Source organism: Sphingobium sp. FG125 (assembly GCF_057809795.1).
Genome location: NZ_JBMDKQ010000026.1, coordinates 1 through 47451, shown reverse-complemented (window position 1 = coordinate 47451; position 47451 = coordinate 1). Strand labels below are relative to the sequence as shown.

At 63.8% G+C, this 47451-nt stretch carries 41 protein-coding genes; 19 read left to right on the top strand and 22 right to left on the bottom strand.

The window, feature by feature from the left end; all coding sequences use genetic code 11:
• Positions 1 to 149 precede the first annotated feature (149 nt).
• The 4 genes from ACODSR_RS18880 to ACODSR_RS18865 form a co-directional block, all read right to left on the bottom strand.
• Entirely contained in the window at positions 150 to 1472 is a 1323-nt protein-coding gene (locus ACODSR_RS18880) for a M20/M25/M40 family metallo-hydrolase (RefSeq protein WP_489078147.1), read from the bottom strand.
• Between the two features lie 2 nt (positions 1473 to 1474).
• On the bottom strand, positions 1475 to 2020 hold the full coding sequence (locus tag ACODSR_RS18875) for a glutathione peroxidase (RefSeq protein ID WP_489006231.1): 546 nt from the start codon (positions 2018 to 2020) through the stop codon (positions 1475 to 1477).
• A gap of 39 nt (positions 2021 to 2059) precedes the next feature.
• Positions 2060 to 2767, bottom strand: coding sequence for a VIT1/CCC1 transporter family protein (locus tag ACODSR_RS18870; RefSeq protein ID WP_489078139.1), 708 nt, complete (start codon positions 2765 to 2767; stop codon positions 2060 to 2062).
• A 143-nt stretch (positions 2768 to 2910) separates the two neighbouring features.
• Positions 2911 to 4692 (bottom strand): ABC-F family ATP-binding cassette domain-containing protein, encoded by a 1782-nt coding sequence (locus ACODSR_RS18865; protein WP_489078138.1) that lies wholly within the window; start codon positions 4690 to 4692, stop codon positions 2911 to 2913.
• Positions 4693 to 4945: 253 nt separating this feature from the next.
• Here ACODSR_RS18865 and ACODSR_RS18860 point away from each other — a divergent pair, with 253 nt between their 5' ends.
• Entirely contained in the window at positions 4946 to 5677 is a 732-nt protein-coding gene (locus ACODSR_RS18860; protein WP_489078137.1) for an SIMPL domain-containing protein, read from the top strand.
• A 3-nt stretch (positions 5678 to 5680) separates the two neighbouring features.
• On the opposite strand, the gene ACODSR_RS18855 is transcribed toward ACODSR_RS18860, so the two are convergent.
• Complete coding sequence (locus tag ACODSR_RS18855; protein WP_489078136.1) at positions 5681 to 7174, bottom strand: DUF389 domain-containing protein; 1494 nt, start codon at positions 7172 to 7174, stop codon at positions 5681 to 5683.
• 70 nt (positions 7175 to 7244) lie between these two features.
• On the opposite strand from ACODSR_RS18855, the gene ACODSR_RS18850 reads away from it, so the two are divergent.
• From ACODSR_RS18850 to ACODSR_RS18835, 4 genes are all read left to right on the top strand, one after another.
• Positions 7245 to 7583: a hypothetical protein gene (locus ACODSR_RS18850; protein WP_489078146.1), complete on the top strand. Its 339-nt coding sequence runs from the start codon at positions 7245 to 7247 to the stop codon at positions 7581 to 7583.
• A 33-nt stretch (positions 7584 to 7616) separates the two neighbouring features.
• Positions 7617 to 8282: a response regulator transcription factor gene (locus tag ACODSR_RS18845; protein ID WP_489078135.1), complete on the top strand. Its 666-nt coding sequence runs from the start codon at positions 7617 to 7619 to the stop codon at positions 8280 to 8282.
• A 189-nt stretch (positions 8283 to 8471) separates the two neighbouring features.
• The gene (locus ACODSR_RS18840; protein ID WP_489078145.1) at positions 8472 to 9776 is read left to right on the top strand and encodes a sensor histidine kinase; all 1305 of its coding nucleotides are present in this window, start codon (positions 8472 to 8474) and stop codon (positions 9774 to 9776) included.
• Between the two features lie 337 nt (positions 9777 to 10113).
• Positions 10114 to 10467: a YbaN family protein gene (locus tag ACODSR_RS18835; protein WP_489078134.1), complete on the top strand. Its 354-nt coding sequence runs from the start codon at positions 10114 to 10116 to the stop codon at positions 10465 to 10467.
• A 415-nt stretch (positions 10468 to 10882) separates the two neighbouring features.
• Here ACODSR_RS18835 and ACODSR_RS18830 read toward each other — a convergent pair whose 3' ends face one another.
• Together ACODSR_RS18830 and ACODSR_RS18825 are read right to left on the bottom strand one after the other, a co-directional pair.
• Positions 10883 to 11314: a hypothetical protein gene (locus tag ACODSR_RS18830; protein ID WP_489078133.1), complete on the bottom strand. Its 432-nt coding sequence runs from the start codon at positions 11312 to 11314 to the stop codon at positions 10883 to 10885.
• Between the two features lie 416 nt (positions 11315 to 11730).
• Positions 11731 to 12228: an SH3 domain-containing protein gene (locus ACODSR_RS18825; protein WP_489078132.1), complete on the bottom strand. Its 498-nt coding sequence runs from the start codon at positions 12226 to 12228 to the stop codon at positions 11731 to 11733.
• A gap of 102 nt (positions 12229 to 12330) precedes the next feature.
• Between ACODSR_RS18825 and ACODSR_RS18820 the strand changes: the two genes are divergently transcribed.
• The 8 genes from ACODSR_RS18820 (at position 12331) to ACODSR_RS18785 (ending at position 23151) form a co-directional block, all read left to right on the top strand.
• On the top strand, positions 12331 to 13344 hold the full coding sequence (locus ACODSR_RS18820; RefSeq protein ID WP_489078131.1) for a 2-hydroxyacid dehydrogenase: 1014 nt from the start codon (positions 12331 to 12333) through the stop codon (positions 13342 to 13344).
• A gap of 4 nt (positions 13345 to 13348) precedes the next feature.
• Entirely contained in the window at positions 13349 to 13552 is a 204-nt protein-coding gene (locus ACODSR_RS18815; RefSeq protein WP_489078130.1) for a DUF5818 domain-containing protein, read from the top strand.
• 51 nt (positions 13553 to 13603) lie between these two features.
• Positions 13604 to 15358, top strand: a complete 1755-nt coding sequence (locus tag ACODSR_RS18810; RefSeq protein WP_489078129.1) for a DUF885 domain-containing protein — start codon at positions 13604 to 13606, stop codon at positions 15356 to 15358.
• Positions 15359 to 15522: 164 nt separating this feature from the next.
• Positions 15523 to 18285 (top strand): bifunctional aconitate hydratase 2/2-methylisocitrate dehydratase, encoded by a 2763-nt coding sequence (locus tag ACODSR_RS18805; RefSeq protein ID WP_489078128.1) that lies wholly within the window; start codon positions 15523 to 15525, stop codon positions 18283 to 18285.
• 419 nt (positions 18286 to 18704) lie between these two features.
• The gene (gene acnA / locus ACODSR_RS18800; protein ID WP_489078127.1) at positions 18705 to 21374 is read left to right on the top strand and encodes an aconitate hydratase AcnA; all 2670 of its coding nucleotides are present in this window, start codon (positions 18705 to 18707) and stop codon (positions 21372 to 21374) included.
• 108 nt (positions 21375 to 21482) lie between these two features.
• Positions 21483 to 21707, top strand: coding sequence for a CBU_0592 family membrane protein (locus ACODSR_RS18795; protein ID WP_489078144.1), 225 nt, complete (start codon positions 21483 to 21485; stop codon positions 21705 to 21707).
• The gene (locus ACODSR_RS18790) at positions 21704 to 22384 is read left to right on the top strand and encodes a cyclase family protein (protein WP_489078126.1); all 681 of its coding nucleotides are present in this window, start codon (positions 21704 to 21706) and stop codon (positions 22382 to 22384) included. The genes ACODSR_RS18795 and ACODSR_RS18790 overlap by 4 nt, the downstream gene beginning before the upstream one ends.
• A 65-nt stretch (positions 22385 to 22449) precedes the next feature.
• Complete coding sequence (locus tag ACODSR_RS18785; protein WP_489078125.1) at positions 22450 to 23151, top strand: glutamine amidotransferase; 702 nt, start codon at positions 22450 to 22452, stop codon at positions 23149 to 23151.
• Between the two features lie 22 nt (positions 23152 to 23173).
• On the opposite strand, the gene ACODSR_RS18780 is transcribed toward ACODSR_RS18785, so the two are convergent.
• Positions 23174 to 23830, bottom strand: a complete 657-nt coding sequence (locus ACODSR_RS18780) for a glutathione S-transferase (protein WP_489078124.1) — start codon at positions 23828 to 23830, stop codon at positions 23174 to 23176.
• Positions 23831 to 23954: 124 nt separating this feature from the next.
• On the opposite strand from ACODSR_RS18780, the gene ACODSR_RS18775 reads away from it, so the two are divergent.
• A complete protein-coding gene (locus ACODSR_RS18775; protein ID WP_489078123.1) occupies positions 23955 to 25178 on the top strand; it encodes a polyhydroxyalkanoate depolymerase in 1224 nt (407 codons plus the stop codon).
• A gap of 444 nt (positions 25179 to 25622) precedes the next feature.
• Here the strand turns inward: ACODSR_RS18775 and ACODSR_RS18770 are convergent, their stop codons facing one another.
• The 3 genes from ACODSR_RS18770 to ACODSR_RS18760 are packed head-to-tail and all read right to left on the bottom strand — an operon-like array spanning position 25623 to position 29877.
• Positions 25623 to 26963 (bottom strand): amidohydrolase family protein, encoded by a 1341-nt coding sequence (locus tag ACODSR_RS18770; RefSeq protein WP_489078122.1) that lies wholly within the window; start codon positions 26961 to 26963, stop codon positions 25623 to 25625.
• Positions 26960 to 28345, bottom strand: a complete 1386-nt coding sequence (locus ACODSR_RS18765; RefSeq protein ID WP_489078121.1) for an amidohydrolase — start codon at positions 28343 to 28345, stop codon at positions 26960 to 26962. Before ACODSR_RS18765 ends, ACODSR_RS18770 begins: the two co-directional genes overlap by 4 nt.
• Positions 28346 to 28353: 8 nt before the next feature.
• Complete coding sequence (locus ACODSR_RS18760; protein WP_489078120.1) at positions 28354 to 29877, bottom strand: peptide MFS transporter; 1524 nt, start codon at positions 29875 to 29877, stop codon at positions 28354 to 28356.
• Between the two features lie 137 nt (positions 29878 to 30014).
• On the opposite strand from ACODSR_RS18760, the gene ACODSR_RS18755 reads away from it, so the two are divergent.
• On the top strand, positions 30015 to 30593 hold the full coding sequence (locus ACODSR_RS18755; RefSeq protein ID WP_489078143.1) for a nitroreductase family protein: 579 nt from the start codon (positions 30015 to 30017) through the stop codon (positions 30591 to 30593).
• A gap of 72 nt (positions 30594 to 30665) precedes the next feature.
• Positions 30666 to 31010, top strand: coding sequence for a GntR family transcriptional regulator (locus ACODSR_RS18750; RefSeq protein ID WP_489078142.1), 345 nt, complete (start codon positions 30666 to 30668; stop codon positions 31008 to 31010).
• A 153-nt stretch (positions 31011 to 31163) separates the two neighbouring features.
• Here ACODSR_RS18750 and ACODSR_RS18745 read toward each other — a convergent pair whose 3' ends face one another.
• The 8 genes from ACODSR_RS18745 to ACODSR_RS18710 all read right to left on the bottom strand — a co-directional run bounded on the left by ACODSR_RS18745 (position 31164) and on the right by ACODSR_RS18710 (position 40486).
• Entirely contained in the window at positions 31164 to 33200 is a 2037-nt protein-coding gene (locus ACODSR_RS18745; protein WP_489078119.1) for a tetratricopeptide repeat protein, read from the bottom strand.
• Positions 33197 to 34561 (bottom strand): PEP-CTERM-box response regulator transcription factor, encoded by a 1365-nt coding sequence (gene prsR, locus ACODSR_RS18740; RefSeq protein ID WP_489078118.1) that lies wholly within the window; start codon positions 34559 to 34561, stop codon positions 33197 to 33199. Before prsR ends, ACODSR_RS18745 begins: the two co-directional genes overlap by 4 nt.
• On the bottom strand, positions 34561 to 36633 hold the full coding sequence (prsK, locus tag ACODSR_RS18735) for an XrtA/PEP-CTERM system histidine kinase PrsK (RefSeq protein ID WP_489078117.1): 2073 nt from the start codon (positions 36631 to 36633) through the stop codon (positions 34561 to 34563). The genes prsR and prsK overlap by 1 nt, the downstream gene beginning before the upstream one ends.
• Before the next feature lie 10 nt (positions 36634 to 36643).
• Positions 36644 to 38032: a TIGR03013 family XrtA/PEP-CTERM system glycosyltransferase gene (locus ACODSR_RS18730; protein ID WP_217671836.1), complete on the bottom strand. Its 1389-nt coding sequence runs from the start codon at positions 38030 to 38032 to the stop codon at positions 36644 to 36646.
• 175 nt (positions 38033 to 38207) lie between these two features.
• The gene (locus ACODSR_RS18725; protein ID WP_489078116.1) at positions 38208 to 38468 is read right to left on the bottom strand and encodes a hypothetical protein; all 261 of its coding nucleotides are present in this window, start codon (positions 38466 to 38468) and stop codon (positions 38208 to 38210) included.
• A gap of 231 nt (positions 38469 to 38699) precedes the next feature.
• Positions 38700 to 39362 (bottom strand): sigma-70 family RNA polymerase sigma factor, encoded by a 663-nt coding sequence (locus ACODSR_RS18720; protein ID WP_489078115.1) that lies wholly within the window; start codon positions 39360 to 39362, stop codon positions 38700 to 38702.
• A 119-nt stretch (positions 39363 to 39481) separates the two neighbouring features.
• The gene (locus tag ACODSR_RS18715) at positions 39482 to 39613 is read right to left on the bottom strand and encodes a hypothetical protein (RefSeq protein ID WP_489078114.1); all 132 of its coding nucleotides are present in this window, start codon (positions 39611 to 39613) and stop codon (positions 39482 to 39484) included.
• Between the two features lie 81 nt (positions 39614 to 39694).
• On the bottom strand, positions 39695 to 40486 hold the full coding sequence (locus ACODSR_RS18710) for a response regulator (RefSeq protein ID WP_489078141.1): 792 nt from the start codon (positions 40484 to 40486) through the stop codon (positions 39695 to 39697).
• A gap of 292 nt (positions 40487 to 40778) precedes the next feature.
• Between ACODSR_RS18710 and ACODSR_RS18705 the strand changes: the two genes are divergently transcribed.
• Together ACODSR_RS18705 and ACODSR_RS18700 are read left to right on the top strand one after the other, a co-directional pair.
• Positions 40779 to 41030: a NepR family anti-sigma factor gene (locus tag ACODSR_RS18705; RefSeq protein WP_489078113.1), complete on the top strand. Its 252-nt coding sequence runs from the start codon at positions 40779 to 40781 to the stop codon at positions 41028 to 41030.
• A gap of 103 nt (positions 41031 to 41133) precedes the next feature.
• Complete coding sequence (locus ACODSR_RS18700) at positions 41134 to 42645, top strand: sensor histidine kinase (protein WP_489078140.1); 1512 nt, start codon at positions 41134 to 41136, stop codon at positions 42643 to 42645.
• Positions 42646 to 42755: 110 nt separating this feature from the next.
• Here ACODSR_RS18700 and tgt read toward each other — a convergent pair whose 3' ends face one another.
• Together tgt and ACODSR_RS18690 are read right to left on the bottom strand one after the other, a co-directional pair.
• Complete coding sequence (gene tgt / locus ACODSR_RS18695; protein WP_489078112.1) at positions 42756 to 43886, bottom strand: tRNA guanosine(34) transglycosylase Tgt; 1131 nt, start codon at positions 43884 to 43886, stop codon at positions 42756 to 42758.
• Positions 43887 to 43925: 39 nt separating this feature from the next.
• On the bottom strand, positions 43926 to 44105 hold the full coding sequence (locus ACODSR_RS18690) for a hypothetical protein (protein ID WP_119745427.1): 180 nt from the start codon (positions 44103 to 44105) through the stop codon (positions 43926 to 43928).
• A gap of 238 nt (positions 44106 to 44343) precedes the next feature.
• Here ACODSR_RS18690 and ACODSR_RS18685 point away from each other — a divergent pair, with 238 nt between their 5' ends.
• Positions 44344 to 45306: a crotonase/enoyl-CoA hydratase family protein gene (locus ACODSR_RS18685; protein WP_489078111.1), complete on the top strand. Its 963-nt coding sequence runs from the start codon at positions 44344 to 44346 to the stop codon at positions 45304 to 45306.
• A gap of 20 nt (positions 45307 to 45326) precedes the next feature.
• Here ACODSR_RS18685 and ACODSR_RS18680 read toward each other — a convergent pair whose 3' ends face one another.
• Positions 45327 to 47282, bottom strand: a complete 1956-nt coding sequence (locus ACODSR_RS18680) for a putative bifunctional diguanylate cyclase/phosphodiesterase (RefSeq protein ID WP_489078110.1) — start codon at positions 47280 to 47282, stop codon at positions 45327 to 45329.
• Positions 47283 to 47451 lie beyond the last annotated feature (169 nt).

Genomic DNA, 47451 nt, shown 5'->3' with positions numbered 1-47451 from the left:
ACAGGTTTCTCGACTTCGCTCGAAACGAACGGACCTTATACTATTCCCGTCATTCCCGCGCAGGCGGGAATCCATCTCCGGCGCTATCGTCAAACCCACGGGTGGGAGATGGATCCCCGCCTGCGCGGGGATGACGGTGGAGCGAACCCCTATTTCCGCCCCTTCTCCCCCGCCAGTCGGCTCATCAATATTGCCGCGCGCTTGGCCTGGCGCTTCATGCTCGACAGGTCGGCCTGTTCCGCCGGGCTATGGTCGCCGCTCGACGTCACGCCCAGCCCCACCAGCCCGTCCACATCCTGCGCCACAAAGCTGATGTCCCCAGCACCACGCTTCAGCGGGTCCAGCTCCGGCATCACCGCCAGCCCCAGATCGGCATTGATCCCATTCAGCTTCGCCAGCAACGCACGATTGCCCGCAGTCGGTGCCATCGACGGATAGCCCATGTCGAACGCAATGCTAGCCGACGTGCCGGGCAGATGCCCCGCGCCGACGATCGCCTGCATCTTCGCGCGCACCCGCGCCGTCTGCTCCTCGCTCAGCGTGCGGAAATCGCCCTTGGCCACGGCGATCGGCGGGATGATATTGGTCTTGCCCGTCACCGCGATGCGCACGCCGTCCTTGTCCATATCCGCGCTCTGCCCGCCGCCGATCAGCCCAACATTGAAGGTCAGATTGGGTTCGGGCAGTTCCTTGCGAAACGCCACGATGATCCGCGCCAGTTCATAGACCGCGCCGTCGCCTGCACTGGCGGAGAAAATGCCCGAACTATGCCCCGACTTGCCGCTCGCGGTCAGCGTCCAGCTGTTGGAGGATCGCCGCGCGATCGACCCCATATCCTTGCCATCCTCTTGGCTCAGCCCCTCGAAATCCAGCGCCACATCGGCGCGCTTGCCCGCGGCAATCAGGTCGGCCCGCGCGATGCTGATCGGATCGCCCGAATCTTCCTCGTCCCCGGTCAGCACCACCTCGATATTCGCGCCCTTCAGCGTGCCTGCCGCCTGCATGGCCTTCAATGCCAGCAGCATCGTCACCACGCCGCCCTTGTCGTCCGCCACGCCCGGCCCGCGCGCCCAATCCCCACCGGAAGCGCCGCCCTTGCGCTCGAATGTCTGGAACGGCGAATCCGGCTCGAACACCGTATCCAGATGCCCGATCAGCAGCATCTTCGTGGCTGATGACTTGCCCTTATGCACCGCGATCAGATGCCCGGCCCGCTTGGCCGCATCCATCGGCTGCCATGTCACGACGAACCCCAGCGCCTCGAACTGCGGGCGCAGCATGTCAGCCACCGCCTTCACCCCAGCCAGGTTCATCGAACCGCTATTCTGGTTCACCAATGTTTCGAGCAGGCCGATCGCGGGTTCATAACCCGCCTCGACGCTGGTGGTGATCCTGCGTTCGGCGGGCGACAGGGCCGCCCCGGCGGGCGCCCCCGCCAACAGCATGACGCCCGCGATCAGACCTGCCCGCATCCTCACTTGGCCAGTTCCGCCTCGATCGCTGCGACCAGCGCCGCGTCATCAGGCGCAGTCGTCGGCGCAAAGCGCGCGGCCACGCTGCCATCCTTGGCGATCAGGAACTTCTCGAAATTCCAAAGCACTTCCGGCACCGGATTGGGTGTCATGCCATAGCCTTTCAGCTTCTCGCGAAACGCATCGCCCTCGCCCTGCGCTTCCGGCACAGCGCTGGTCAGCGCGGCATAGAGCGGGTGCTTGTCCGGCCCCGTGACGACGATCTTCTCGAACATCGGGAAATCGACGCCGAAATTGGTGGTGCAAAATGTCGCGATCTCGTCGTTGGTCCCCGGCTCCTGCGCGCCGAAATCATTGGCGGGGAAGCCTGCGACCACCAGCCCCTTGTCCTTATAATCGGCGAACAGCTTTTCCAGCCCTTCATATTGCGGGGTCAGCCCGCATTTGGACGCAACATTGACCGCCAGCACCACCTTGCCAGCATAGTCGGCGAGGGACGTGTCCGCGCCCTTGATCGTCTTGAGCGGAATCTGCTGAATGTCGGTCATAGTGTCATCTCCTTGAATCAAGTTGCGGCAACCCTGCCACTATATCGCCGCGCCGAACAGATGCCCTGCACCCGCCGTCACCGCCATCGCCAAAGCGCCCCAGAACAAGGTCCGGCTGATCGATCGCACCACCCGCGCCCCGCCCAGCCGCGCGCCGACATAGCCCAGCAGCGCCAGGCATAGCAGGCACAGCCCAACGATCGCGACAATCGCGCTGCCCGCCGGCACGATGGCTGCAACCAGCACCGGCGGCGCGGCCCCCACGGCAAAGCTCGCCGCCGACGCCATCGCCGCCTGCACCGGCCGGGCCGTGGCCATATCGGAAATGCCCAGCTCGTCGCGGGCGTGTGCGCCCAGCGCATCGGCGGCCATCAACTGGTCTGCCACCTCCCCCGCCAGATCGGGCGTCAGCCCACGCTCGACATAGATGTCGCGCAGCTCCGCCCATTCCTCATCGGGCTGTGCGGCCAGCGCATGACGCTCTTTGGCCAAATCGGCGCGCTCGGTGTCCGACTGCGCACTGACGGACACATATTCCCCCGCCGCCATCGACATTGCGCCCGCCACCAGCGCCGCAATCCCGGTCAGCAATATCGTCTGCCCGTCCGCCCCGGATGCGGCAATGCCCGTCATCAGGCTGGCGGTGGACACGATCCCGTCATTGGCCCCCAACACCGTCGCGCGGAGCCAGCCGACCCGGTTCACATAATGCACGGCATGGTGCGGCTGGTCGATTGCGGTGTCCATTGGTCAGCCCCTGTTACGATCCTGCGCCACCCTGCCGTCCGTTTGACACGAAGTCGAGTGTCCCATGATACGTGCTCCCGCGCAGGCGGGAGCCCAGTCGATAGCGTGGGACTAGGCTCCCGCCTACGCGGGAGCACAGCAGCCTACCCCGCCAGCCCTTCCGCCTTCTCCGCCAGGTCCAGCCAGCGCATTTCCGCCGCCTCTTTCTCCGCCCGCGCCTTCTCGATCGCGCCGGTCAAAGCATCGAACCGCTTGCGATCGCGCGCATAAAGCGCCGGGTCCGCCAGCGCTTCCTCATCGCGCGCAATCGCCGCTTCCAGTTCCTCGACCCGCTTGGGCAGCAGTTCCAGATCGCGCTGGTCCTTATAGGTCAGCTTGGCCGATACCGGCTTTGGCGGCGCGGGCGCGGCAACCGCCTTCTTCTCTGCTTTCACCGCCTTGCGCGGATCGCGCTTGGCGATCCAGTCGGCATAGCCGCCCACGATCACATCGACCACGCCACTGCCGTCCAGCCCCAGCGTGACCGTCACCGTCCGGTCCAGAAAATCGCGATCATGGCTGACGATCAGCACCGTGCCGTCATAATCGGCAATCACTTCCTGCAACAGGTCGAGCGTTTCGAGATCGAGGTCGTTGGTCGGCTCGTCCAGCACCAAAAGGTTGGATTCGCGCGCAAATTCCCGCGCGAACAGCAGCCGCGATCGCTCGCCGCCCGACAAGGTCGCCACCTTCGCCTCGGCCAGCGACGGGTCGAACAGAAAATCCTTGAGGTATCCATGGACATGCTTGCGCACCCCGCGCACGTCGATCCAGTCGCCCCCCTCGGCCAGCACTTCGCGCACCGTCTTGTCGCCCTGCATCAGGCTGCGCTGCTGGTCGATGAAGATCATGTCCAGCGTCTTGGCCTGGCTCACCGTCCCGCTGTCGGGCTGCAATTCGCCGGTCAGCAGCTTGAGCAACGTCGTCTTGCCCGCGCCATTGCCGCCGACAATGCCGATCCGGTCGCCGCGCTGGACCCTGAGCGACAGATTGTCGATGATCGTCCGCTCGCCAAACATCTTGGTGGCATGTTCGACCTTGATCACGCTCTTGGTCTTGCTGTCGTCGCTGGCCACCGCGATCTTCGCGACGCCCTGCGGCCCGTTCATTGCCGCGCGCGTCTCGCGCATTTCCCAAAGCTTGGCCAACCGCCCCTGATTGCGCTTGCGCCGCGCCGTCACGCCCCGCTCCAGCCAGTGCGCCTCGATCTTCAGCTTCGCGTCCAGCTTCTCCGCCGCCCGTGCCTCTTCGGCATAGACCGCTTCCATCCACTGCTCGAACCCGCCAAAGCCGATCTCGTTACGCCGCATCTGCCCCCGGTCCAGCCACAGCGTCTGGCGCGTCAGCCGGGTCAGGAACGCCCGGTCATGGCTGATGACGATGAAGCCGCCATTGTAACGCGCCAGCCAATTTTCCAGCCAGTCGATCGCCGCAATGTCCAGATGGTTGGTCGGCTCGTCCAGCAGCAGCAGGTCCGGCTCACTCGCCAGCGCGCGGGCAATCGCTGCCCGCCGCCGCTCGCCGCCACTCGCGGTCTTGGCTTCCCGGCTCAGGTCAATGCCCAACTGATCGGCAATAGCCTCCACCTCATGCGCGGGCGGCGCGAACTCGCCTGCCAGCGCAAAATCATGCAGCGTCGCGAACGCACTGACGTCCGGGTCCTGCTCCAGCGTGATGATCCGCGCGCCCGGCTGCACCGACCTTGTGCCTTCATCCGCCTCGATCTGGCCGCCCAGCAGCTTGAGCAAGGTCGTCTTGCCCACGCCATTGCGCCCGATCAGCGCCAGCCGGTCGCGCGCGCCGACATGAATATCCATCCCGCGAAACAGCCAGTGGCTGCCCTGCGAAAGGCCGAGATTTTCAAACGAAAGAAGAGGTGCTGCCATGCGCGTGCAGCTAGTCGTAAGATCACGATGGGGCAAGCATATCCTCCCCGGCACGGGGAGGTGGCGCGCGTAGCGCGTCGGAGGGGGTGTTCGGGCGCACACCCCCCCCCCACCACCACCTTCGGCGGCGGTCCCCCTCCCCGTGCCGGGGAGGAATGGAACCACAACCTGTCTGACGGCTTTCAACGCATGTCAGCGTCCATTCATCGCAGCCGTCACAAACAGGCGGCATCCCAACTGGAGACTTCCCCCCATGAAATCCGCCCTCGCCCTCATGGCGCTTGCCGCTTCGTCGCTGCCGATGGCCGCCATCGCCCAGACCAGCGTGACCATCGCCGAAACCGCGCCGGTCGTGACCTTGAACGTCACCGAAAGCGTCGAGGGGTCGCCCGACATCGCCACCGTCGGCACCGGCGTCCAGACCCGCGCCCAGACCGCGCAGGCCGCGATGCAGGACAATGCCGCCAAGACCGAAAAGCTGATCGCCGCCCTCGCCAAAGCCGGTATCGCCAAGAAAGACATCCAGACCAGCGGCATCAACCTGTCGGCGCAATATGACTATAACCAGCGTGAGGGCGAACCCACCGGCCCGCGCTTCATCGGCTATGAAGCGTCAAACCAGCTGACCGTCAAACTGCGCGACATCAGGAAGGTCGGCCCCCTGCTCGACGCCATGGTGGCCGCAGGTGCGACCAACATCAACGGCCCGACCTTCGCGATCGACAATCCCGCGCCGATGCTGGCGCAGGCGCGCGGCGCCGCGCTCAAAAGCGCCAAGGCCCAGGCCGATTTCTACGCCCAGGCCGCAGGCTATCGCTCCGCCCGCCTCCTCTCCATCGCCGAAAACAACAGCGGCGGCCAGCCGCCTATGCCGATGATGAAGAGCGCCCGCTTCGCCGCTGATTCCGCCGCCGCCACCCCGGTAGAACCCGGCCAGGTCAGCGCATCGGTCACCCTGACCGTGCAATATGCGCTGGAAAAATAAGTCCTATTCATCCACCCGCCAGCGCAGGACCGCCCGGTCCGCGCTGGCACCCGGCACGATCCGCGCGTCGATACCCCGGTCGGTAAAGCGCTTGAGCAGCGCGTCATGGCCGGGCCCGCGCACCGCCACGTCCACCGCGATACCCACCCGCTGCGCCGCCCAAAGCGCCAGCGCCAGCTGGTCGGGGTCGCCCGGCACATCCTCCTCGTCGATCGCCAGAACCGGCAGTGGCAGGATCGGTGGGGCAATCTCTATGGTCCAGCCCGGCGTCATCGCCGCGGCCCGCCGCTCCAGTTCGCGATAGCTGCCTAGCCCCGCGTCGGGCAGCGCCCGCGCGCGCACCACGGCGCGCTTGTTGCCCGTGTCCACCGTCACCGCATCCATGGCGACGCCCGCGACCAGCGCCAGATGCTCGGTCATCCGCGAGACCTGCCCCTGCACCTCCCGCCGCACATTTTGCGTCGCCAGCAATTGCGCGGTTTCCGTGTCGGTGCCCTCGCCCACGCGGATCTGCTCGATGTCCAGCACCACCGGCTGGCCCAGCACATCCGTCAGGGTGCGCGCCGCGCGTGCCGAAGCATTTTTTTCATAACGGCTGGTCAGCACGCTGGCGGTGACGGCCAATGGCTGTGCGTCGAAATCCAGGTCGATCTGGCTGATCCGGGCATCGTCGGGAAATTCGCGGCGTATGATGTCGCGCGCGTCACGCGACGCCCGCGCTTCCCACGCAATTTTCTGCAACGACAGCCCCAGCGGCACGGCCAGCGTCACGAAAATCACGATGATGAAACTCGTCTGCACCCAGCTTTGGCGCGGCGACAGCGTGCGCCCGAAACCATAGAGGCGCGCCATGATCCCCACCGCCAGCGCGATCGTCACGAAATTGGTGAAAAACAGCAGGAACGCGCCTCCGGCCACCGTGCCATTGAGCGTCGCCAGGCCAAAGCCGACGGTCGCCAGCGGCGGCATCAGCGCGGTGGCGATGGCCACGCCCACGATCGTCCCCGCCTTCCCCCGGATCATCGCATAGGCACCGGCCAGCGCCGAAAACAGCGCCACCATCAGATCGAACAGATTGGGCCGGGTCCGCGCCGCAATCTCGCTCGTCACGGTCTGCAATGGCGACAGCAGAACGATGAAGGCGGTGAACAGGATAGCGACCGCAGCGCCGCCCGCCAAAGTGATCAAGGTTCGCCGGATCTCCTGCGAATCCGTCGTGGCCAGGGCAAAGCCCAGCCCGACAATCGGTCCCATCAGCGGGGAAATCAACATCGCGCCGATCACGACCGCCGGGGACGACAGCAACAGTCCCAGCACCGCAATGCCCGCCGACATCAGGATCATGAACGCATAGCGCGGCGTCCATCCATCATCCTCGCGCACCCTGTCGACCACGCTTTCATGGTCGATTTCGCGGATCACATGGCTGCGCCACCATCGCGGCACGGCACGCCATAAGGGTGGATCGACGACGGACGCTTGATCTTGCATGGCCATATGAAGGCGGCATAAAGCAGGATGTTCCCGCGTGCCAGCCTGCACCGCCGCTTCATTCACCACCTGTTCAATGCCTTCCGCCTATGCCATGCCCATGACAATGATGCGCAAAAGCCTGATCGCCGGAATCATCGCCATGGGGACCGCAATCGCGCTGGTCCCCGTTGCCGACGCGGGCGGGCGACGCGATGAACAGGACGCCGCGCGCCGCGCCATGCTGGACGGACAGGTCATGCCCTTCGCCATGATCAAGCGGCGCGTCGATTCGCAGATGAACGGGGCCAGCTATGTCGGCAGCGAATTCAACCCATCCTCCAACCGCTACCGCCTGAAATATGTGAAGGACGGCAAGGTCATGTGGGTTGATGCGGACGGCCGGACAGGCGATATTATCGGCTGGGCGCGCTGACCGCGCCTGACAACAACAAGAAACGGAACGCCCATGCGCCTGCTGATCGTCGAGGATGAACCAAGTCTGGGCCAGCAGCTCAGGAACACGCTGGAGGGCGCAGGCTATGCCGTCGACCTCGCCACCGATGGTGAGGACGGGCATTTCCTTGGCTCGACCGAAAATTACGACGCGATCGTGCTGGACCTTGGCCTACCCACCATCGACGGCCTGACCGTACTGGACCGCTGGCGCAAGGAAGGCCGCGCCTTCCCCGTGCTGGTGCTGACCGCGCGCGACAGCTGGTCGGACAAGGTGGCGGGGCTGGACGCGGGCGCGGACGATTATCTCGCCAAGCCCTTCCAGTCCGAAGAACTCATCGCCCGCCTGCGCGCCCTCATCCGCCGCGCGTCGGGCAATGCGTCGAGCGAACTGACCGCCGGCGACGTCCGCCTCGACACACGGTCCGGCAAGGTGACGCTCAGCGGCGATCCGGTAAAACTTACCGCGCAGGAATATAAACTCCTGTCCTATCTGCTCCATCACAAGGGCAAGGTGGTCAGCCGCACGGAACTCATCGAACATATTTACGATCAGGATTTCGACCGCGATTCCAACACCATCGAAGTGTTCGTCACCCGCATCCGCAAGAAACTGGGCGCCGACGTCATCACCACCATCCGCGGCCTTGGCTACAGCCTGGACGAGCCGGGGCGGTAAACAGCGCCATATATTCCGTTCGCCCTGAGCGAAGTCGAAGGGCACCTCCGAACGAAGTGAGGAGCCTTCGCTTCGCTCAGGAGAAGGCTTCGACAGGCTCAGCCCGAACGGATATGGGAACAGTCTGAAAATATGACCGATCCCGCCACCCCTCCCCCCGTCCGCTCCACCGGCTCCATCAGCCGCCGGATGATCGGCATCGCTGCGCTATGGATCAGCGTGCTGCTGGTCGGCGGCGGCGTGGCGCTGGACCGGGTGCTGGCCGACGCCATCACCCGCAATTTCGACGACGGCATGAATTATGTGCTGACCGCGATGATCGCCGCGTCGGAAATCGGGCCGGACGGCGAAGTCCTCTTCAACCGCGAACTGGCCGACCAGCGCTTCCTGGAACCCAATAGCGGCCTCTATTATCAGGTCAGCGCAAAGGGGCATGAGGACTGGCGATCCCGCTCGCTCTGGGACCGCGCGATCAAGGTCCCCGCCGACCATCATGACCGCCACCTCCACGTCTATGACAGCAAGCAATTCCCCGGCGAGGATTTGCGCGTCATGGAACGCACCGTCGTCCTGCCCGGATCGAACACTCGCTGGATGTTCATCGTGGCGCAGGCGCGCGCCGGGCTGAACGCCCAGATCCGCACGCTGCGCACCACATTGGTGCAGAGCTTCGCCCTGCTCGCGCTCGGCCTGTTCGTGCTGGCCACGCTCCAGACTCTCTACGGCCTGCGCCCGTTGCGCAAGGTGCGGCTGGAAATCATCCGTATGCGCGACGGCCTCAAAAGCCGCGTCACCGAACCCATGCCCGCCGAAGTCCTGCCCATGGTCGAGGAACTGAACGCCCTGCTCGCCCACAATGAACGCCAGGCGGAAGAAGCGCGCACCCATGCGGGCAATCTTGCCCATGCGCTCAAGACCCCGCTGACCGTCATCATGAACGCCGCCACCGCCCAGGCACCCGACCTTGGCGAAACCGTGATCCGCGAAGCCACCACCATGCGGCGGCAGGTCGATCATCACCTCGCCCGCGCCCGCGCCGTCGGCAGGCGGGGTGCCGCACAGAGTCGCGCCGACGTCTGGGCCAGCCTCACCGCCGTCGAACGCGCCGTCGCCCGCCTCTATGCCCACGCCCGCGTCGATATGGACGGGGACAAGGACGCCGCCGTCCGCGTCGAGCGGCAGGACCTCGACGAAATGCTTGGCAACCTCGTCGAAAACGCCGCCAAATATGGCGGCGGCAGCGTGTTCGCGACAGTCCAGCGCGCGGGCGACATGGTCGAAATATTGGTCGAGGATGACGGCAACGGCATCCCGCAGCAGGACCGCACCCGCATCTTCGACCGCGGCGTCCGCCTCGATTCCGGCAAACCCGGCACCGGCCTCGGCCTCGCCATCGTCCGCGACGTCGCGGAGATTTACGGCGGCACCGTCACCCTGGAAGAAAGCGAGGACCTAGGCGGCCTCCTCGTGCGTCTAAGACTCCCCGCCGCGTAATTCCTTCTCCCCAGAGCTATCGTATATGAAACTGCGCCCTCCTTCATCGTCACCCTGAACTTGTTTCAGGGTCCATTTCTCGTCACGAGCGGCGGCTTGTGGGGCACGATGGATGCTGAAATAAATTCAGCATGACGATGGAGGGATAACGGAAGGCCGTATGCACCCCCTTCTCCCCTGTGGGGAGAAGGATACGAAGCCTTGGCGACGCCAGTCGCCTAGGCGCAGTTGGAAGAGGGGGCACGACGCTGGTGCCACCGCTCAACCCTTGCCATCCACCCCCGCACCTGCGAAGCAATAGCATCGCAAAACCCCACCCGGCCCGAACAGGAACCCCATGCGGCGGCACCTCTACCTCATCGCCGGTTTCGCCTCGCTCGGCCTCGGCGCGATCGGCGCGTTCCTGCCGCTGCTCCCCACCGTCCCCTTCATGATCCTCGCCGCCTTCTGCTTCGCCCGCTCCAGCCCGGCGCTGGAAGCCAGACTGCTGGACCACACACATTTCGGCCCCCACATCCGCCGCTGGCGGGAACGCGGAGCCATCAGCCGTCGCGGCAAAAAAGCCGCCCTCGCCGCCTTCACCTTCAGCGCCACCCTCGCCCTCTTCCTCTCCCCCTGGCCCTGGTATCTGATCCCGATCACCGCCGCCCTGATCGGCGGCACCTGGATCTGGACCCGCCCGGAAGCGTGAGGGGCAGCGGGAAAGAAAGCAGACATCCCCACCCCCGTCATCCCGGACCCTTCGACAAGCTCAGGACAGGCTTGATCCGGGATCCATTCACGCAAGGCTAGCTATTGCGCGCAAGCGTAGAGCCAATGGATCCTGACTTTAGCACCGCTCCCCTTCGGGTCGTCAGGATGACGACGCTATTTAACCATCAGCCCCCACCCTTCTCCCCACAGGGGAGAAGGATACAAAGCCTTACCGAACGCAGTGAGGTTAGGCGAAGTTGGATGAGGGGGACCAACGCCAACGGCGCGCGCTTCCGAGAGGTCATCACACCCTCACCCAGCTACGACTAAGGCTGCAAGCAGCCAAGTCTCCGCAGCCCTCTCCCTCAAGGGAGAGGGGAAAGGGGACAATCCGCAAGCGACCATTCGCAGCCTTACTCGATTAAAGTCGCGGCATCTGAAACCGGACGTAAGTTGATTACCTTATCGACGATTATCTCATAGTCGAAGGCGCTCAAGTGCCCGTAGCTTCCCTTGCGAGCCGTGTGCCGTCCCACAAACTCAACTTCGTAGAGGCCTTCGCCGCTAACCGAAGAGGTTAGAGCCTTCCCCGACAACCAGACGCGGTCGCCAGCAGTATGATAGGAGCAGGAACTAGCGGGAGGTGGACAAAAGCGAGAATTCTCGAATTCTCTTCTCCATAGGCCTTTCCACTGACGGGCTGGTGTCATTTCGAAGCATTCATCTGTGCTCGACGGCATCGATTCGATGCCACCATATTTAATCTTGTTAAGGCACCCTTCGGTGATGCCCGGCATTTCTTCCCGAAACTTTTGAATGGCGTTATCCGAGAGCCGCTGTGGCATCTGTTCACATCCTTGCGTCACCAACAGTATCAAAGGAGCGAGGTTCATAAAGCGGCATTGCATGTTGCGATGATGGCCAGATTGACCCCGCTCTGCAACGTCTGACTTGAGTGATGCTGATCCAATATCAGTCAGTCCGCTCCCCACCCTAGCTAGACATAAGGCCACCGCCGACACCCACACCCAACACCACCTGTCCTACACCCACCCCACCTGCTACACTCGCACCCGGCTCTTTCCCATCGTCCACCCAGCACAACCGCGCAAACTTCGCGCAAATCCCCCACGCGCGACATGGGCGAAGTTTGCGAAGTTCCGCGCCGCCAACAGCCGCCGCCCCGCGCAACATCCTGCCCGCAGCACGCACGAAAATATCACAATCACCGGGAAATATGCGAAGCTAAGCCCCGCAAATCCTATTTATCCGTCGCGCCCCAAACATCCTGCGCCTTCACATAGCCCCGCTGGCCCTTCACATCGAAGCTGCACCAGCCGCCCGAACAGTCGGACAAGCGCCCCACCACGCCCTTTTGCGCGCGAAACAGCGTCCGCGCGCCATCGCTGGCCGATTCGCGCATCGGCGCTTCGGCCGCCCGCACAACCCCGGTCGGCGTATCGCTCAGCAACCGGACGTGCATCCACCCTTGCGCGCCGTCGGGGTCCTCGACCTTGCGCCACAGGCCCAGCACCTGCACCACCTTCACCGGCAGGTCGCGGCGGCGGTATATCCAGTTGGACGGGTAATCCAGGCTTGGCCCGACCCGCATCCGCGCCTCAGGCTGCGAAATCGAGGCCCAGTAAGGCACCGGCTTGCCCGCCGCGATCACCGCGCCACCCGCCGCGCCCAGCGCGATTCCAACGCCCGCGCCCAGCCAGATGCGCTTCATGCCCGACCTGATTTTCCTGTCACCCATGGCCTTCCCATAGCCGCTGCGCCGCCCCCGCGACAACTGCTGACTTGCCCGATCCGCCATAAGCGCTTGACCGAAGGCGCGGCCAAGCATAGCGGCCTTGGCATGGCCCAGAAACCGCGTTCGACTCAACCGCGCCCCGCCAAGCCGCGCGTCATCGTCACGCGCCGCCTGCCCCCCAATGTGGAGGCGCGCATGGCCGAACTGTTCGACGCCAGCTTCAATGTCGGTGATCAGCCGATGAGCCGCACCGAACTCGCCCGCGCCATGGCGCAATGCGACGTGCTGGTCCCCTGCATCAGCGACCAGATCGACGCCGCGCTGATCGCCGCCGCGCCCGACCGGCTGCAACTCCTCGCCAGCTTCGGCAGCGGCGTCGATCATATCGACCTGACCGCCGCCCGCGCGAAGGGCATCATCGTCACCAATACGCCCGGCGTCCTGACCGAAGATACCGCCGACATGACGATGGCGCTGATCCTGTCGGTCCCCCGCCGCCTGGCCGAGGGGGAAAAGCTGGTGCGCAGTGGCGAGTGGCGCGGCTGGAGTCCGTCGGGGATGCTGGGCCACCGCATCGGTGGCAAGAAGCTCGGCATCATCGGCATGGGCCGCATCGGTCGCGCCGTCGCCCGCCGCGCCCGCGCCTTTGGCCTGACCATCGCCTATCACAACCGCCACCGCCTGCCGTTCGAGGTGGAGCAGGAACTGGAGGCCGAATGGATCGGCGACGTGGACGGCCTGCTCGCCGCCTGCGACATCGTGTCGATCCACTGCCCGCTCAACGCCGACACGCGCGGGCTGATCGACGCCCGGCGGATCGCGCTGATGCGCCCCGACGCCTATCTCATCAACACATCCCGCGCCGAAATCACCGACGAAGCCGCGCTGATCGTCGCGCTGGACGAAGGCCGGATCGCGGGCGCGGGGCTGGACGTCTACACCCATGAACCGGCGGTCGATCCGCGCCTCTTCTCCCTCTCCAACGTCGTCCTGCTCCCCCATATGGGGTCCGCCACCTTCGAGGGCCGCGACGCCACCGGCGCGCGCGTCATCGCCAATATCCGCAGCTGGGTCGATGGCCACCGCCCGCCCAATCAGGTGCTGGAAGGCTGGGTCTGACCCGGTGACGGAGGTTGGCGCAGCGGTGGACGAAACCGGGCGACTGGTCCGCGACGCCGCCGGTTTCCTGCTCCAGCGTGATCTGGGCGGCAGCTACCGGCTGGTGCTGCTGCGCGTGCCCGTCGATCTAGTCGAAAAGCGGGTCCGGGTCCGCGGTTTCCACGCTGGCGACGGCATCGTCGAAGCGGACGGCGTCGCGCCGGCCTGACCCCCTCTGATCCCCTTGCCAAATGCACCGGGACGCGCGATCCCTTGCCCCATGCGCAAGATCATCGCCCTCCTCATCGCCACCGCCGCGCCCGCTCTGGCCCACGCCCAAACGCCCCATAACGCCCTGACCAGCGTGATGGACGATCATTGGGCCTGGTGGCTTTCGGTCCATCCGGTCGATGCCACCGCTCGCGGGGTCCGCACCTATGACGACCGCATCTACGACATATCGCTGGCGGGCCGCGCCGCGCAGATCAAAGCGGAACAGGCCTTTGTCGCCCGGCTGGACGCGATCGCCGACAGCGGCCTCGACACCACCGACCGGGTCAATCGCGCGGTCCTGCTCTGGATGCTGCGCGACGACATTGCCGGGGAAGCCCATCCCGCCGAACGGCTGATGCTGTTCACCACCTATTATGGCTGGCATCAGGGCTTTGCCAGCATGGGCGACGGCCTGCCCTTCTACAACCGCGCCGACTATGACAGCTATTTGAAGCGCCTCTCGCTCTACCCCCGGCAAAATGGCGATGCCCTCGCCATCACGCGGCAGGCGATCAGGGGCGGTTACGTCCAGCCCTGCTCGGTGCTGGGCAAATATGCCGCCACGATCAGCGGCATCGTCGCGGGCAAGCCGCAGGACACCCGCTTCTACGAACCCTTCACCCGCGCCAAACCCCGCGACATCAGCGATGCGGACTGGACCGCGATGCAGGCCCGCGCCACCGCCCTGATCCGCGATGTCATCACGCCAGAATATCGCAAATGGCACGACCTGTTCGTGAAGGATTATCTGCCCGCCTGCCGCAAGAGCGACAGCGCCTCCACCCTGCCGGGCGGCGCGGCCTGGTATGCCAGCCGGGTACGCGCCCACACCACCACCGACCTCACCCCCGACCAGATCCACACCATCGGCCTGTCCGAAGTCGCCCGCATCCGCGCCCGCATGGATGAGGTCGCGGCCAAGGCAGGCTATCCCAGCCGCGCCGCCTTCATCCAGCATCTGCGCACCGATCCGCGCTATTACGCCAAAACGCCGGAGGAACTGCTCCAGGTCGCCGCGCGGCAGGCCAAGGCGATTGACGGCCTGTTGCCCCGCTATTTCGGTACCCTGCCGCGCCTGCCCTATGGCCTCAAACCCATCCCCGCCGCCGAGGCGGAAGGGACCACGACCGCTTATTATATGCCCGGATCGCCAGAGAGCGGGATCGCCGGCACTTATTATGTCAACACCTCGAAACTCGACCAGCGCCCCTTTTGGGAACTGCCCGCGCTCACCGCGCATGAGGCAGTGCCCGGCCATCACAACCAGATCGCGCTGCAACAGGAACTCCCCTTGCCCCCGTTCCGCAAATATCTCGCAGGCTTCACCGTCTATGTCGAAGGCTGGGCGCTCTACACCGAGTATCTGGGCGAAGAGATGGGCCTGTATGACACGCCCGAAAAGATGATGGGCCGCCTGTCCTACGAAATGTGGCGCGCCTGCCGTCTGGTGGTCGACACCGGCATCCATGCCAAGGGCTGGGACAAGGCCCGCGCCGTCGCCTTCATGAAGGATAATAGCGCCCTGTCGGACGCCAATATCGATGCGGAGGTCAACCGCTACATCAGCTGGCCGGGTCAGGCGCTGGGCTACAAGCTGGGCGAGATCAGAATCCGGGAATTGCGGGCGACGGCGGAAAGCGCGCTCGGCCCGAAATTCGACCTGCGCGCCTTCCACGACGCGGTGCTGGCGCAGGGCGCAGTACCGCTGACGGTGCTGGACAGCCAGATCGACGCCTGGATCGCGACGCAGAAGGCGCGCTGACCCATTCCTACCCAATGGCCCCAAGCCATTTTTGCTGCGCTGCGGCGGCTTGCCAATCGGTGTCGGTTCAACTACCGGGGGCCGACAGCTCCCCAGACCGGGCATAAAGATCGGCAAGTGGCGCTGCGCGTCGAATCCGTGCACTTTATGACGTTGGGGAAAAGATGAGCATTTACCTGGATTATCTGGCCGAAATCGACAGCCGAAAGACTCAGGGACTTGCGCCCAAGCCGATCGACGACGGTGTCCTGCTCAGCGAAATCATCGCCATCATCCAGGATGCGGCCAGCGAACATCGCGCCGACGCGCTCAAATTCTTCATCTACAACACGCTGCCCGGCACCACGAGCGCAGCCGCTGCCAAGGCGGCGTTCCTCAAGCAGATCATCCTGGGCGAAGTAAACGTCCCGGAAATCACCCCCGCCTTCGCGCTCGAACTGCTCAGCCACATGAAGGGCGGCCCCTCGATCGGCGTGCTGCTCGACATTGCGCTGGGCGATGATGCCGCGATCGCGGTTCAGGCGGGCGACGTCCTCAAGACGCAATTCTTCCTCTACGACGCCGATATGTTCCGCCTGCGCGACGCCTATCTGGCGGGCAATCCGGTCGCCAAGGACGTGCTGGAAAGTTACGCCCAGGCCGAATTCTTCACCAAGCTCCCCGATGTCGAGGATGAGATCAAGGTTGTCACCTACATCGCTGGCGAAGGCGATATCTCGACCGACCTGCTCTCGCCGGGCAATCAGGCCCATTCGCGCTCCGACCGTGAACTGCACGGCCTATGCATGATGACGCCGCAGGCGCAGCAGGAGATTGTGGCGCTGAAAGCCCAGCATCCCGACAAGCGCGTGATGCTGATCGCCGAAAAGGGCACGATGGGCGTCGGCTCCTCGCGCATGTCGGGCGTCAACAATGTGGCGCTGTGGACCGGCAAACAGTCCAGCCCCTATGTGCCCTTCGTCAACTATGCGCCTGTCGTTGGCGGCACCAACGGCATCTCGCCGATCTTTGGCACCACCGTGGACGTGACCGGCGGCATCGGCATCAACCTTAAAAACTGGGTCAAGATGACCGGCCCGGACGGCAAAGCCATCCTGAACAATGACGGCAATCCGGTGCTGGAGGAGAAATTCTCCGTCGCGACTGGCACGGTCCTCAAGATCGACGTCAAGAACAAGAAGCTGACCGACGAAGCGGGCAATGAACTGGTCGATGTCGCCTCCGCCTTCACCCCGCAGAAGATGGAATTCATGAAGGCGGGCAGCAGCTACGCCATTGTGTTCGGCAAGAAGCTCCAGACCTTCGCCGCCGAAACGCTGGGCGTCGAAGCGCCCCTGGTGTTCGCTCCGAACAAGGAAATCTCGGTCGAGGGCCAGGGTCTCACGGCTGTTGAAAAAATCTTCAACCGCAATGCCGTGGGCGTCACACCAGGCAAGATACTGCACGCAGGGTCGGACGTCCGCGTCACGGTGAACATCGTCGGGTCGCAGGACACGACCGGGCTTATGACGGCGCAGGAACTCGAAGCGATGGCGGCCACCGTCATTTCTCCGCTGGTCGATGGCGCCTATCAGTCGGGCTGCCACACCGCGTCGGTCTGGGACAAAAAGGCGCAGGCCAATATCCCCAAGCTCATGTCCTTCATGAACAATTTTGGCCTGATCACCGCGCGCGACCCCAAGGGCCGCTATCATGCGATGACCGACGTGATCCACAAGGTGCTGAACGACATCACCGTGGACGACTGGGCGATCATCATCGGCGGCGACAGCCACACCCGCATGTCGAAAGGCGTGGCCTTTGGCGCGGACTCCGGCACGGTTGCATTGGCGCTGGCAACGGGCGAAGCGACCATGCCGATCCCGCAGTCGGTCAAGGTCAGCTTCAAGGGCCAGATGCTCCCCTATATGGACTTCCGCGACGTGGTCCACGCGACCCAGGCGCAGATGCTCGCCCAGTTCGGTGAAAATATATTCCAGGGCCGGGTGATCGAAGTCCACATCGGCACGCTGCTCGCCGATCAGGCCTTCACCTTCACCGACTGGACGGCCGAAATGAAGGCCAAGGCGTCGATCTGCATCTCGCAGGACGAAACGCTGATCGAGTCGCTGGAAATCGCCAAGTCGCGCATCCAGATCATGATCGACAAGGGCATGGACAATGAAGCGGGTACGCTGCGCGGCCTGATCGCCAAGGCGGACGCGCGCATCGCGGAAATCCGTTCGGGCGTGAAGCCCGCACTGGCACCCGACCCCAACGCCAAATATTTTGCTGAGGTGGTGGTCGATCTGGACCTGATCAACGAGCCGATGATCGCCGACCCGGATGTCAACAATGCGGACGTGTCCAAGCGCTACACCCATGACACCATCCGGCCTGTTTCCTATTATGGCGGCACCAAGAAGGTCGATCTGGGCTTTATCGGTTCGTGCATGGTCCATAAGGGCGACATGAAAATCCTGGCCCAGATGCTCAAAAATATCGAAGCCAGCGAAGGCAAGGTCGAGTTCAAGGCACCGCTGGTCGTCGCGCCGCCCACCTATAATATCGTCGATGAGCTGAAAGCCGAAGGCGACTGGGACGTGCTGAAAAAATATGCCGGGTTCGAGTTTGACGATGTGGCGCCGAAGGGCGCTGCGCGGACCAGCTATGAGAAGATGCTGTATCTCGAACGTCCCGGCTGCAACCTGTGCATGGGCAATCAGGAAAAGGCCGCCAAGGGCGACACCGTCATGGCCACCTCCACCCGCCTGTTCCAGGGTCGCGTCGTGGAAGATACGGACGAGAAAAAGGGCGAATCGCTGCTGGCTTCGACCCCGGTTGTGGTGCTGTCGACCATATTGGGCCGCACGCCCAGCATGGACGAATATAAGAGCGCGGTCGTCGGCATCGACCTGACCAAATTCGCACCCCCCGTCGCCCACTGATCCGGGGGTCTGATAGCCATTTCAAACAGATGCCGCCGCTGCGCTCTCCCCTTGGGGAAAGCGCAGCGGCGGCATTGCTATTTCTAGAGTGTGATGACTTTAGATTGAATCCCAAGCTCCGTTCGTTTCGAGCGAAGTCGAGAAACCGGCGTGCCACCGTTTCTCGACTTCGCTCGAAACGAACGGGACAAAGTAAACTCACCCATCTCTATCCCGACCTCACCTGCCTCCCAAACATCTGCCTTGGACGACTTGGCAATTGACTTGGCACCGCTAGTTCCTATCTCCCTGCTACAACGGGATATAGCTGCTTCGACCCATGGTTCGGGCGCCGCCCACCCTTAAGCCGTCCGGCTTTCTGGCGGATCATGCGTCATCATCCCGACCGGGCCGAAGCTACCGCGAGGAGACGCACATTCATGACCGCCATCGGACAGGACACGCTGGGCACGCGCGATATATTGCATGTCGACGGCAAGGACATCGCCTTTTACTCGCTTAAAAGAGCCGCGGCCAAGCTGGGCGACGTCTCCCGCCTGCCCTTCTCGATGAAGGTGCTGCTCGAAAATCTGCTTCGTTTTGAAGATGGCGTGACCGTCACGGTCGAGGACATAAAGGCGATCATCGACTGGCAGAAGGACCGGGGCCAGGCCCAGCGCGAAATCCAGTATCGCCCCGCCCGCGTCCTGCTCCAGGATTTCACCGGCGTCCCCTGCGTGGTCGATCTCGCCGCGATGCGCGACGCGATGAACGCGCTGGGTGCGGACGCCAGCAAGATCAACCCGCAAGTCCCCGTCCACCTCATCATCGACCATAGCGTCATGGTCGACGAATTTGGCACGCCCAAGGCGTTCGAGCAGAATGTGGAAATCGAATATCAGCGCAATATGGAGCGCTACGACTTCCTCAAATGGGGCAGCAAGTCCCTCGCCAATTTCTACGCCGTCCCCCCCGGCACCGGCATCTGCCATCAGGTGAACCTCGAAAATATCGCGCAGGCCGTCTGGTCGTCGGTCGATGCCGACGGCATGACCGTCGCCTATCCCGACACCTGCGTCGGCACCGACAGCCACACCACGATGATAAACGGCCTGGGCGTACTCGGCTGGGGCGTGGGCGGCATCGAAGCGGAAGCCGCGATGCTGGGCCAGCCCGTCTCCATGCTCATCCCCGAAGTCGTCGGCTTCAAATTCACCGGCGCACTCACGGAGGGCGTCACCGCCACCGATCTGGTCCTCACCTGCACCGAAATGCTGCGCAAAAAGGGCGTCGTCGGCCGCTTCGTCGAATATTTCGGCCCCGGCCTCGCCAGCCTCTCGCTCGCCGACCGCGCAACGCTGGCCAATATGGCCCCCGAATATGGCGCGACCTGCGGCTTTTTCGGCATCGATGACAAGACGCTGGACTATATGCGCCTGACCGGCCGCAGCGACGACACGCTCGCACTGGTGGAGGCCTATGCCAAAGAGCAGGGCTTCTGGATCGACCCGTCCGCCGACCTCGTTTTCACCGACACGCTGGAACTCGACCTTGCCAGCGTTGTCCCCAGCCTGGCCGGTCCCAAGCGCCCGCAGGACCGCGTCTCGCTGCCGCAGGTCGATGATGTGTTCAACGCCGATCTGGCCAACACCTACAAGAAGGCGCAGCAGCGCGTACCGGTCGAGGGCGAGGCTTTCGACATTGGCGATGGCGACGTCACCATCGCGGCGATCACCAGCTGCACCAACACATCGAACCCCAGCGTCATGATTGCAGCCGGTCTGGTCGCCCAAAAGGCCAACGAACTCGGCCTCAAGCCCAAGCCCTGGGTCAAGACCAGCCTCGCGCCGGGCAGCCAGGTCGTCACCGACTATCTTGAAAAGGCGGGTCTGCAATCGCATCTCGACGCGATCGGCTTCAACCTTGTGGGCTATGGCTGCACCACCTGCATCGGCAACTCCGGCCCGCTGGCCCCGGCGATCAGCGCCGCGATCAACGACAACGGCCTCGTCGCCGCCGCAGTCATCTCCGGCAACCGCAATTTTGAAGGTCGCGTCTCGCCCGACGTCCGCGCCAATTTCCTGGCCTCGCCCCCGCTGGTTGTCGCCTATGCGCTCAAAGGCACGGTGATCGAGGATTTCATCACCACCCCCATCGGCATCAGCAGCGCAGGTCATGACGTCTATCTGAAAGACATCTGGCCGACCAATGACGAGGTCGCGACAAGCATCGCGGGCTGCATGGACCGGCAAATGTATCAGGCGCGCTACGCCAATGTCTATACGGGCGACGCCCACTGGCAGGCGATCGACGTCACCGGCACCGACACTTATAGCTGGCGTGCAGGTTCCACCTATGTCGCCAACCCGCCCTATTTCGAGGGGTTGAGCATGACCCCGGCACCCGTCACCGACATTATCGCAGCAAAACCGCTGGCCATCTTCGGCGATTCGATCACCACCGATCACATCTCGCCCGCAGGCTCGATCAAGGCGTCCAGCCCCGCCGGCCAATGGCTGTCCGAGCATCAGGTCGCGCAGGCCGACTATAACAGCTATGGTTCCCGGCGCGGCCATCATGAAGTCATGATGCGCGGCACCTTCGCCAATATCCGCATCAAAAATCTGATGCTGGACGGCGTCGAAGGCGGCATGACCCGCTATGACGGCAACGTGATGCCGATCTACGACGCGGCGATGAAGCACAAGGCGGACGGCACCCCGCTGGTCGTCATCGGCGGCAAGGAATATGGCACCGGCTCCTCACGCGACTGGGCGGCCAAGGGCACCAATCTGCTGGGCGTCCGCGCGGTTATCGTCGAAAGTTTCGAGCGTATCCACCGATCCAATCTGGTCGGCATGGGCGTCCTGCCGCTCCAGTTCAAAAATGGCGACACGCGCGATACGCTGGGCCTGACCGGCGATGAAAGCTTCACCATCACCGGTGTCGCGGACCTCAAACCCCGTCAGGATGTGGACGTGCTGGTCACCCGCGCCGACGGCTCAACCTTCACCTTCACCGCGCTCTGCCGGATCGATACGATCAACGAGCTGGAATATTTCCTGAACGGCGGCATCCTTCAATATGTGCTGCGCAAGCTGGCGGCTTGATCGGCTGACGCACCACGCTAAGAGTTGAAAGGCTCCCCCCGGCATGGAGGGAGCCTTTTTCCTGGGGGAGCGCGGCTCTTGGCGTTTTTCGTCGAAGTCATAGGCTGGATGGGCGCGCTGCTGGTACTGGCCGCCTATCTGGGGGTGTCAAGCGGACGGCTGACCGGCGGGTCGGCAGCGTTTCAGGGCATGAACGCGCTGGGTGCCGCCTTCTTCGTACTCAACACATGGTGGCATGACGCAATTCCCTCGATGGTCCTGAACATCATCTGGAGCGGGATCGGCTTCGTCGCATTATGGCGCATCGCCCGCCGGAAAGCATCGCCCGCATGACCCGCCTCATAGACCTGAGCCATGCAATCGAGCATGGGATGCCGACCTATAAGGGCGTGGCAGCACCGCATATCTGCGACTACTGGACCAGGGAGCAATCGCGCGCCACCTATGCAGATGGCAGCGCCTTTCAGATGGGACGGATCGACATGGTGTCGAACACCGGCACCTATCTGGATGCCCCGTTTCACCGTTTTGAGGATGGCGACGATCTGTCGATGCTGGCGCTCGACCGGCTCGTCAGCCTGCCCGCCATCCTCATCAGGCGACCGTTCGAGACAGTCGGGCTGGCGACCGATGCCGCCGATCTGGATGATCTGGACGTGGGCGGCAAGGCCGTGCTGGTCCACACCGGCTGGGACCGGTATTGGCGCACACCGGCCTATTTTGATGTGCATCCGTTCCTGACGGAGAGTGCCGCCTGCCTGCTGGCGGATCGCGGCGCGCGGCTGGTCGGAATCGACAGCCACAATATTGACGATACCCGCCCCGGTTGTGGCCGCCCGGTGCACCGCGCCTTGCTGGGTGCGGGCGTCCTGATTTGCGAACATCTGACCAATATGGGCGCTCTGCCGACGGCGGGTTTCGGCTTTAGCGCGGTACCACCCAAGATCGTGGGCATGGGGACATTTCCTGTCCGGGCATTCGCCATGCTGGATAGCGATCCGATAGCCTGACTTGCCCGCCGCCAAGAAAGGCTGGGCTGGCGACGACGCACGGGATTATCTACCGGATTGGTAGCATGAAAACAGCGCTCATCGTCCGCCATGTTCCCCGCGAAGGGGCCGCTGGCTATCTCCAGCCGATCGAAGCGGCGGGATATCATATCGACCGGGTCGATGTCGCCAGCCCCGATTTTGCGGGCGTCGATCTGTGCGAACCGGACCTGCTAATCATGATGGGCGGGCCGATGGGCGTGTATGAGGCCGATGTCCACCCTTGGATTCCCGTCCAGATCGACAAGCTCGCTGCCCGGCTGGACCGCGACCGGCCAACGCTGGGCGTGTGCCTGGGCAGCCAGATGATCGCGGCAGCTTTGGGCGCACCCGTCTATCCGGGCGGGCGGATGGAACTGGGCTTTGCGCCCGTGACTGTGAATGAAGCGGGCGCGACTTCCCCCCTGCGCCATGTCGATGGCGTGCCGCTGCTGCATTGGCATAGCGACACGTTCGATCTGCCCGATGGCGTCGATCTGCTCGCCTCCACCGACCTCTACGCCCATCAGGCCTTTCGGCGCGGCCCCAATCTGCTGGCGCTGCAATTCCACGCCGAAATGGGCGAGGACCCCCGCTTCGACGAATGGCTGACCCATTTCTGGGCCGACCTGGATATTGCGGGCCAGTGCGGCATCGCCCTGCGACAGGCCCATGACGATCATGGTCCCGGCGCAGTGGCGGCTGGCCGGGCGATGATCGGGGAGTGGCTGGCGGGGGTACGGGTTTAAGCGTTCGCACCGGGAAGAGCGGTCAGAATTCGATGTCGAGTTCTTCCACCTCGTCCGGCTCGACCCGCGCCTCATCAATCCATTCGCGCATGATGTCCCAGCTGTTGATCGTCCGGCAATAGGCCGCCGCCGTCGCCGACACCGGCACGGCATAGGTCAGGAAGCGTTCGGCCACCGGCGCGAACATGGCGTCGGCGACGGTCGGCTTGTCGCCGAACAGCCACGGTCCGCCATAGCTGTCCAGACATTCCGCCCAGATCGTCTCGATCCGTTCGATGTCGGGCTTGGCCCCGGAAAAGATCGGGAATTTGGCGTGCCGGACTTTCAGGTTCATCGGCAGGGCGGAGCGGAGATTGGCAAAGCCCGAATGAATTTCCCCCGATACCGACCGGCAATGGGCGCGGGCAATCCGGTCAGCCGGGTACATGCCCGCGTCAGGATACAGCTCATGCAGATATTCCGCGATCGCCAGCGTGTCCCAGACGCTTGCCCCTTCATGCGTCAGGCGCGGCACCAGCACGGAGGGTGAGAGCAGCAACAGCTCAGCGCGATTTTCCGCGTCGTCCAGCGCGATCAGCTTTTCTTCGACCTTCAGTCCCGCGATGCGACACAGCAACCAACCACGCAGCGACCAGGACGAATAATTTTTACTGGATAGAGTGAGTTGTGCGATAGCCATGACATTCCCTCCGGTCAGCCTTAACCTACATTTATGATGATGCGGTGCAACATATAATCCGTGTATAGCGTTGCATACGTAAACCGATTCGGATGGACGGATTGAACAAGGCGCGCTTATAGTCATGCGAATGCTGTACAGTGGTTATCAGGCGTGGAACGATATGCTGGCGCCGGCACGCTTCGGGGCGCAGATCGCGCTGGGGATGCGCGACAAGATGGGGCCTATGGCCGACTGGGCCATGCCGCGCCGCATGTTCGCGCTGATGGATGTGTTCCAGGGCGCGCGCGTCACGCACAAGCGTCCGGCCTATGCGATCGACACTGTGCGCAGCGGCAATGCCGATGTCGCGGTGCGCGAGGAGATTGTCGCGGACCTGCCCTTTGGCGACCTGCTGCATTTCGTGAAGGATGAGGTAGAGACCGCCCAGCCGCGCGTGCTCGTGGTAGCGCCGATGTCGGGTCATTTCTCCACCTTGTTGCGCAGCACGGTGGTGACCCTGCTCCAGGACCATGACGTCTATATTACCGACTGGAAAAATGCCCGCGACGTGCCGCTGGAGGCCGGGCGCTTCGGCTTTGAGGATTATGTCGATTATATCATCCAGTTTTTCCAGACGATGGGACCGGGCGCGCATCTGCTGTCGGTATGCCAGCCCTGCGTCCCTGCTCTGGCGGCAGTGGCGGTCATGGCCGAGGATAAAAACCCGGCAACGCCCAAGTCGATGACGCTGATGGGCGGGCCGATCGACACGCGAGTCGCGCCGACCGTGGTCAACGACCTGGCCAATGACAAGCCGATCGACTGGTTCGAGAAGAATCTGATCTCCACCGTCCCATTCCGCTATGCCGGGCGCGGTCGCGAAGTCTATCCGGGCTTCCTGCAACTTTCCGCCTTCATGGCGATGAACATGGAACGGCACGGGTCGCAGCATCGCGAACTTTACCAGTTGCTCGCCGATGGCAAGACGGTCGAGGCGGACAAGATCAAGACGTTCTACGAGGAATATTTCGCGGTCCTGGACATGACCAAGGAATTCTACCTTGAAACCGTCGACCTGGTATTCCAGCGCACGATGCTGGCCAAGGGCGAGTTGATGCACCGCGGTCGTCCCGTCAATCCGGGCGCGATCCGCAAGACTGCGCTGCTGACGGTCGAGGGCGAAAAGGATGATGTCTGCGCCGTGGGCCAGACGGCGGCGGCACACACGCTCTGCACGGGCCTGCGCCCGCATCTCAAACGCCATCATTTGCAGCCGGGCGTCGGCCATTATGGCGTCTTTTCCGGCAGCAAATGGGAAAAGCAGGTCTATCCGCAGGTGCGGAACATGATCCTGTCGATGAACTGACGCCCCGGTTGCGGGCAAGCGTCGGATAGGAGATGCGGGGCTTAGCTTCGCATATTTCCCGGCAATCATGATATTTTCGTGCGCAACGCGGACAGGATGTTACGCATTCTGCGGTGATGGGTGCGCGCGGAACTTCGCAAACTTCGCCCATATCGCTTGTGGGGAATTTGGGTGAAGTTTGCCGGTCGGCCATGCGGAGCGCGCGGTCGTGTGTGGGGTGCGAACGATGGGAAGGAGCCGGGCGCGCTTATAGCAGGCGGGGCTGGTGTAGGACAGCGAGGGTCGCCTCTTCCAACTGCGGCATAGTGCGCGATGGCTTGAGGGTTTTCTCAACCTCCGTTCGTTTCGAGCGAAGTCGAGAAACACAGCGTGCAGGTTTCTCGACTTCGCTCGAAACGAACGGGGCGGGGTTGCGACGGCACACCCTATCGCCGCCGCCTCACCCTACCATTCATACGCCTTGGGCAGCGCGCCCTCGCCCGGCGTCGCATAGCGGTCGCGCAGCTTGGTCTGGCGGTTGTCGATCGGTTGCGGCACGCCGTCGACCCAAACCGCGATCGGCGCGGAGGTCATTTCCAGCGGATCGCCGTCCCACAGCACGACATCCCCGGCTCGCCCGGCCTTGAGCGAACCGATGCGATCGCCCAGCCCCATGGCTTCGGCAGGCGCGCTGCTGATGGTGCGGAGCGCCTGGCCCCAACTGAGACCCGTGGCCCCCGGCACCTTGTTCAGCGCCACCATATTGCCCGCCTGCTGGGTCGCGAGGCGCAGTTGCAGCCCCTCGTCCCGGTCCATCAGCCCCATGGATACGGCCACGCCTGCCTTCACCATGCGCCCGACATTGCTCTGGGTCGCGGCGAGCTTTTCAAAGCTGGAGGGGAGATCGTCGAGGCCGCCCGCGATCACCGGCACCTTGGCGGCGGCGATTTGCGGCGCGACCATCCAGCCTTCGGCGGCCCCGGCGATGATGATCTTGAGCGCGGGGAAATCCTGCCGCAGCGACAGGACGGTCACTATATCGCGCGCGCTTTCGACATGGACCATCAGCGGCATCGCGCCGGTGACGACCGGAACCAGCGCCTGCGCATCCACCCGGTTGAGCAGCGCATCCCTCGACCGCCCGTCATAGCTGGCGGGGGCTTTGGCAAACTCCTGCGCCTCGCGCAGCATGGTTTTGAAGGTCAGGATCGCGGCAGGGCGGCTGCCGCCTGCATCCTTGGCCCCTTCCTCGCCCAGTTCGACATATTGGAAGGCGCGCGCCTTCGTGATAGCGTTCATGTCCGCGCCCAGATCGACCACAGCGCCCTGCCCTGCAAAAATGCCGGTGCCGGTAGATGGGACGACGACGGCGCGGGTGATCCCCGCCGTCCGGCTGATCGCGATCGGGTTGGCGAGCGGGTTGATCGCAGGCGCCACGTCGATCGCAGCGGAGAAGGGCGAGCGGGCGCTGGCGTCGTTTGTTTCGTTGACCGCGGGAACTTCGACCAGACCTACCCGCGAATAGCCGGAGACCAGACCGGGCGTCACCCATTTGCCGCCCGCGTCGATCGTCTTGGTGCCGGGCGGAATGGCGATGCCTGCGCCAGCGGCGGCCACCTTGCCAGCTGTGATAAGGACGGTGCCGTTGCGGATGGGTTCGGAGCCGTCACCAATGGCGAGGGTCGCGCCGGTGATGGCGAGCGATTGGGCAAGGGCGGGGGTGGAGAGCAACGCAAGAGCCGCGAAGGCTGCGTGACCGCTTCTCGACTTCGCTCGAAGCGAACGGATGTTGGATGCCTTCGTCATTTCACATCTCCCGCGCCGATCTGGCCGAGTTCAAAGTCGCTGACCGGGCGCAGCTTGGGATTGGCGCTGTCGTAGAGCAAAGCGCCGTCGATCCACACTTTTTCCGGCCGGGTATAGGTGCTGAACGGATTGCCGTTCCACAGCACCACGTCGGCCATCTTGCCGACCTTCAGGCTGCCGGTCTGTTCGGCGATGCCCATGGCCCGCGCGGGATTGATGGCGAGCCAGGTCCAGGCGACCTCGTCCGCGATGGCGATCCCCATACGGCGACCCGCGCCCAGTGCCTTGGCCGCCTCCTGATTGAGGCGCTGGATGCCATTCTCGTCATCGCTATGGACGATGGTGCAGGCGCCTGCGCGGTGGACCAGCGGGATATTCTCCCTGATCCCGTCATAGGCCTCCATCTTGAAGCCATACCAGTCGCCCCACAGCGCCGAACAGACGCCATTGTCGCGCAGCAGGTCGGCGATCTTGTAGGCCTCGACCGCGTGGTGGAAGGCGGTGACCTTGTAGCCGAACTCCTTGCCCATATCGATGACATTGGCCATTTCGTCGGCGCGGTAGCAGTGATTGTGGACAAGTATCTTGCCCTCCAGCACATCGGCCAGCGTTTCCAGCCCCAGGTCGCGGGTCTGGTCTTTCCCGGCGGCGCGTTTCTTCTGATAGTCGCGCGCCTTGATCCAGGTCTGGCGGTTGACCGCCATATTGCCCATGCGGGTGGACGGCTCGCGTCCCTTGGAGCCGTAAACACGCTTGGGATTTTCGCCGCAGGCCATTTTGAGGCCATAAGGCGCGCCGGGGAATTTCATCCCTTGCATGGTGCGGGCGGGGACGTTTTTCAGCGTCACGCTGCGCCCGCCAAACAGATTGGCCGATCCGGGCAGGATTTGCAGGCTGGTCACCCCGCCATTGGCCAGCGCCCGCCCGAACCCGGCATCCTGCGGCCAGATACTATGTTCGGCCCACACATGAGCGGTGACCGGCGCGGTCGCTTCATTGCCGTCGGACAGCGCGTCCACGCTGGGGCTGGGATAGTCGCCCAGATGGCTGTGAATGTCGATCACGCCCGGCGTTACATATTTGCCGGTGCCGTCGAACACCGCGATGTCGGCGGGGATCGGCGTGTCGGGGCCGCCGATCGCGGTCACCTTGCCATCGGACAGGAATATGACGCCATTGTCGATCCGTCCCCCCTCCCCGTCGAAAATGGTCGCGCCGCGAATGGCGGTCGCGACGCCGGGATAGGCTTTGTAGGTGGAGGGATAGGGATTGTCGGGTTCTGCCGAACTGCCCTGCGTCGGCGTGGGCGCATCCTTGTCTTTCGTCGCCCCCGCCGGGACGGCAGTGCTGACCAGCAGCGCCGCCATAAGCAGCATCCTCATGCCCTGACTCATGGCTTATCCTCCGCGCCGATCGTGTCGAGATGCATCAGCCGCTTGATCATGGGCGAAATGAGCAGCACCAGCACGCCCACCCCCATCGAAAACCAGCCGATACGGGTATAGACGCCCAGCACCTGGGTGACGCCATCCGCGTCACCGCTGCCGGTGGCGCGGGCGATGAGGCCAGCGATGAAATTGCCCGCCGCCATGGCCAGGAACCAGGTCCCCATCACCAGCCCGACCATGTTAGGCACCGACAGCCGCGTCATCGCCGACAGGCCGACGGGGGAAAAGCACAGTTCCGCCATGGTGTGGAACAGATAGATGAGGATGACGAACAGCAACGGCGTCAAATCCTCCCCCGCCATCGCCGCGCCCGCCACCAGCACCAGAAAACCCGCGCCGCACAATATGAGGCCAATGCCGAATTTGGCGGGCGAGGATGGCTCCAGGCGGCGCTTGTCGAGGAAGGTCCACAGCAGGGCGAACAACGGCGCCAGCAGGATGATGAAGATCGAATTGACCGACTGGAACATCGACGCGGGAATATCCCAGCCCAGCACGTTGCGATCGACATTGCGGTCGGTGAAGATGTTGAGCGACGATCCGGTCTGTTCAAACAGACCCCAGAAGAGCGGGTTGAGCGCGATCAGGAAAAGCGCGGCAAACATGCGGTCGCGGTCGACCTTGCCCAGCGTGCCAAGCGTGCGCCAGACGATATAGATGACCGTCAACGCCGCGAAGGCCAGAAGCGCATAGCCCAGCAATTCGGCATAGCGGATGACGAACCAGATCGCGACAACGCCCAGTATCGCGCCCAGATAGATGGTCCATTCCTGACTGACGCCCGCCACCACAGGCGCGCGCAGTTGCTGCGGCGCGGGCGGCTCGCCCTTGCCCAGCAGCCAGGGGGTCAGCCAGACGAACATCACAAGGCCCAGCAACATGCCGACCCCCGCCGCGCCAAAGCCCCAGCCCCAGCCCATCGTTTCCCCCAACAAGCCGCAGACCAGCGGGCCGATCGCCCCGCCCGCATTGATGCCCATGTAGAAGATGGAGAAAGCCGGGTCGCGGCGCGCATCGTCGCGCGGATAGAGTTCGCCCACCAGCACCGAGATATTGGCTTTGAGGAACCCGGTGCCAACGATGATGCTGGCCAGCGCCAGATAGAAACCGTTGAGATAGACAGGGTCCTGCCCCCCCGGTCCCTCGGTCACCGCGATCAGGAAATGGCCGAAAGCGATGAACAGCCCGCCCGCCAGCACCGCCTTGCGCGGCCCCAGGAAACGGTCGGCCAGATAGCCACCGATGACCGGGGTGATGTAAACCAACGAGGTATAAGCCCCGTAGAGCAGATAGGCCTTGTCCTCGCCAAACAGGAAATGTTTGGTGAGGTAGAAAATCAGGATCGCGCGCATCCCATAATAGGAAAAACGCTCCCACATCTCTGCGAAAAACAGCAGGAACAGTCCGCGCGGATGGCCAAGCCAGGTCTTGCCCGCTGCCGCCGCGCCAGAAATTGAGGTCGCCATCAGCTACCCTTGTCTATTATGTGTGCCGGTCCGCCGAACGGGGACCAGAGGATGGCGCGAGACTAGAGCCTATTTCGCATCTGTCAAAAGCGCAGGCGGCCCTTGCGTCAAAGCGGGTGCCGCGCCATCTGGGCGCGATGTTCAATGATCGCTCCTCCCCGCTCGCCCTGCTCCAGACCCGCCGTTCGGGCAAACCGCGCGACCTGATCGCGCCCGGCCCGGACGATGCGCAATTGCGCCAGATATTGGAGGTGGCGATCCGCACGCCCGACCATGGCAAGCTGGCCCCGTGGCGCTTCGTGGTCGTGCCGCTGGAAAAGCGCGCGGCCTTCGCCGACCTCCTCGAAACCGCCTATCGCGCCGAAAAGCCCGATGCCGGACGGCTGGAGATAGACGCGATGCACCAGTTTGCCCATCAGGCGCCGACCTTGGTGGTGGCCCTGTCCGCGCCGGTCGCGGGCAGCAAGATACCGGTGTGGGAACAGCAATTGTCGGTTGGCGCAGCGATCATGAATTTGCTCAACGCCACCCATGCGCTGGGCTTTGCCGGGGGCTGGCTGACCGGGTGGCCGACCTATAATCAGGATGTGCGCGCGGCCTTTGGCGCGGAAGGCGAAAGCATCGCCGGCTTCATCTTTATCGGCACGCCGGGCAAGCCGCAGGAGGAGCGACCCCGGCCAGATTATGACGCCGTGATATCAGTTTGGGACAGATAGTTACGCAATCGACCCGATCCAGCGCAAGCAACTGCCTTGCGCGCATCGCTGTATTATGGCACTGACGCAGTCATGGTCGACGATTCCAAACCCGTCTATCTCCGCCTGCGTGAGATTATTGCTGCGTCCATTTTGGATGGTGAATTTTGCGATGGCGACATGCTGCCATCGGTGCGCGCCTTTGCCGCGCAACAGGGTGCCAATCCGCTGACCGTGGCGAAGGCCTATCAGAGTTTTCAGGACGACGGGCTGGTCGTGGTGAAACGTGGCGTCGGCATGTTCGTCGCTGACGGCGCAACCCGCCGGTTGCGCGTGGCGGAACGGGAGCATTTTCTGGAAACCGTCTGGCCCCCGGTCGCGGCGCAGATTCGGCGGCTGGGGCTGCGCATCGACGAACTGGACGCGCAGAAGGCCTGAGCTGAACGCGGGCTTTTCCTGTCTCTTTAGGTACCATTCCCCAACCTCCGTTCGTTTCGAGCGAAGTCGAGAAACGGTAACGCGCGGTTTCTCGACTTCGCTCGAAACGAACGGACCAAAGGGAAGTCATCACGTCTCGCAGGGCAGGATTTCCTATAGCGCTGCCAATGCGTCAACCGCCTCCTGCCGCCCGGCAAAATTACCGGTCGCAGCGCGTTGCAGCGCCAGCTTCGCCTCGCCCTTGCGCCCTACCGCGGCATAGGCCTGCCCCAGATGGAGTTGCAGCACGGGAAGTCCCGGTGCCAGCGCCACTGCCTTTTCCAGCAGATCGACCGCTGCCGGTCCCTTCTCTCCCGTTCGCAGCAGCGTCCAGCCGTAAATGTCTGCGGTCATCGGGTTGGCGGGCATCAGGCGATAGGCATGGGCGGCATAGGCCCGCGCAGCCCCGCGATCCCCGCTTTCCAGCGCGGCACGGGCGAGGTCGGCCATCAGCACCGCGTCGCCATCGCCGGTCTGCGCCCGCACCGCGTGCAACAGGCGCTGCGCCGCGCGCCAGTCCTGCCGCTGCATGGCGATAGCGGCGGCCAGGCGCTGGGCTTCGGGGTCATTGGGATGCTGGGTCAGGAAAAGTTGCACGACCTGCGCCGCCCGCACGGCATTGCCCGCCTGCCCCCAGGCGGCAGCAAGGCGCATGGCAGCGGCGCGATCGAACCGTATATTGGCGGAGGCTTCATAAGCGCGTGCCGCGTCGGCAGGACGGCCCGCAGCGCCAAGCGCGTCGCCCTGGATCAGCCAAGCATCGGGCGCACCGGGATTGGCGTGGCTGAGCGCCTCCGCGCGGGCCAGTGCGTCACCGACACGGCCCGTGCTCAGCAAGGCGCGGATATAGGGGATATTGTCGCGCGCGGTCGCGGCGCTGGCGGGCGGTGGTCCGTCGGCCAGCATCGCATCGCGCGGACTGGCGAAGGGATCGGCAGCCGCGCGCACCGGCCAGGCGGCACGGGCCAGCATGTCAGCAGCCATCGCCCGGTTGCCCAACCCCTCCTGCGCGCGCGCGGCCAGCGTCAACACATAGGGATCGGCGTCGCGCTGGGCGACGATCGGGGCCAGCAGGGTTGCGGCGGCAGCATAATCGCCGGTCAGATATTGGGCGCGCGCCAACAGCGTGCGGGCGGTGCGATTGTCGGGCTGGGCCGCGACCAGCGGGGCCAGCGCTTCGGCGGCCAGGACGGCATTGCCCTCCTGCAAATTCAGCACGCCGCGCAACAGCCGGGTCGCCGGTTCATCGTCCAGCCGTCCCTGCGTGCGGTCCAGCAAAGTGCGGGCAAGATCAGCCTTGCCCGCGCGCGCCGCCATCACCGCCTGCATCATCCACGCCCGCGCATTGGCGGGATCGAGCGCCAATATCCGGCGCGTGAGGCTGAGCATCGCGCCCGCCGATCCGGCATCCGCCAGCGTCGCTGCATATTGCTCCATCGTCGGGATCGAATCGGGACGAACCGCCAGCGCCCGGTCGAACCAGGGGAGTGAGGCAGTCAGGCCATATTGGGCGCGGGTCAGTTCACCGCGCAGCGTCAGCGCCTTGGCATCGGCAGGGTTCAGTGCAACGGCCCGGTCAGCCGCCGCAATCGCCCCCGCCTGATCGCCGGTCGCCAGCCGGAAGCGGCCAAGCTCGACCCAATTTTCCGCATCATTGGGCGCAATCGACAGCGCGCTGGCCAGCGCATTTTGCGCCGCGCGCATATCTCCCTGCGCCATGGCGGCACGCGCTGTGATGCGCGCGACCATGTCCAGATCGGTGTCGGGCACGTCAGGCGCGCGCGCCTCCTTCAGCGCTGCAACGGCATCCCCCTGCAACAACAGCGCCTGCGCCATGACCGCGCGAGTCTGCGACGGTGGCGCGCCCAAAGCCCGCGCGCGCTCAACTTCGGCCTGCGCCCCTGCCCCATCACCCAGTTCCACCAGCGCCCGCGCCTGCGCTTCCCGCGCGACCACGGATCGCGGCGCGCCCTTGATCGCGTTCATCAGCTCGATCCGCGCCGTGCGCGCATCACCCTTGTCGAGCGCCGCCAGCCCGCGCGCCAGCGCAGCGCTGCCGTCACGCTCATGCGCGCGCCATTGCCACAGGCCCGCCACGCCCAGCAGCAGGGCGACGATCGCAGCAATCAGGGCGATACGAGTTCGGCTCATGCCTGCATCTGATATTGCTTGAGCAAGTCATAGAGGGTCGGGCGGCTGATCCCCAATATCTTGGCCGCGCCCGATATATTGCCGTCGGTGCGGGCGATGGCGCGGCGGATGGCGCGACGGTCGGCCATTTCCCGCGCGGCCTTCAGGTTCACGACTTCGCCCCCGGCGGCGCGCTCCTCGTCCAGGTCGAGATCAGCGGCGGTCACCAGCTTGCTATCGGCCATGATGACCGCGCGCTTCATGCGGTTTTCCAGCTCGCGCACATTGCCTGGCCAGGTCCAGGCGTCGAGCGCCGCGAGTGCATCGGGGGCCAGCCCCTTGACCCCAGGGTTCATCTCCCGCGCGAAGCGGGTCAGGAAATGCCGCGCCAGCAGCGCCGGGTCGCCCGGCCTGTCTTTCAGCGCGGGGATGCGGATGACGATCTCGGCGAGGCGATAGTAAAGATCCTCGCGGAAGCTGCCCGCTGCGATCATCTCCTCCAGATTCTGGTGGGTGGCGCAGACGATGCGGGTATCGACGGCAATGGCGGTGCGACCGCCGACCCGCTCGATCGAGCGTTCCTGCAAGAAGCGCAGCAATTTGACCTGAAGCGCCAGCGGGATGTCACCCACTTCATCAAGGAACAGGGTGCCGCCCTGCGCCTGTTCGATCTTGCCCGGCGTCATCTTGATCGCGCCGGTGAACGCGCCCTTTTCATGGCCGAACAGTTCGGATTCGAGCAGGGTTTCGGGGATCGCCGCGCAATTGATCGCGACGAAAGCGCCGTTCCGACGCGGACTGGCATCGTGCAGCCCCTGCGCCAGCAATTCCTTGCCCGTGCCGCTGGCGCCCAGCAGCAGAACCGAAACCTGCGCGCTGGCGACCCGTTCGATGGTACGCGCGACCTTCATCATTTCCGGCGCAGCGCTGATCAGGCGGCCCAAGACCCGGCCATCCTCCGGCGCAGTATCGGCGAGGCGCGCATTTTCCTGTTCCAGCGCATGAACATGGAAAGCGCGGCGGACGATCATGCCCAGTTCGTCGATGTCGACCGGCTTCTGGTAAAAATCATAGGCCCCGCCCGCGATCGCATCGAGCGCGCTTTCACGCGCGCCATGGCCGGACGCGACGATGACTTTGGTGTCGGGCTTGATCCGCAATATCTCCGCCAGCGTGGCAAAGCCCTCGCTGGTGCCGTCCGGGTCCGGCGGCAGGCCAAGGTCCAGCGTCACCACATCGGGGGTTTCCGCGCGCAGAATCTCAATCGCCTCTTCCCGGTCGCCCGCGATGAACAGCTGATAATCCTCATAGGCCCAGCGCAACTGGCGCTGGAGACCGGGATCATCCTCGACGATCAGCAATTTGGGGCGCGTGTCGCTCATCAGGCGGCTTTCTCTTTTTGGTCGATCCGGGGGGCCAGCGGCAGGCGCAGGGTGAAGCGGCTGCCGACGCCGATCTTGCTTTCAACGTCGATCCGCCCGCCCATGGCCTGCGCCAGCGCGCGCGCCTCGAACGCGCCAATGCCGAAACCGCCCGCCTTGCTGGACGAAAAGGGCTTGAACAGATCGCGGCGGATATATTCCGCGCTCATGCCCCGGCCATGGTCGATAATCTCCACCAGCACGTCGCTGGCGTCGGCGGACAGGCGCAGTTCGACCGGACTGTCCGGCGCGCTGGCGTCGATCGCATTCTGGAGCAGATGGGTGAGTATCTGTTCGACCCGCGCCGGATCGGCCAGCGCCAGCGGCGCGGTGCCTAACACCTCAACCGGGTGCTGGCGCGCGCGGGTGCGGGCGACCTGATCGGCCATGTCGCGCAGCGAAAGCGGACGGGGTTCTTCCGCCTTGCCCTTATTATGCTGCGACAGGCGGGCAAGCATGTCGTTCATCTTGCCGACTGATTCCTGGAGCGTCAGGACCATATCGGCGCGGAAATCGGGGTTGTCGGCATGGCGCTGCGCGTTGCGGGCGAGCAGCGAAAGCTGGCTCACCAGATTTTTGACGTCATGGATGATGAAGGCGAAGCGGCGGTTAAATTCCTCGAACCGCTGCGCATCGTCCAGCGCCTGCTGGCCCTGCGCCTCGCTGATATAGGTCGCCGCCTGCCGCCCGGCGGCGCGCAGCATGTCGAAATCCTCCCAGTCGAGTCGCCGGTCGATCGGCGGTCGGGCGAGCAGGATCGCGGCGATCAGGCGGCCATAATGAACGAGCGGCACCAGCGCCCAGCCGCGCCTGTCCTCCACCATCCAGTCGGGCAGGCGCAGTGCGCCCTCCCCGGTCCTGGGCTTGCCAAGATCGATGATCCAGCCAGTCTGTTCCCATGCAGCTACCGTCTCCGGGGCCAGCGTCGCGCTGTCGGGCAGGTCGCCGCCCCAGTTCCAGTGGGTCTCGAACGTCAGCCCGCCCTGTTCGTCGCGCAGCAACAGCATGGCGGCGGGCGAATCGGTGATGTCGGCGACCGCCTTGGCCACCCGCTCGCCCAAAGGTGCGGCATCCTCGCCGGGGCGGCCGATCGTCTCGCCAAAGCGCATCCATTCGGTGCGATAATCATAGCGATGCTGGAAGAAATGCTTGGCGACCTGCACCTTCCACAGCGCGCGCATCTGTGGCGATGGCAGCAACACCAGCGCGGTGACGGCGGTGAAGAATACCGCGCCGATCTCCACCACGCGCGCATAAGGCCCGGCGATGAGTTCGACCAATATGGCGGCGGCGGTCAGGACGATGACATAGAGGGCAATGGCAAAGAGCGACAGCGACTGAAAGGTCAGGGTACGCGACAATTGCAGCCGCCCGGCCATATCCTTGCGCATCCCCACCGCGATCACCGGGGCGAGCAGCGCCATCAGCAGGCCGCGCAGGGCGTAAAGTTCGCTCACGCGGGTCGGGGCGAAATAGCAGAGCGCATAGAGATTAAGGTCATAGGTCCACATCGCCACCAGCGCGCCGAGCAGCAGCGCCACCCCGCCCCGCTCACGCGAGGGCCAGGCGGTGTAGAGATGATGGACCAGCAGCAGGCTGCCGATCGCGGTCATCATCCGCAGCACCAGCGACACATTGACGAGCGCGCGATGCATATCGCTGTCCGGCGACAATTGCCGCCAGACCAGATCGGTCGAGGTCTGGAGCAGGATCAGCCCGGCAACCGCGGCATAGAGCGCGCTGATCGCCAGGATCGGCCCGGCCCGGCCCACCGGCCCGCGCCGCAGCATGACGAACATCGTCAGCAGCCAGGCGGCATTGCGGATGCTTTCGCCGATACCGGTCAGCGGTTTGGAGACGCCGCCAAAGGACACATACAGCGCCCAGCAACTGGTCAGCAGCAGCGCGACCGCCAGCATCCGGGGTTCGGCCGTGTCGTCCCGCCGCCGCAGGATGAAGATGCCCAGCGCCGCAAACAGCACCGCGGCCAGCGCATGGCCCCAGTCGCCGACAAATTGAAGCAGCATGCCCATAGCGTGCGCCTCAGCGCGCGCCGTCGGGCCAGAGGACAACCCGCAGGGTCTGGATCAGGATCAAAAGGTCCAGGAAAGGCGTGTAATTCTTGGCGTAATAGAGGTCATATTCCAGCTTGTGCCGGGCATCCTCGATCGACGCGCCATAGGGGTAATTGATCTGCGCCCAGCCGGTAATGCCGGGCTTTACCATATGGCGTTCGGCATAATAGCGCAGATGCTGTTCCAGATCCTCGACGAACTGGCGGCGTTCGGGGCGCGGGCCGACAAAGCTCATTTCGCCCTTCAGCACGGTCCAGGTCTGCGGCAATTCGTCGATCCGCAACTTGCGCAGCCAATAGCCAAGGCGGGTGATGCGCGGATCATCCTTTTCCGCCCAGACCGCCTGACCATCGACTTCCGCGTCAGTCCGCATCGTGCGCAGCTTGACGATCCAGAATTCCTGGCCGAACAGGCCGACCCGCTGTTGCCGGTAGAAAGCCGGTCCCTTGCTGTCGAGCTTCACCAATATCGCGGCGATCAGGATGACGGGGCCGGTCAGCGCCAGCAGCAGGGCGCTGGCAAGGATGTCGAACAGCCGCTTGGCGAAGCTGGATATGCGGCGACCGGCGGAAAAGCCGTCGGAAAAGATCAGCCAGCTGGGATTGACGCTGGCCAGGTCGACCCGGCCTGTCTCCCGCTCAAGGAAAGTCGACAGGTCGTTGACATGCACGCCGGTGGTCTTGATCCGCAGCAGGTCGGACATGGGGATGGCGTTGCGCCGTTCCTCCAGCGCCAGCACCACTTCGCTGGCGTTCAGGCGGACGACGAAATCGGATAGATTGTAAATGGCGCTGCGGTTGATCGCTTCCTGCACAACCTGCGGCCCGTCATTCATGGCGATATAGCCGACGACCAGATAGCCAGCGCCCTTCTTCTTTTCCAGTTCGCGGATGCGGTCGGCGCGATTACCCGCACCCAGCACGACCAGCCGCCGCTTGAACGCTTCGCCGCCCAGCATCGAACCGAGCAGCAGGCGCAGCGCCAGCAGCAAGCCCATCGCCAGCCCCATCGCGTAGAGCGAGTTGGAACGCCACAGCGTCATGCCGGGCAGCAGGAAATAAAGGACCGAAAGAAAGATGACGCCGAGCGACACAGCGACCAGCAACCGGGCAAAGGCGAATCGGATCGATTGCAACGCTTCGGTGCCATAAACGCCGACCGCGATCATGCCGGTCTGGATCGCGAAGGCGAAGCTGAGCAGCGGCCCCATGCGGGTCGTCACATGCTCGATATCCATGCCGATCTGGTGTGCGCGCAAGATCCAGCCGCCCTCCGCAGCGCAGAGCAGCAGCACGAAATCGAGCAGCCCCAGCAGCAGCACGGCGTGCGGCACATAATGTTTGAACAGCCTGATCATGGTCGCACTATCGGTCCTGGTGGTGTCGGACCTGCCCTTACAATGGCTGTAAGAAAATCCGACAGGCCTATACCCTGCCCGAAAATGGCAAAGAAATCCTGAATCCGGGACGAAAGTGCTTAAAGACGGCGCGCTGGGGTCACCCGATAATGTCAGCGTGCCCCGCCGCTATTGATCATTTGGTGTCGCCCAGCTTGTCGGCGGCATTCTTGGCCGCGTCACCGACCAGTTTGGCCGCGTCGTCCACCGACTGCGCGGCACCGGTGACGGCTTCCGCCTGCCGATCATCGCGGCGATCATTGGTCAGGTAGAAAAAGCCGATGGCCAGGATCAGCGCCAGCGCGACCAGCGCAAACACCACGCCGCTGCCGCGCGATCGCTCGACTATGGTGACATGAACGGACGGATCGTCCCGCCCCGTGGGGTCATTGCCCATATTGCGTCTCCTTGATGGAGCAACAACGGGCAGAGCGGGCCAATCGTTCCGGTTAGAGTCTGTTTGGAAATGCGCCTTTTGCGCATCCGCACCGGCCTTCAAACGAGTCACGTGCCTCGTTTGAACCCCACCCGACCTCCCACTCAGGATACACTCTGTGGGCGGTCGGGTGGGGGTGTGGGCCGGTGCGGCAACCGAAATGCGCTCTTTTGCGCATTTCGAAACAAACTCTCAGTCCTCTATCTGATCATGATCACGACCCCGGCTGAGCCGATCGACATCGTCCATAATCTCGTCCAGCACGGCTGTTTCGGTCGTCACCTGGCTGCGGCGCGACGGCAGGTCGCCGCTTTCGAGTATCTGTTCGAGCGCCGCGCGACCGCGGGCCACCCGGCTCTTGATCGTGCCGACGGCTACGCCGCAAATCTCGGCGGCTTCCTCATAGGCAAAGCCCCCTGCGCCCACCAGAATCAGCGCCTCGCGCTGGGGCTGGGGCAATTGCAGCAGGGCGCGTTGCATGTCGCTGAGTTCGACATGCTTGTCCTGCGATGCAGGCGCCGCGAGGATGCGATCTGCGGTCAGGTCGTCCCAATCGCCGCGAAAACGCGAACGGCGCATTTGCGAGAGATAATGGTTGCGCAGGATGATGAAGGTCCAGGCGCGCATGTTGGTGCCGGCCTGAAAGCGCTGCCGCGCCGCCCACGCCTTGAGCAGGGTTTCCTGCACCAGATCGTCCGCTGTATCCCGGTTGCCCGACAGCGAACGGCCAAAGGCGCGAAGGTGCGGGATGACCGCTGCCAGTTCACGCTTGAAATCCGTGTCCGAAAGCGGCGCGCGCTCTTCCGCCGGCACAATCTCGGTCAGGTCATCGCTGTCGCCAACGTCATCAGACATGGGCAGGTCCCCCTTGGTGGTTGCCGTCCTCATCCCATGAACCGACATCGTCAAAGCCATAAATGCGCCCGCATCCTAAATCATGTGCCGTCAAAAACCAGTTCCCGCAATCTGTGCCGTTAGCGCCAGAGGACGAAGAGCATCACAATCACGGCCAGTGCCAGCGAAATGCCCAGCACATAGCGCACGACATGCTCCGTCGATCCGCCGCGCGCGTCATCGGTCGTGATATGCTGTTCAGGATCTACCATGGCCCATCTCCCGATCGTTACGCATCATTAACGCCAGCAACGATCGGGAGTTCCACCACTCGGTTATAAACGCGCCGCCAGTCAGGCGGGGGCAGTCGCCTCGTCAAAGAACAGTGCCTGCGAAATCGCCGCCTTGACGGTCGACCGCTGGAACGGCTTGGTGATCAGGAAGGTCGGCTCCGGCCGTTCGCCGGTCAGCAGCCGTTCGGGGAAGGCCGTGATGAAGATCACCGGCACCGAAAATTCAGCCAGGATGTCCTTCACCGCGTCGATGCCGCTGCTGTCGTCGGCCAGTTGAATGTCGGCCAGCACCAGCCCCGGACGATCGGCCAGCGCTTCGCGCACCGCATCCTCCGCCGTCACGGCGATGGCGGTCACATCATGGCCCAGATCACGGACGATGGTTTCAATGTCCATCGCGATGATCGGTTCATCCTCGATAATCAGCACCTTGGCGCGGGTCTGCGCCTCGATTTCGCTCAGGGCTTCCTCGACCAGCGCTTCCACGTCAGCGCTGTCCATGTCGATCAGATAGGCGACATCATCAACCGTGAAGCCTTCCAGCGCGGTCAGCAGCAGAGCCTGACGCGGCAGCGGGGTCAGACGGGCAAGCCGCGCCTGCGCGATCGCTTCGCGGCTGCCGCCCGCCGTCACCGGAATATCCTCCAGATGGGAGGAGGACCAGATGGCATGGAAGGTGCGATAGAGGCCAAGGCGCGGGTCGACGTCGGATGGAAACTCCTCCGGCGCGGCGACGATCGCTTCCAGCGCGGCGCGAACATAGGCGTCGCCATGCGCCTGGCTGCCGGTCAACGCGCGGGCATAGCGCCGCAGGAACGGAAGATGGGGGTGCAATTGCTGTCCAAGCGACATCGTCAAATCTTCTCCCTGCCCATAAGGGGCGTAATGTTCCGAAGCATCGGTGCCGGCATATAGGTGTGGCATGTGAAAGGATGGAATGTCCCTGCCGTCATGGCAACCCCTGCCCCCCAAACATCGCCAAAAGCGCGGCTGCATAAAAAATGCTTCATTCGCCGGAACCATCAACGGGGAGATTTGTTTCGCAGCCATATGGATTTTTCGATTTTATCGTGAATTTTGTATCAATCGCGCGGGACGACGAATTGACGTCCCGTAAGAATCCCGCAAGTACGGGCAGGCTGGCGTGTCAGATATTGCTTCAGAGGGGCTGATTTTGGTTTCTTCATCGACGGAACGTAGTGCGGCGGGAGGGGACACGCCGGATGGCGTGACCAGCCCGGACAGCGGCCCCCATGCCGCTTCGTCACCCCGCAAGCGCCGTGTCGCTCCCAAAGAAGATAGCCATGTGTCCCAGGCGCTGCGCACCGTCTATCAGCGCGCTGTGGATGAAGATATACCGTCGGAAATGCTCGATCTGCTGAGCAAGCTGGACTGACACAGTCATGAACGGGGGCAGCCTTCCTCCGGCCGCCCGCACCGGGACCGCCCGATCGCCGGGCGTGCCGCTTGCCGGATTTTTCCGGTCAACCGGTGTCAAGATGTTCCTCATCCTGACGCTGGCACTGTTGCCTTTAGGGCTGATTGCGCTCATCGCCTCGCTCCAGGCCATCCGCACCGCCGACCTTGAAAAGGAAGCCCTGCTGCGTGTTGCGGTGACGCAGAGCGCGCGCAAGCTGACCGCCGATCTGCAATCGGACCGGACGGCGCTGGAACTGACGGTCAACGCCCTCGCCAGCCCCGGCAGCGAGACCGGTATCTGCAAGCGGCTGGAGCTTTTCCTGACCTCGCATGACCGCGATGGCGGGCATTTTTACATTTACGACCGGCGCGGCCAGCGCCTGTGTGGATCGCCCGTCCCGGAACCAGCAGGCGTCGCCATCGGCGACCGCTTCGAAGGCAAGGACGCGCAACTGCTGCCCGCTTCGCAATTTCTGGTGAGCCGGGTGCGCAGCCGAAACGGCGCGCTCGTCGGCTTTGCCTATTATTCGCGCGCGCATCTCGAAAGTGTCGCCGATCCCGCCACTGCGCTGCAAAATCGAAAACTGACCCTGCGGCAGGGTGACGCGCGGATGGTCATCAGCCGTCCCGGCGGCGCGCCGATCAGCGGCCATAGCAGCAGCCTGTCGGCCCGGCTCGATCCGCCCGACATCATACTGACCATGACGGTACGGGATCCGCCAGCGACCATCGCCCGTATGCTCTCGCTCTTTCTGCCGCTGGTCATGTGGTTTGCGGCGGCGGCGGTCGGCTGGTTTGTCGTCAATCGCCTGTTGATCCGCCCGCTGGTGCTTCTGCGCCGATCGGTTGCGGCCTATCATCCTGGCGAGGTGCTGGAGCCGCTGCAAAAAGTCCGCACTCCGGCGCAGGAGATCGTCGCGCTGGGTGAGACGTTCCGCGAAATCAGCGAGGATGTCGCCACCCATGAAGCGGAAATGGCGCAGGGGCTGGAAACCCAGCGCAAGCTGACCCGTGAAGTGCATCACCGGGTCAAGAACAACCTCCAGATCATCGCCAGCCTGATCAACCTGCACGCCCGGTCGGCGCATGATCCCGAAGCGGTGGAGGCCTATGCCTCTATCCAGCGGCGGGTCGATGCGCTGTCCGTCGTCCATCGCAATCATTTCGCCGAACTGGAGGATAATCGCGGCGTGGGCGTGCGCCCGCTGATCAGCGAATTGTCCGCCAGCCTGCGCGGCACTGCGCCGGCGCAGGCCCGTCGCTTTGGCATCCAGATCGACGCGGACGACCTGCACATCAGCCAGGATGTCGCCGTGCCGATCGCCTTTCTGCTGACCGAACTGGTCGAACTGGCGATGATGCTCGACCCGCATGGCGCGATGCGGATTGCGGTGCGGGGCGTGGCGGGTCGCGACAATCGCGCGCTGCTGAGCGTGCAGTCGAGCGGACTGCGCGCATCGGACGCAATGACCATGCATCTGGCCGAACGCTATGGCCGGGTGCTGACCGGCCTGTCGCGTCAGCTGCGCGCGCCGCTGGACCATGATGCGGAAGCGGGCGGTTATACGATCGAGATCAGCGTCATTCCGTGAAGCGCGATGCCTACACCTTGATCCGTTCGTTTCGAGCGAAGTCGAGAAACTGTGCACCGGTTTCTCGACTTCGCTCGAAACGAACGGAGGTCAAGAGTTTCACCCGTCGCTCAGGCGCGCTGATAGTCCCGGCGGAAATCGGCGACGAAATTGGCAAATTGTCCCGCCGCGATGCTGTCACGGATCGCCTGCATCAGTGACTGGTAAAAATGGATATTATGCTGCGTCATCAGCATCGCGCCCAGCATCTCTCCGGCTTTCACCAGATGATGAAGATAGGCCCGCCCCCAGGTCGCGCAGACCGGGCAGGTGCAGCGTGGATCGAGCGGGCCTGTATCTTCGGCAAAGCGGGCGTTGCGGATGTTGAGCGGCCCGGCCCAGGTGAAGGCTTGCCCATTGCGGCCCGACCGGGTGGGCAGCACGCAATCGAACATATCGATACCGCGTTCGACCGCGCCGACAATATCGTCGGGCTTGCCCACGCCCATCAGGTAGCGCGGCTTGTCCTGCGGCAGCATGTCGGGCGCGAAATCGAGCGTGGCGAACATCGCCACCTGCCCCTCGCCCACGGCTAGCCCCCCCACGGCATAGCCGTCGAAGCCGATGTCGATCAGTTGCTGCGCGGACTGCTGCCTTAAACCTTTATCCAGCGAACCCTGCTGGATGCCGAACAAAGCCGCGCGCTCCGCATGGTCGCCGCCTGCATCAAAACCGTCGCGCGAGCGCCTGGCCCAGCGCATCGATCGCTCCATCGACCGCGCCGCCTCATCATGGGTGCAGCCATTTTTGGTGCATTCGTCGAACGCCATCACAATGTCGCTGTCGAGCAGCCGCTGGATTTCCATCGACCGTTCGGGGGTCAGCATATGCTTGGACCCGTCGATATGGCTGGAGAAAGCGACGCCCTGCTCGCTCATCTTGGTGAGTTCCGACAGGCTCATCACCTGATAACCGCCGCTGTCGGTCAGGATCGGCCGGTCCCAGCCCATGAAACCATGCAAGCCGCCCAGCCGCGCCATGCGCTCCGCGCCGGGACGCAGCATCAGATGATAGGTATTGCCCAGGATGATGTCGGCCCCGGTCGCGCGCACTTCGGCCGGGCGCATCGCCTTGACCGTGGCGGCGGTGCCGACCGGCATGAAGGCGGGCGTGCGTATCTCGCCGCGCTGCATCTGAATCGCGCCGGTGCGCGCCTTGCCGTCAGTCGCGGCGATGGAGAAGGAAAAACGGGTCTGGGTCACGCGCGCCGTTTATGAGCGAACGGGCGCAGGCACAAGGGTTCACCCCGCCTTGCGCACGCCTTCAAACAGCATCAGCGCATCGATATTGAAGCCTTCGACCCGGCGATAGGGGCCGATGAAGCGCAGGCAGTCCGCCGACAGGCGCAACGGCCATGCCGTGCCCGCTGAATCATGGAGGGCCAGCGTGACAAATTTGGAGTCCTGATCGCGGTCGTTCATCTGCCTGTGGCTAATTAATAAAGGTTAACAAAGCCCTGAGCGACGATCGAGAATGGCCAGGGACGGGCGTGTTTGTTGCATATCCGCAACAAGGAGTCTCATTCGGGCCAATTTGTGACGACGCGTTTGCAACAGTTCCCTACAAAAATAGTTAACGCGCTGTTCACCGACGGGGGGTTGATTGCATCCTCCATGCGAGCCTGTTCTGTTCAGTCGGAATAGAAAAATGGGGACGCAGATGATTGATTCAGGACGGTTTAGTCCGGCAAGAGACATGGTCGAAACGGCCGGTGAGGAGCATTTTGCGCCTGACACCGACCAACCGGCCTTTCCCGTAGCGGAAATAGCGGTTCCAACCGGCCGCTCCACCCTTTTCGACCTTGGCCAGATCGATGTGCGCTGGGACGAGGAACTGGCAACCCTGTGGGCCTTCATGACCCCGCATGAACGGCCCAATTCCAATCTGGGCCTGATTCGCGACACGATGGCGTGGCAGCGGGAGAGCAAGCGCGTCTATGGCGGCGCCGACGGCAGCGGTCGCGATGGCCCGCTCAAATTCATGGTCCTGGGATCACGCTTCCCCGGCGTGTTCAATCTGGGCGGCGATCTGGAAATGTTCGCCGAATGCATCCAGCGCCGCGATCGCGCCACCTTGCTCAGCTATGGCGTCGCCTGCTGCGAGATTGTCGATCGCATCTGGCACTGCAACGACATGAACATCATCAATATCGGACTGGCGCAGGGCGACGCGCTGGGCGGCGGGCTGGAAGCGCTGATGTGCTTTGACGTCATCATCGCCGAGCGGCAGGCCAAATTCGGCCTGCCCGAAGTCCTGTTCGGCCTGTTCCCCGGCATGGGTGCCTATTCGGTCCTGTCGCGGCGGGTAGGCCCCGTGCTGGCGCGCGAGATGATTGCCGAGGGGCGCATCTATAGCGCGGACGAAATGTGCGAGATGGGCATTGTGGCGCAGGTCGTCGAGCAGGGCGAAGGCGAGGCGGCGACCGCCAGATGGATTGCCGACCATAGCGCCCATCATGCCGGTTATGTCGGCATCAACCGGGCCGGGCGGCGGGTCAATCCGCTGACGCTGGCCGAACTGACCGACATTGTCGAGACATGGACCGATACGGCCCTGTCGCTGTCGGATCGCGACCTGCGGATGATGCGGCGGCTGGCGGCGGCGCAGACCCGCTTGCGCTGAAACGCTGTCGCGGCGGCGGGTCAGGCCTGCCGGCGCGGCCGTTTGTGAATGACGGGATCGGGGCGTTCGCCCCCTTCGAGCGGACCATCGGCGATCATTTCGGCGATGCGTTCGCTGGTCACCGGACGGCTGAACAAATAGCCCTGCACGTTGGTGAACCCTGCTTCACGGGCGTGGTGTAGCTGGTCCGTCGTCTCGATCCCCTCCGCCACCGTATCCATCGCCAGATCACGGGCAAGGTTACCGATGGCGCGCACGATCGCGCGATCCTCCGCATTGGAGCTGACCCCCGCCATGAAGCTCTGGTCCACCTTCAGCGTGTCGAACCGGTAGGAGCGCAGATAGGAGAGCGAGCTGTAGCCGGTGCCGAAATCGTCGAGCGCCAGCCGCAACCCGATGCGCTGCAATTCGCGCAGGATCGCGTTGGTCTGGCCGCTATCGTCCAGGAAAATGGATTCGGTGACTTCCAGCTCCAGCCGCCGTGCAGGCAGGCCGGTCTCCAGCAACGCGGCGATGACGTTGCCCGGCAGGTCGTGCGACTTCAATGAGGCAGGCGACACGTTGATGGCAATGCGGACCTCGCCGGGCCAGGAGGCCGCGGCGATACAGGCTTCGCGCAACACCCAGCCGGTCATCGCCTCGATCATGCCCATGCCTTCGGCGATCGGGATGAATTCGGCGGGCGAAATCGGTCCCAGCACGGGATGTTCCCAACGCAGCAGCGCCTCGCACGCGTCGATATGGCCGCTTTCGAGATCGACGATCGGCTGGAACAGCAATTTGAGTTCATTTGTCTCCAGCGCGCGGCGCAGCCCGGTTTCGATCTCATGCACGCGATTGAAGCGTTCCTTGAGCGACCAGTTGAAGCTGGCGGCACGGTTGCGCCCTTCCCGCTTGGCTTCGTACAGTGCCAGGTCGGCATGTTGCATCAACTCGTCCATGTCGCGCCCGTCCTGCGGCGCGACCGCAAAGCCGAGCGATGCGGTCACCTGGAGGTGATTGTCCGACAGGTCGAAACCATGGGCGAAATAGCTGATGATTTCCTGCGCGATCGCTGCCGCCGTCACCCGATCCGTATCGGCGCAGATGATGACAAATTCATCGCCGCCAAAGCGCGCGATCCGGCCGCGGCCCTGCACGACCTCGTCCAGTCGCTCAGCCACCGCGCGCAGCAACTGGTCGCCGACCATATGGCCCAGCGAATCATTGATTTCCTTGAACCGGTCAATGTCCATCCACAGGATGGCGACGGCATCGTTGCGCTTCTGGCTGGTTTCAAAGATTTCGCGCAGCCGCATCTGCATCGCCATGCGGTTTTCCAACCCCGTCAGACTGTCGAAGCGGGCGAGTCGTTCGAATTTTTCCGCAAGCAGCGACTTGTCACGCTTGCCGATCAGCGCCTGGACGACGATGCGATGGGTGGTCGAGCTGATTTCCGCCAGGCCCAGCACCATCGCCACCATAGCGACCGACAGGACGCGATAGCCGGTCGATCCTTCCATCCATAGCCCGGTCGCGGTCGGCAGCAGCGCCAGGCACACCTGCCCGATGGCGATCTGGACGCGCCCTGCATTGCGGCCGGAGATACCGCCTGCATAGCCCGTGGCCATCGACACGCTCAGCATGTGGATGACCGGATTGGCCGATCCGATCAGCGTTACGAAGCCCATCAACCCCAGCAGCCCGGCATAGGCCCAGGCGCCCAGTTCATAAGCGAGTTCCCAGTTGCGCGAGGCGACAGCGGTGCCGCGCACCAGCTGGCGATGGAAGAAAACCGCGGAGATGACGCGCAAAGTGGCAACGACACAGACAGCGACGACAACCGCATGGATCGCCGGAAAATCGCTCATGCTGCTGATGACGATACCCACGGCGGTGCCGGTGGCAGCGCCAATGGTCAGGGATGCAGGAGACGCATAAAGGGATTCGACAAGGCTGCGCCGGACGTCGGCCTCCTGCCCCGTTAGCTGCGCCATGCGCTTTTCCAACAATGTCCTCAAAGCGCGCAAATTAGCGGGTCTCCGGTTCCCACAGCCGGTGTCGCATTTTCCCTTTATTTTTTGGTTAATATCGCCGCAGCCCCAGCCGAAGGACTGTCTTCTGTGGATGGCTCCCGCGTTGCAAGCATAAAGTGATGATCTGACG

What these genes read in the sequence shown, in the direction of transcription:
- ACODSR_RS18835 (WP_489078134.1), top strand. Translation starts at nt 10,114, where the DNA reads ATGCGGCGGCACCTCTACCTCATCGCCGGTTTCGCCTCGCTCGGCCTC.
- ACODSR_RS18810 (WP_489078129.1), top strand. Translation starts at nt 13,604, where the DNA reads ATGCGCAAGATCATCGCCCTCCTCATCGCCACCGCCGCGCCCGCTCTG.
- ACODSR_RS18770 (WP_489078122.1), bottom strand. Translation starts at nt 26,963, where the DNA reads ATGACGAAGGCATCCAACATCCGTTCGCTTCGAGCGAAGTCGAGAAGC.
- ACODSR_RS18725 (WP_489078116.1), bottom strand. Translation starts at nt 38,468, where the DNA reads ATGGGCAATGACCCCACGGGGCGGGACGATCCGTCCGTTCATGTCACC.
- prsR (WP_489078118.1), bottom strand. Translation starts at nt 34,561, where the DNA reads ATGAGCGACACGCGCCCCAAATTGCTGATCGTCGAGGATGATCCCGGT.
- ACODSR_RS18860 (WP_489078137.1), top strand. Translation starts at nt 4,946, where the DNA reads ATGAAATCCGCCCTCGCCCTCATGGCGCTTGCCGCTTCGTCGCTGCCG.
- ACODSR_RS18730 (WP_217671836.1), bottom strand. Translation starts at nt 38,032, where the DNA reads ATGATCAGGCTGTTCAAACATTATGTGCCGCACGCCGTGCTGCTGCTG.
- ACODSR_RS18880 (WP_489078147.1), bottom strand. Translation starts at nt 1,472, where the DNA reads ATGCGGGCAGGTCTGATCGCGGGCGTCATGCTGTTGGCGGGGGCGCCC.
- ACODSR_RS18750 (WP_489078142.1), top strand. Translation starts at nt 30,666, where the DNA reads ATGGTCGACGATTCCAAACCCGTCTATCTCCGCCTGCGTGAGATTATT.
- ACODSR_RS18855 (WP_489078136.1), bottom strand. Translation starts at nt 7,174, where the DNA reads ATGGCCATGCAAGATCAAGCGTCCGTCGTCGATCCACCCTTATGGCGT.
- ACODSR_RS18825 (WP_489078132.1), bottom strand. Translation starts at nt 12,228, where the DNA reads ATGGGTGACAGGAAAATCAGGTCGGGCATGAAGCGCATCTGGCTGGGC.
- ACODSR_RS18795 (WP_489078144.1), top strand. Translation starts at nt 21,483, where the DNA reads ATGGGCGCGCTGCTGGTACTGGCCGCCTATCTGGGGGTGTCAAGCGGA.
- ACODSR_RS18780 (WP_489078124.1), bottom strand. Translation starts at nt 23,830, where the DNA reads ATGGCTATCGCACAACTCACTCTATCCAGTAAAAATTATTCGTCCTGG.
- ACODSR_RS18845 (WP_489078135.1), top strand. Translation starts at nt 7,617, where the DNA reads ATGCGCCTGCTGATCGTCGAGGATGAACCAAGTCTGGGCCAGCAGCTC.
- acnA (WP_489078127.1), top strand. Translation starts at nt 18,705, where the DNA reads ATGACCGCCATCGGACAGGACACGCTGGGCACGCGCGATATATTGCAT.
- ACODSR_RS18790 (WP_489078126.1), top strand. Translation starts at nt 21,704, where the DNA reads ATGACCCGCCTCATAGACCTGAGCCATGCAATCGAGCATGGGATGCCG.
- ACODSR_RS18685 (WP_489078111.1), top strand. Translation starts at nt 44,344, where the DNA reads ATGATTGATTCAGGACGGTTTAGTCCGGCAAGAGACATGGTCGAAACG.
- ACODSR_RS18805 (WP_489078128.1), top strand. Translation starts at nt 15,523, where the DNA reads ATGAGCATTTACCTGGATTATCTGGCCGAAATCGACAGCCGAAAGACT.
- ACODSR_RS18840 (WP_489078145.1), top strand. Translation starts at nt 8,472, where the DNA reads ATGATCGGCATCGCTGCGCTATGGATCAGCGTGCTGCTGGTCGGCGGC.
- ACODSR_RS18690 (WP_119745427.1), bottom strand. Translation starts at nt 44,105, where the DNA reads ATGAACGACCGCGATCAGGACTCCAAATTTGTCACGCTGGCCCTCCAT.
- ACODSR_RS18680 (WP_489078110.1), bottom strand. Translation starts at nt 47,282, where the DNA reads ATGGCGCAGCTAACGGGGCAGGAGGCCGACGTCCGGCGCAGCCTTGTC.
- ACODSR_RS18765 (WP_489078121.1), bottom strand. Translation starts at nt 28,345, where the DNA reads ATGAGGATGCTGCTTATGGCGGCGCTGCTGGTCAGCACTGCCGTCCCG.
- ACODSR_RS18850 (WP_489078146.1), top strand. Translation starts at nt 7,245, where the DNA reads ATGCCTTCCGCCTATGCCATGCCCATGACAATGATGCGCAAAAGCCTG.
- prsK (WP_489078117.1), bottom strand. Translation starts at nt 36,633, where the DNA reads ATGGGCATGCTGCTTCAATTTGTCGGCGACTGGGGCCATGCGCTGGCC.
- ACODSR_RS18700 (WP_489078140.1), top strand. Translation starts at nt 41,134, where the DNA reads ATGTTCCTCATCCTGACGCTGGCACTGTTGCCTTTAGGGCTGATTGCG.
- ACODSR_RS18875 (WP_489006231.1), bottom strand. Translation starts at nt 2,020, where the DNA reads ATGACCGACATTCAGCAGATTCCGCTCAAGACGATCAAGGGCGCGGAC.
- ACODSR_RS18830 (WP_489078133.1), bottom strand. Translation starts at nt 11,314, where the DNA reads ATGCCACAGCGGCTCTCGGATAACGCCATTCAAAAGTTTCGGGAAGAA.
- ACODSR_RS18870 (WP_489078139.1), bottom strand. Translation starts at nt 2,767, where the DNA reads ATGGACACCGCAATCGACCAGCCGCACCATGCCGTGCATTATGTGAAC.
- ACODSR_RS18820 (WP_489078131.1), top strand. Translation starts at nt 12,331, where the DNA reads ATGGCCCAGAAACCGCGTTCGACTCAACCGCGCCCCGCCAAGCCGCGC.
- ACODSR_RS18710 (WP_489078141.1), bottom strand. Translation starts at nt 40,486, where the DNA reads ATGTCGCTTGGACAGCAATTGCACCCCCATCTTCCGTTCCTGCGGCGC.
- ACODSR_RS18720 (WP_489078115.1), bottom strand. Translation starts at nt 39,362, where the DNA reads ATGTCTGATGACGTTGGCGACAGCGATGACCTGACCGAGATTGTGCCG.
- ACODSR_RS18775 (WP_489078123.1), top strand. Translation starts at nt 23,955, where the DNA reads ATGCGAATGCTGTACAGTGGTTATCAGGCGTGGAACGATATGCTGGCG.
- ACODSR_RS18745 (WP_489078119.1), bottom strand. Translation starts at nt 33,200, where the DNA reads ATGAGCCGAACTCGTATCGCCCTGATTGCTGCGATCGTCGCCCTGCTG.
- ACODSR_RS18760 (WP_489078120.1), bottom strand. Translation starts at nt 29,877, where the DNA reads ATGGCGACCTCAATTTCTGGCGCGGCGGCAGCGGGCAAGACCTGGCTT.
- ACODSR_RS18865 (WP_489078138.1), bottom strand. Translation starts at nt 4,692, where the DNA reads ATGGCAGCACCTCTTCTTTCGTTTGAAAATCTCGGCCTTTCGCAGGGC.
- ACODSR_RS18715 (WP_489078114.1), bottom strand. Translation starts at nt 39,613, where the DNA reads ATGGTAGATCCTGAACAGCATATCACGACCGATGACGCGCGCGGCGGA.
- ACODSR_RS18785 (WP_489078125.1), top strand. Translation starts at nt 22,450, where the DNA reads ATGAAAACAGCGCTCATCGTCCGCCATGTTCCCCGCGAAGGGGCCGCT.
- ACODSR_RS18755 (WP_489078143.1), top strand. Translation starts at nt 30,015, where the DNA reads ATGTTCAATGATCGCTCCTCCCCGCTCGCCCTGCTCCAGACCCGCCGT.